Source organism: Streptomyces sp. NPDC046931, assembly GCF_040644655.1.
Taxonomy (GTDB): domain Bacteria; phylum Actinomycetota; class Actinomycetes; order Streptomycetales; family Streptomycetaceae; genus Streptomyces.
Genome location: NZ_JBEYWX010000018.1, coordinates 1 through 57,121, shown reverse-complemented (window position 1 = coordinate 57,121; position 57,121 = coordinate 1). Strand labels below are relative to the sequence as shown.

50 protein-coding genes and 2 pseudogenes (1 of these 52 cut by a window edge) are annotated in these 57,121 nt (G+C 72.3%); 31 read left to right on the top strand and 21 right to left on the bottom strand.

All coding sequences use genetic code 11. From position 1 onward, the window contains the following. Positions 1–14, bottom strand: partial view of a HAMP domain-containing sensor histidine kinase gene (locus ABZ876_RS27180; RefSeq protein ID WP_361786464.1) — the 5' end (the start) only. The gene continues 1,099 nt to the left of window position 1, outside the view; the window shows 14 of its 1,113 coding nt (coding positions 1–14); the start codon lies at positions 12–14; its stop codon lies beyond the left edge, outside the window. Continuing rightward, complete coding sequence (locus ABZ876_RS27175; RefSeq protein ID WP_361786461.1) at positions 4–723, bottom strand: response regulator transcription factor; 720 nt, start codon at positions 721–723, stop codon at positions 4–6. Before ABZ876_RS27175 ends, ABZ876_RS27180 begins: the two co-directional genes overlap by 11 nt. Before the next feature lie 113 nt (positions 724–836). On the opposite strand from ABZ876_RS27175, the gene ABZ876_RS27170 reads away from it, so the two are divergent. The 4 genes from ABZ876_RS27170 to ABZ876_RS27155 are packed head-to-tail and all read left to right on the top strand — an operon-like array spanning position 837 to position 4,586. Beyond that, positions 837–1,565: a glycosyltransferase family 2 protein gene (locus tag ABZ876_RS27170; protein ID WP_361786459.1), complete on the top strand. Its 729-nt coding sequence runs from the start codon at positions 837–839 to the stop codon at positions 1,563–1,565. After that, complete coding sequence (locus ABZ876_RS27165; protein ID WP_361786456.1) at positions 1,562–2,254, top strand: DUF2064 domain-containing protein; 693 nt, start codon at positions 1,562–1,564, stop codon at positions 2,252–2,254. Before ABZ876_RS27170 ends, ABZ876_RS27165 begins: the two co-directional genes overlap by 4 nt. Next, positions 2,251–3,123, top strand: a complete 873-nt coding sequence (locus ABZ876_RS27160) for a class I SAM-dependent methyltransferase (RefSeq protein WP_361786453.1) — start codon at positions 2,251–2,253, stop codon at positions 3,121–3,123. The genes ABZ876_RS27165 and ABZ876_RS27160 overlap by 4 nt, the downstream gene beginning before the upstream one ends. Then, complete coding sequence (locus ABZ876_RS27155) at positions 3,120–4,586, top strand: glycosyltransferase family 87 protein (protein WP_361786450.1); 1,467 nt, start codon at positions 3,120–3,122, stop codon at positions 4,584–4,586. The genes ABZ876_RS27160 and ABZ876_RS27155 overlap by 4 nt, the downstream gene beginning before the upstream one ends. Positions 4,587–4,601: 15 nt before the next feature. Here the strand turns inward: ABZ876_RS27155 and ABZ876_RS27150 are convergent, their stop codons facing one another. Then, on the bottom strand, positions 4,602–5,342 hold the full coding sequence (locus ABZ876_RS27150) for a DUF4142 domain-containing protein (protein WP_361786448.1): 741 nt from the start codon (positions 5,340–5,342) through the stop codon (positions 4,602–4,604). A 561-nt stretch (positions 5,343–5,903) separates the two neighbouring features. Here ABZ876_RS27150 and ABZ876_RS27145 point away from each other — a divergent pair. Both ABZ876_RS27145 and ABZ876_RS27140 read left to right on the top strand, forming a co-directional pair. Beyond that, positions 5,904–9,281, top strand: coding sequence for a pyruvate carboxylase (locus tag ABZ876_RS27145; RefSeq protein ID WP_361786445.1), 3,378 nt, complete (start codon positions 5,904–5,906; stop codon positions 9,279–9,281). Positions 9,282–10,018: 737 nt separating this feature from the next. Beyond that, positions 10,019–10,387, top strand: a complete 369-nt coding sequence (locus ABZ876_RS27140) for a hypothetical protein (protein ID WP_361786442.1) — start codon at positions 10,019–10,021, stop codon at positions 10,385–10,387. A 30-nt stretch (positions 10,388–10,417) separates the two neighbouring features. On the opposite strand, the gene ABZ876_RS27135 is transcribed toward ABZ876_RS27140, so the two are convergent. Continuing rightward, positions 10,418–11,068, bottom strand: a complete 651-nt coding sequence (locus ABZ876_RS27135; RefSeq protein ID WP_361786439.1) for an NAD(P)H-dependent oxidoreductase — start codon at positions 11,066–11,068, stop codon at positions 10,418–10,420. A gap of 140 nt (positions 11,069–11,208) precedes the next feature. Here ABZ876_RS27135 and ABZ876_RS27130 point away from each other — a divergent pair, with 140 nt between their 5' ends. The 4 genes from ABZ876_RS27130 (at position 11,209) to ABZ876_RS27115 (ending at position 18,003) form a co-directional block, all read left to right on the top strand. Then, on the top strand, positions 11,209–11,586 hold the full coding sequence (locus ABZ876_RS27130) for a helix-turn-helix domain-containing protein (protein WP_361786436.1): 378 nt from the start codon (positions 11,209–11,211) through the stop codon (positions 11,584–11,586). A gap of 152 nt (positions 11,587–11,738) precedes the next feature. After that, positions 11,739–12,428, top strand: a complete 690-nt coding sequence (locus ABZ876_RS27125; RefSeq protein WP_361786433.1) for a GAF and ANTAR domain-containing protein — start codon at positions 11,739–11,741, stop codon at positions 12,426–12,428. A gap of 242 nt (positions 12,429–12,670) precedes the next feature. Continuing rightward, a complete protein-coding gene (locus tag ABZ876_RS27120; protein ID WP_361786430.1) occupies positions 12,671–16,555 on the top strand; it encodes a Pls/PosA family non-ribosomal peptide synthetase in 3,885 nt (1,294 codons plus the stop codon). Between the two features lie 68 nt (positions 16,556–16,623). Beyond that, positions 16,624–18,003, top strand: a complete 1,380-nt coding sequence (locus ABZ876_RS27115) for a M1 family metallopeptidase (RefSeq protein WP_361786427.1) — start codon at positions 16,624–16,626, stop codon at positions 18,001–18,003. Positions 18,004–18,057: 54 nt separating this feature from the next. Here the strand turns inward: ABZ876_RS27115 and ABZ876_RS27110 are convergent, their stop codons facing one another. Together ABZ876_RS27110 and ABZ876_RS27105 are read right to left on the bottom strand one after the other, a co-directional pair. Further along, positions 18,058–18,993, bottom strand: a complete 936-nt coding sequence (locus ABZ876_RS27110) for a serine hydrolase (protein ID WP_361786424.1) — start codon at positions 18,991–18,993, stop codon at positions 18,058–18,060. Continuing rightward, positions 18,990–19,148, bottom strand: a complete 159-nt coding sequence (locus ABZ876_RS27105; protein ID WP_361786421.1) for a hypothetical protein — start codon at positions 19,146–19,148, stop codon at positions 18,990–18,992. Before ABZ876_RS27105 ends, ABZ876_RS27110 begins: the two co-directional genes overlap by 4 nt. A 250-nt stretch (positions 19,149–19,398) precedes the next feature. Here ABZ876_RS27105 and ABZ876_RS27100 point away from each other — a divergent pair, with 250 nt between their 5' ends. Beyond that, positions 19,399–20,079, top strand: a complete 681-nt coding sequence (locus ABZ876_RS27100) for a TMEM175 family protein (protein WP_361786418.1) — start codon at positions 19,399–19,401, stop codon at positions 20,077–20,079. A gap of 86 nt (positions 20,080–20,165) precedes the next feature. On the opposite strand, the gene ABZ876_RS27095 is transcribed toward ABZ876_RS27100, so the two are convergent. Then, the gene (locus ABZ876_RS27095) at positions 20,166–21,443 is read right to left on the bottom strand and encodes a cytochrome P450 (RefSeq protein WP_361786415.1); all 1,278 of its coding nucleotides are present in this window, start codon (positions 21,441–21,443) and stop codon (positions 20,166–20,168) included. Positions 21,444–21,706: 263 nt separating this feature from the next. Here ABZ876_RS27095 and ABZ876_RS27090 point away from each other — a divergent pair, with 263 nt between their 5' ends. Next, positions 21,707–23,326: an FAD-dependent monooxygenase gene (locus ABZ876_RS27090; RefSeq protein ID WP_361786413.1), complete on the top strand. Its 1,620-nt coding sequence runs from the start codon at positions 21,707–21,709 to the stop codon at positions 23,324–23,326. A 60-nt stretch (positions 23,327–23,386) separates the two neighbouring features. Continuing rightward, a complete protein-coding gene (locus tag ABZ876_RS27085; protein WP_361786410.1) occupies positions 23,387–24,427 on the top strand; it encodes an amidohydrolase family protein in 1,041 nt (346 codons plus the stop codon). Positions 24,428–24,460: 33 nt separating this feature from the next. On the opposite strand, the gene ABZ876_RS27080 is transcribed toward ABZ876_RS27085, so the two are convergent. Then, the gene (locus tag ABZ876_RS27080; protein ID WP_361786407.1) at positions 24,461–24,889 is read right to left on the bottom strand and encodes an ATP-binding protein; all 429 of its coding nucleotides are present in this window, start codon (positions 24,887–24,889) and stop codon (positions 24,461–24,463) included. Between the two features lie 142 nt (positions 24,890–25,031). Here ABZ876_RS27080 and ABZ876_RS27075 point away from each other — a divergent pair, with 142 nt between their 5' ends. Genes ABZ876_RS27075 through ABZ876_RS27065 form a run of 3 tightly spaced genes read left to right on the top strand, consistent with a single transcriptional unit; the run spans position 25,032 to position 28,355 of the window. Then, the gene (locus ABZ876_RS27075) at positions 25,032–25,799 is read left to right on the top strand and encodes an IclR family transcriptional regulator (protein WP_361786404.1); all 768 of its coding nucleotides are present in this window, start codon (positions 25,032–25,034) and stop codon (positions 25,797–25,799) included. A gap of 41 nt (positions 25,800–25,840) precedes the next feature. Continuing rightward, positions 25,841–27,355, top strand: coding sequence for a glycerol kinase GlpK (gene glpK, locus ABZ876_RS27070; RefSeq protein ID WP_361786401.1), 1,515 nt, complete (start codon positions 25,841–25,843; stop codon positions 27,353–27,355). Positions 27,356–27,392: 37 nt separating this feature from the next. After that, a complete protein-coding gene (locus ABZ876_RS27065; RefSeq protein WP_361786398.1) occupies positions 27,393–28,355 on the top strand; it encodes a GAF domain-containing SpoIIE family protein phosphatase in 963 nt (320 codons plus the stop codon). Between the two features lie 10 nt (positions 28,356–28,365). Here the strand turns inward: ABZ876_RS27065 and ABZ876_RS27060 are convergent, their stop codons facing one another. The 9 genes and pseudogenes from ABZ876_RS27060 to ABZ876_RS27020 form a co-directional block, all read right to left on the bottom strand. Then, positions 28,366–28,587, bottom strand: a complete 222-nt coding sequence (locus tag ABZ876_RS27060; RefSeq protein WP_361786395.1) for a hypothetical protein — start codon at positions 28,585–28,587, stop codon at positions 28,366–28,368. Positions 28,588–28,865: 278 nt separating this feature from the next. Continuing rightward, entirely contained in the window at positions 28,866–29,015 is a 150-nt protein-coding gene (locus ABZ876_RS27055) for a hypothetical protein (RefSeq protein ID WP_361786392.1), read from the bottom strand. Positions 29,016–29,074: 59 nt separating this feature from the next. Beyond that, the gene (locus ABZ876_RS27050; protein ID WP_361786389.1) at positions 29,075–29,281 is read right to left on the bottom strand and encodes a hypothetical protein; all 207 of its coding nucleotides are present in this window, start codon (positions 29,279–29,281) and stop codon (positions 29,075–29,077) included. 17 nt (positions 29,282–29,298) lie between these two features. Next, positions 29,299–29,889, bottom strand: coding sequence for a DUF5947 family protein (locus tag ABZ876_RS27045; RefSeq protein ID WP_361786386.1), 591 nt, complete (start codon positions 29,887–29,889; stop codon positions 29,299–29,301). Next, complete coding sequence (locus ABZ876_RS27040; protein ID WP_361786383.1) at positions 29,886–30,446, bottom strand: NifU family protein; 561 nt, start codon at positions 30,444–30,446, stop codon at positions 29,886–29,888. The genes ABZ876_RS27045 and ABZ876_RS27040 overlap by 4 nt, the downstream gene beginning before the upstream one ends. Then, positions 30,439–32,232 (bottom strand): nickel-dependent hydrogenase large subunit, encoded by a 1,794-nt coding sequence (locus tag ABZ876_RS27035; protein WP_361786380.1) that lies wholly within the window; start codon positions 32,230–32,232, stop codon positions 30,439–30,441. Before ABZ876_RS27035 ends, ABZ876_RS27040 begins: the two co-directional genes overlap by 8 nt. 35 nt (positions 32,233–32,267) lie before the next feature. Then, entirely contained in the window at positions 32,268–33,356 is a 1,089-nt protein-coding gene (locus ABZ876_RS27030; protein WP_361786378.1) for a hydrogenase expression protein HypE, read from the bottom strand. Further along, entirely contained in the window at positions 33,353–33,898 is a 546-nt protein-coding gene (locus tag ABZ876_RS27025; protein WP_361786375.1) for a hemerythrin domain-containing protein, read from the bottom strand. Before ABZ876_RS27025 ends, ABZ876_RS27030 begins: the two co-directional genes overlap by 4 nt. Positions 33,899–33,933: 35 nt before the next feature. Beyond that, positions 33,934–34,941 (bottom strand): annotated as a pseudogene (locus tag ABZ876_RS27020) (hypothetical protein); the annotation flags it as partial. Between the two features lie 268 nt (positions 34,942–35,209). Between ABZ876_RS27020 and ABZ876_RS27015 the strand changes: the two are divergent. Continuing rightward, entirely contained in the window at positions 35,210–35,635 is a 426-nt protein-coding gene (locus ABZ876_RS27015; RefSeq protein ID WP_361786372.1) for a phage holin family protein, read from the top strand. 31 nt (positions 35,636–35,666) lie between these two features. Here the strand turns inward: ABZ876_RS27015 and ABZ876_RS27010 are convergent, their stop codons facing one another. Continuing rightward, complete coding sequence (locus tag ABZ876_RS27010) at positions 35,667–36,371, bottom strand: DUF2071 domain-containing protein (protein WP_361786369.1); 705 nt, start codon at positions 36,369–36,371, stop codon at positions 35,667–35,669. 169 nt (positions 36,372–36,540) lie between these two features. On the opposite strand from ABZ876_RS27010, the gene ABZ876_RS27005 reads away from it, so the two are divergent. Both ABZ876_RS27005 and ABZ876_RS27000 read left to right on the top strand, forming a co-directional pair. Continuing rightward, on the top strand, positions 36,541–37,206 hold the full coding sequence (locus ABZ876_RS27005) for an SDR family NAD(P)-dependent oxidoreductase (RefSeq protein ID WP_361786366.1): 666 nt from the start codon (positions 36,541–36,543) through the stop codon (positions 37,204–37,206). Between the two features lie 82 nt (positions 37,207–37,288). Beyond that, positions 37,289–37,450, top strand: coding sequence for a hypothetical protein (locus ABZ876_RS27000; RefSeq protein ID WP_361786363.1), 162 nt, complete (start codon positions 37,289–37,291; stop codon positions 37,448–37,450). A gap of 10 nt (positions 37,451–37,460) precedes the next feature. On the opposite strand, the gene ABZ876_RS26995 is transcribed toward ABZ876_RS27000, so the two are convergent. Then, positions 37,461–38,309 (bottom strand): chitosanase, encoded by an 849-nt coding sequence (locus tag ABZ876_RS26995; protein WP_361786360.1) that lies wholly within the window; start codon positions 38,307–38,309, stop codon positions 37,461–37,463. 167 nt (positions 38,310–38,476) lie between these two features. Then, the gene (locus ABZ876_RS26990; protein ID WP_361786357.1) at positions 38,477–41,278 is read right to left on the bottom strand and encodes a SpoIIE family protein phosphatase; all 2,802 of its coding nucleotides are present in this window, start codon (positions 41,276–41,278) and stop codon (positions 38,477–38,479) included. Between the two features lie 275 nt (positions 41,279–41,553). Here ABZ876_RS26990 and ABZ876_RS26985 point away from each other — a divergent pair, with 275 nt between their 5' ends. The 11 genes from ABZ876_RS26985 to ABZ876_RS26935 all read left to right on the top strand — a co-directional run bounded on the left by ABZ876_RS26985 (position 41,554) and on the right by ABZ876_RS26935 (position 55,442). Continuing rightward, positions 41,554–43,314: a hydrogenase maturation protein gene (locus ABZ876_RS26985; RefSeq protein WP_361786354.1), complete on the top strand. Its 1,761-nt coding sequence runs from the start codon at positions 41,554–41,556 to the stop codon at positions 43,312–43,314. 112 nt (positions 43,315–43,426) lie between these two features. Continuing rightward, positions 43,427–44,656, top strand: a complete 1,230-nt coding sequence (locus tag ABZ876_RS26980; RefSeq protein ID WP_361786352.1) for a hypothetical protein — start codon at positions 43,427–43,429, stop codon at positions 44,654–44,656. Beyond that, complete coding sequence (locus tag ABZ876_RS26975; protein WP_361786349.1) at positions 44,653–45,198, top strand: hydrogenase maturation protease; 546 nt, start codon at positions 44,653–44,655, stop codon at positions 45,196–45,198. Before ABZ876_RS26980 ends, ABZ876_RS26975 begins: the two co-directional genes overlap by 4 nt. 174 nt (positions 45,199–45,372) lie before the next feature. Continuing rightward, complete coding sequence (locus ABZ876_RS26970) at positions 45,373–45,768, top strand: hydrogenase maturation nickel metallochaperone HypA (RefSeq protein ID WP_361786346.1); 396 nt, start codon at positions 45,373–45,375, stop codon at positions 45,766–45,768. A gap of 3 nt (positions 45,769–45,771) precedes the next feature. Beyond that, positions 45,772–46,644 carry a hydrogenase nickel incorporation protein HypB gene (gene hypB / locus ABZ876_RS26965; RefSeq protein WP_361786343.1) on the top strand — a complete coding sequence of 291 codons (873 nt, stop codon included), beginning with the start codon at positions 45,772–45,774 and terminating at the stop codon, positions 46,642–46,644. Further along, on the top strand, positions 46,641–49,040 hold the full coding sequence (hypF, locus tag ABZ876_RS26960) for a carbamoyltransferase HypF (RefSeq protein WP_361786340.1): 2,400 nt from the start codon (positions 46,641–46,643) through the stop codon (positions 49,038–49,040). Before hypB ends, hypF begins: the two co-directional genes overlap by 4 nt. Positions 49,041–49,094: 54 nt before the next feature. Next, positions 49,095–49,403 (top strand): HypC/HybG/HupF family hydrogenase formation chaperone, encoded by a 309-nt coding sequence (locus ABZ876_RS26955; protein WP_361786337.1) that lies wholly within the window; start codon positions 49,095–49,097, stop codon positions 49,401–49,403. Beyond that, entirely contained in the window at positions 49,400–50,524 is a 1,125-nt protein-coding gene (hypD, locus tag ABZ876_RS26950; protein ID WP_361786334.1) for a hydrogenase formation protein HypD, read from the top strand. Before ABZ876_RS26955 ends, hypD begins: the two co-directional genes overlap by 4 nt. Beyond that, on the top strand, positions 50,517–51,596 hold the full coding sequence (hypE, locus tag ABZ876_RS26945) for a hydrogenase expression/formation protein HypE (RefSeq protein ID WP_361786331.1): 1,080 nt from the start codon (positions 50,517–50,519) through the stop codon (positions 51,594–51,596). Before hypD ends, hypE begins: the two co-directional genes overlap by 8 nt. Before the next feature lie 196 nt (positions 51,597–51,792). Continuing rightward, positions 51,793–53,913, top strand: a complete 2,121-nt coding sequence (locus ABZ876_RS26940; RefSeq protein WP_361786328.1) for a chorismate-binding protein — start codon at positions 51,793–51,795, stop codon at positions 53,911–53,913. Continuing rightward, complete coding sequence (locus ABZ876_RS26935) at positions 53,910–55,442, top strand: AMP-binding protein (RefSeq protein ID WP_361786325.1); 1,533 nt, start codon at positions 53,910–53,912, stop codon at positions 55,440–55,442. The genes ABZ876_RS26940 and ABZ876_RS26935 overlap by 4 nt, the downstream gene beginning before the upstream one ends. Before the next feature lie 48 nt (positions 55,443–55,490). Here ABZ876_RS26935 and ABZ876_RS26930 read toward each other — a convergent pair whose 3' ends face one another. Then, positions 55,491–56,660, bottom strand: a complete 1,170-nt coding sequence (locus ABZ876_RS26930; protein ID WP_361786708.1) for an AI-2E family transporter — start codon at positions 56,658–56,660, stop codon at positions 55,491–55,493. A 231-nt stretch (positions 56,661–56,891) separates the two neighbouring features. On the opposite strand from ABZ876_RS26930, the pseudogene ABZ876_RS26925 reads away from it, so the two are divergent. Next, positions 56,892–57,121: pseudogene (locus tag ABZ876_RS26925) on the top strand (histidine kinase); the annotation flags it as partial.

The following is a 57,121-nucleotide window of genomic DNA, read 5'->3' as shown; positions in this document are numbered from 1 at the left end:
GTGTCACGCACCATCGTCGGCTCCGTCCGCCGGGGGAGGGTCGAAGCGGTAGCCCCTGCCCCACACGGTGCTGATCAGGCGGGGGTGCGCCGGGTCACGCTCGATCTTCTCGCGCAGGCGGCGCACATGGACGGTGACGGTCGACAGATCACCGAACTCCCACCCCCACACCCGTCGCATCAGCTCCTCACGGCTCGTCGCCTGTCCGGGGTTGCGCAGAAAGAACTCGAGCAGGTCGAACTCCCGGATGGTCAGGGCGAGTCCGGAGCCGTCGCGGATGGCGCGGCGAGCGTGGGGGTTCAGGGCGAGGGGGCCGGCACGCAGCCAGGGTTCGGCCGGCGCCGCCCGGTCCCCGGCCAGCGCTCCGGCGCGGCGCAGCACCGACTCCACCCTGAGCACGAGTTCACGGGGGCTGAAGGGCTTGGTGACGTAGTCGTCCGCCCCGACCTCCAGGCCGAGGATGCGGTCCTCCTCGTCGCCACGCGCCGTCAGCATGATCACGGGGAGCGGGCCGTTCTCCCGGATGCGGCGGCACACCTCCAGCCCGTCCAGGCCGGGCAGCATCAGGTCCAGCACCACCAGGTCGGGGGGCTCGGCGGCGGCGCGGGCCACGGCGGCGGGACCGTCGGCGGCCAGGTCGACGGCGAAGCCCGCCCGGTCCAGGTAGCCGGCGACGACCTCGGAGACCGTGGGGTCGTCGTCCACGACGAGTACGCGTTTCACACGACCGAGTCTCGCACCGGCGTCCGGCGGCCGACGGGCACGGCGGTGGACGTCAGCGATCCGTAAGGTCGCCAAATCCCTTTTGTCCTTTGTGTCTCCGTAGGGTGAGTGGGGTGATCGAGACATCCCCCTCTTCGTCCGCTCCTGTCGACGTGGTGCTTCCCTGCCTCGACGAGGCCGAGGCCCTGCCATGGGTGCTGGACCGCATCCCCGCGCGCTGGCGTGCGATCGTCGTCGACAACGGCTCCATCGACGGCTCGGCGGACATCGCCCGCGACCTCGGGGCGTATGTGGTCCACGAGCCGCGGCGTGGCTTCGGCGCCGCCTGTCACGCGGGCCTGACGGCCGCCACGGCCGACGTCGTCTGCTTCTGCGACTGCGACGCATCCCTCGACCCTCAGCTGCTGCCCGCTGTCGCCGGGCCCGTCCTCGACGGCTCGGCCGACCTCGCGCTGGGCCGCCGCAGACCCGTCACCCGCCGCGCCTGGCCACCGCATGCCCGCCTGGCCAACCTGGAGCTGGCCCGCCTGATCCGCCGGCGTACCGGACTGCGCCTGCACGACCTGGGCCCGATGCGCGCCGCCCGCCGCGAGCCCCTGCTCGCCCTCGACCTGACCGACCGGCGCTCCGGCTACCCCCTGCAAATGGTGGTCCGCGCCGCCGACGCGGGCTGGCGGGTGGCGGAGACGGATGTGCCCTACCGCCCGCGCACCGGCCGCTCGAAGGTCACCGGCACCTGGCGCGGTACCTGGCAGGCGATACGGGACATGCGCGCCGTACTCGACGAACGGGCCGCCGCCGGCCCGGCGTCCACGGCCACCGCCCGGGGGGCCGGACGATGAGCGCCCGGCTCCCTGCCTCGGCGCCGGTCACGCTCCTGGTCATCGCCAAGGACCCCGTCCCCGGGCGGGTCAAGACCCGGCTCACCCCGCCCTACACGCCCCGGGAGGCGGCCGCCCTGGCGGAGGCCGCCCTCGCCGACACCCTGCACACGGTGCTCCGGATCCCCGCCCGGCGCCGCGTCCTCGTTCTCGACGTTCCCGGTGATAACGGCATTTCCGATGTGCCCGACAGGGTTCCCGGCCCCTGGCTGCCGCCCGGCTTCGACCTCGTGTCCCAGGGGTCCGGCGGCCTGGACGAGCGGATCGCCACCGCCTTCGCCCACTGCGACCGTGGACCCGCCCTGTTGGTCGGCATGGACACCCCCCAGCTGACCGCGGACCTGGTCGCGACGGTCGGCCGGGACGGCCACGACGCCTGGTTGGGGCCGGCCGCGGACGGCGGATTCTGGGCGCTGGGTCTCGCCGACCCGTCGCGCGCCGCGACCCTCGTGCGCGGTGTGCCGATGTCCACCGACCGTACCGGGGCGATCCAGCGCCGCCGACTCGTCGAGGCGGGGCTGAGCGTGGGCGACCTGCCCGTGCTGCGCGATGTGGACACCGCCGCCGACGCCGCCGAGGTCGCCGCCTGCTGCCCGCCCGGCTCCCGCTTCGCCGCCGCCCTGAACTCGCTCGCGGGAGCCGGTCGGTGACCGGCACGGGACGCGGTGCGGACGCCGCCCTCGCCGAGGGGACCATGCAGACCGTGGCGCGACGGAACCCCCACACCGTGGCCGCACGGCCCGCCCGGCTGCCCACGCAGCTCCGTCCCGCCGATCGGCCCGGGCCGGGAGAGCCGGGCGAGCCGTGGACGGACGACCCCTACGCCCATGCCCTGCGCACCGGCCGTGGGCCGCTCTATCTGCGCCGGCTGTCACCACCGGCGCGCCCGGACGGCGCCGGAGGGGACGGGGAACTGCTGCCGCTGGACATCGAGCGCTGGTGCGTCGCCCCCGATCCCGCCGACACCGGGGTTCTGCGCCGCTGCACCGGTCCCGTTCTCGACATCGGCTGCGGACCGGGACGGCTGGTGGCGGCCCTGGCCGCCCGAGGCGTGCGGGCGCTGGGCGTGGACGTCAGTCCGGCCGCCGTGGCCGGGACCCGGCAGCGCGGGGGCGCTGCCGTGCGCCGGTCCGTCTTCGACCGCCTGCCGGGGGAAGGCCGCTGGGGCACCGTCCTGTTGATGGACGGCAACGTCGGCATCGGTGGTGACCCGGCCGCCCTTCTCGTCCGCCTCCGCGCCGTGGTCGCGCCCGGCGGGCGTCTGCTGGCGGAGGCCGCCCCGCACGACGTGGACGAACGCCTCACCGTCCGCGTCGAGGACGCCCACGGCCGCCACGGCCGGCCCTTTCCATGGGCCCGCCTCGGCACCACCGCCCTGCTGCACGCCGCCGACGCCGCGGGATGGGTCCTGACCGGCCGGTGGACGGCCGGCGGCCGCCCCTTCGTGGAACTGCACCGCCCACGACCTGGGCATGACGGCGAGCACCCGGCGGCCACCGGAAGGCCCGAACTCCCATGAGCGAGACCACCGTCCGACACGGTCGATCCCCCCAGCCGCCGCCCGGCGGGCCCGCCGCACCCCCGAACCGCACAACGGCCCGCATCGCCACCGTCCTCACTACGGCCCTCCTCGCCGCACTCACGGCTGTCGTCGCGGACACCGTGCGCGCAGGCGACAGCGCGAGCGACACCGGCCGCCTGCTGGCCGGCTACGCCGTCGCCTGGACGCTGTTCGCCGCCGCGGTCCGGGCCGTACGCAAGGCCCCGGCCCGGGCCGCGACCGGGCTGGTCCTGGCCGGTGCGGCCGCCGTGGCCCTGGCCGCACTCGCCGCACCACCCCGCACCAGCAACGACATGTACCGCTACGCCTGGGACGGCCGAGTCCAGGCCGCCGGGATCTCCCCGTACGCCCACCCGCCCGCGGCACCCCAACTCGCCAGGCTGCGCGACGACTGGCTGTTCCCCACCCAAGGGTCCTGCCACGAGTGGGGACTGACCCGTACGGACAGCGGGCTGTGCGCCCGCATCAACCGCCCCACCGTGCCCACCATCTACCCGCCCGTCGCCGAGGCGTGGTTCTTCGCCGTCCATGTCCTCTCACCACCGGACAGCCGCCACAAGCCCCTCCAAGTCGGCGGCGCCGTCCTGGCGTTCGGCACGACCCTCGCCGTGCTCACCGTGGCGCGCCGACGCGGCGACCCGGCCCGGGCGCCGGCCCGCGCCGCCCTGTGGGGGTGGTGTCCGGCCGTCCCCTTCGAAGCGGTCAACAACGCCCATATCGACACCCTCGGCGTCCTGTTCACCGTGCTCGCCCTCGGCACCGTCGGCGCGGGGGTCCGTCGCGGCGCCCTCCTCGGCGCCGCGACCGCGGTGAAACTGCTGCCCGTTCTGATGCTGCCCGGCGCCCTGTCCGGTCAGCGCAGCCCGGCGCGGACACTGCGCGTGGCCTCGGCCCTGCTCGCCGCGGTCGTGCTCGCCTATCTGCCCTACGTCATCGCCTCCGGCACCGGCGTCCTCGGTTACCTGCCCGGCTACCTCCAGGAGGAGGGCTATCAACCGGGGCATGTACACCGGTTCGCCCTGCTGCGGCTGCTGCTGCCGGACTCCGCCGCGGGAGCGGCCGTGATCGTGCTGCTCACGCTGACCGCGCTGTACGTATGGTGGCGCGGCGACCCGGCCCGCCCCTGGCGCGGTGCCCTGTCGCTGACCGGAACCGCCTTGCTGCTGGTCTCGCCCAGCTACCCCTGGTACTCGCTGCTCGTCGTCGGGCTGGTCGCCCTCGACGGCCGCTGGGAGTGGCTGACCGTCACCGCCGCCGGCACCGCCCTCTACCTCGGCGGCCGACTGCTGCCCGGCTTCCAGCTCCAGGCGTGGGCGTACGGCACCGCCGCCGTGTGCGTCGCGGTCGGGGCCTGTCTGCGTGCTGCCCCGGCGCGGCAGCTCCTGGAGCGATGCCGCGGCCGGTTCCGGCCGCGCATCTGACGCGTACGGCCGCCGTCAGCCGACCGCCGGGCTGGGCGTGGGGGAGGCGGTGTGCACATTGAGGTCGGGGCGCGGGGTGAGGACGACCATCGGTGCGCCGGGCTGGGGCGGGGGCGGGGTGAGCTGGTCCTTGGGGAGCTTGGGCGGAGTGCTCTGCTGGAAGAGGACCTGGTCGAAATTGACCGTGCCCGTCTTCTCCAGCACGGTGATGTGGTCGAGGACGGTGTCGTTGGCCAGATCGGCGAGCTGACGCACAAGGGTGTTCTTGGTGGTGGCGCGGACCTTCGCGATGGCCGGGAAGATCTGGCCGTGGGTCACACGCATGATGTTGGACGCCGTCGAGTCGAACTCCTTGCCGGACTGGGCATCCGAGGTCGCCACGAACTGCTGCTGTTGCGGGGTGGCCTGGTTGGGCAGGGTGACGCCCAGTTCCGGGGCGATCTTGCGGCACATCGCGTCGAGCCCGGCATGGCCGACGATCAAGTGCTTGCCGGCCTCCCGCATCTCGGGCGTGGAGCCCTTCTTGAGCGCGATCTCGCCCAGCGGGTACTCCCACAGCCCGGCGGAACGCACCTTGACGACGAAGTCGCGATCCGTCTCGGTGAGGGGACCGTAGCGGGTGTTGGCGATGACACGGTCCGGGGAGCTGGACGTGGTCTGGACGCCGAGCATGGCCGGGTAGACGAGGGCGGTGAGGGTCAGGCCCAGCGCACCGGCCACGAAGACGCTTCCTGCCAAGTTCCGGGAAATGGGCATACTGCCTCCAGACGCGAACGACTTGTCCGCCAAGGAGTACGGGAGCGCGACGCGAATCGATCACCGCGCTGAGCATCACTTGGCACTCTGCTGTGTGTCATGCGTCACATCAGGCGTCCGGGGTCGGTCTCACCCCCAGTTCGCGGAGGACGCGGGTCGGGTCGGCGGGAGCGGCCGCGAGGCGGACCCGCTCGCGGTCACGCGAGCGGCAGCACGCACAGGACCAGCGACCCGACCCAGCCGCGCCCGGCGGTGCGGGGACGGCAGGTCACTTCCGAGGCACGGGCCATGCGCGGAATCCTGCCACCGTTCGGCCCCACGTCGTGGTGCGGGGTGCCGTCGTTTCCCGACCGGCAACGCTGCCGACTTACGCCAGGTGAGACGCAGTTCTCGGCAAGTGGATGTCGTCACACCGGTCGAGAATTCATAGGTGACCGGCGATGACGGCCCGATGATGGACCGGCCGTCGTACTCCGGGTGCGGGCGCTGACCGGCGCCGGTGTAGGCATGGCAACGCTCTGCACGCGCCCGAACCGGCGCACATATGAGAAGGGACCGTTGATGTTCCGCAAGGTACTGGTGGCGAACCGTGGTGAGATCGCCGTCCGAGCGTTCCGCGCGGCCTATGAACTGGGCGCAGGAACGGTCGCCGTGTTCCCCTACGAGGACCGCGGCTCGCTGCACCGCCTCAAGGCCGACGAGGCCTATGAGATCGGCCAGAAGGGTCACCCGGTGCGCGCCTATCTGTCGGTCGAGGAGATCGTGGGCGCGGCGCGCCGGGCGGGGGCGGACGCCGTGTATCCCGGATACGGGTTCCTCTCGGAGAATCCGGATCTGGCCCGGGCCTGCGAGGAGGCCGGGATCACGTTCATCGGCCCGAGCGCCGAGACCCTGGAGCTGACGGGCAACAAGGCCCGCGCCGTCGCCGCGGCCCGCGCCGCCGGAGTGCCGGTGCTCGGCTCCTCGCGTCCCTCCACCGACGTCGAGGAACTGCTGGCGGCCGCCGAGGAGGTCGGATTCCCCCTGTTCGTGAAGGCGGTCGCCGGCGGTGGCGGACGCGGCATGCGGCGGGTGGAGGAGCCCCCGAAGCTCCGCGAGGCGATCGAGGCGGCCTCCCGCGAGGCCGAGTCCGCGTTCGGGGACGCGACCGTGTTCCTGGAGAAGGCCGTCGTGGACCCGCGCCACATCGAGGTGCAGATCCTCGCCGACGGCCAGGGCGGCGTCATCCACCTCTACGAGCGCGACTGCTCGGTGCAGCGCCGGCACCAGAAGGTCGTCGAGCTGGCCCCCGCTCCCGGCCTCGACCCCGCGCTGCGGGACCGCATCTGTGCCGACGCCGTCGCCTTCGCCCGCACCATCGGCTACCGCAACGCCGGCACCGTCGAGTTCCTGGTCGACCGCGACGGCCGGCACGTCTTCATCGAGATGAACCCGCGCATCCAGGTCGAGCACACGGTGACCGAGGAGGTCACCGATGTGGACCTGGTGCAGGCACAGTTGCGCATCGCCTCGGGGGAGTCGCTGGCCGACCTCGGGCTGTCCCAGGACACGGTCTACGTCCGCGGCGCGGCCCTGCAGTGCCGGATCACGAGTGAGAACCCGGCCAACGGGTTCCGCCCCGACACGGGAACGATCAGCACCTACCGCTCGCCCGGCGGCTCCGGCATCCGGCTCGACGGCGGCACCGCGTTCGTCGGCTCCGAGATCAGCGCCCACTTCGACTCGATGCTGGTGAAACTGACCTGCCGGGGCCGTGACTTCGCCACCGCCGTGCGGCGCGCCCGCCGTGCGGTCGCCGAGTTCCGCATCCGCGGCGTGGCCACCAACATCCCGTTCCTCCAGGCGGTCCTCGACGACCCCGACTTCCGGGCCGGACACGTCACCACGTCCTTCATCGAGGAGCGCCCGCATCTGCTGACGGCCCGCCATTCCGCGGACCGCGGCACCCGCCTGCTGACCTACCTCGCCGATGTCACCGTCAACAAGCCCCACGGCGCGCGCCCGCATCTGGTCGACCCCGCGACGAAACTGCCGGACGTCCCGTCCGGCGCACGGCCGCCGGCCGGTTCGAAGCAGCGGCTGACCGAACTGGGCCCGGAGCGATTCGCCCGCGCGCTGCGAGAGTCGGCCGAGGTCGCCGTCACCGACACCACCTTCCGCGACGCCCACCAGTCCCTGCTGGCCACCCGCGTCCGCACCAAGGACCTGCTGGCCGCCGCCCCCGTGGTGGCACACACCCTCCCCGGGCTGCTGTCCTTGGAATGCTGGGGCGGCGCCACATACGACGTGGCCCTGCGCTTCCTGGCCGAGGACCCCTGGGAGCGGCTGGCCCGGCTGCGCGAGGCCGTGCCCAACATCTGCCTCCAGATGCTGCTGCGCGGCCGCAACACCGTCGGCTACACCCCGTATCCGACGGAGGTCACCGATGCCTTCGTCGACGAGGCCGCCCGCACCGGCATCGACATCTTCCGCATCTTCGACGCGCTCAACGACGTCACGCAGATGCGGCCCGCGATCGACGCCGTACGCGCGACCGGGACGGCCGTCGCAGAGGTCGCCCTGTGCTACACCGCCGACCTGTCCGACCCGGCGGAGAAGCTCTACACGCTGGACTACTATCTGCGGCTCGCCGAGGAGATCGTCGAAGCCGGAGCGCACGTCCTGGCGATCAAGGACATGGCGGGGCTGCTGCGGGCACCCGCGGCCGCGCGGCTGGTGACGGCGCTGCGGCGGGAGTTCGATCTCCCGGTGCATCTGCACACCCATGACACCGCCGGCGGGCAACTGGCCACCTATCTGGCCGCGATCGGCGCGGGCGTCGACGCCGTGGACGGGGCGGTGGCCTCCCTTGCGGGCACCACGTCCCAGCCGTCCCTGTCCGCGATCGTCGCCGCCACCGACCACTCGGAGCGCCCGACCGGGCTGAGCCTGCGGGCGGCCTGCGACCTGGAACCGTACTGGGAGGCCGTGCGCCGCATCTACGCCCCCTTCGAGGCGGGACTGGCCTCGCCCACCGGGCGCGTCTACGACCACGAGATCCCCGGCGGACAGTTGTCCAACCTGCGGGTGCAGGCGCGCGAGTTGGGCCTCGGCGACCGGTTCGAGGAGATCGAGGCGATGTACGCGGCCGCCGACCGCATCCTCGGCCGCCTGGTGAAGGTCACTCCGTCGTCCAAGGTGGTCGGCGACCTCGCGCTGCACCTCGTCGGCGCGGGCGTGACCCCGGAGCAGTTCGCCGCCGAGCCGGGCGCCTACGACATCCCGGCCTCGGTGATCGGATTCCTCCGCGGCGAGCTGGGCGACCCGCCGGGTGGCTGGCCCGAGCCCTTCCGCGGCAAGGCACTCAAGGGCCGCGCCGAGGCCAAGCCGACCGCCGAACTGACCGAGGAGGACCACGAGGGCCTGGAGAAGGACCGCAGGGCCACCCTCAACCGGCTGCTGTTCCCCGGACCGGCCAAGGAGTTCCAGGCCCACCGCGAGGCCTACGGAGACACCGGTGTCCTGCCCAGCAAGGACTTCTTCTACGGGCTGCGCCCCGGCGAGGAACACGCCGTCGACCTCGAACCCGGCGTACGCCTCCTCATCGAGCTGGAGGCGATCGGCGAGGCGGACGAGCGCGGCATGCGCACGGTGATGGCCACGCTCAACGGCCAGCTGCGCCCCCTCCAGGTCCGTGACCGCTCGGTCGCCTCGGACCTTCCGCCCGCGGAGAAGGCCGACAAGTCCGACCCCCGGCACGTCGCCGCACCGTTCGCCGGGGTCGTCACCCTGGCCGTGCAGCAGGGCGCCCAGGTGGAGGCGGGCGCGACGGTGGCGACGATCGAGGCGATGAAGATGGAGGCCGCCATCACCGCGCCCGTCGCCGGAAGGGTCGGCCGGCTGGCCGTCGACTCGGTGCAGCAGGTGGAGGGCGGCGACCTGCTGATGGTCATCGACTAGCCGGGTGTTCTCCCGGGACGTCGGTGAACGCACGTGCTTGCGGACTCGAAGGGTTCGCTGCCGGCGTCCCGGGCGGCGCCCACTGCCGGGGGGTGTCATGGCGGAACGCGACCGGACCGGCTGAGCAGCGGAACCGGAGCGCTGTCCCCGCAGGGGCGGCGCAGGAACGCGGCAGCGGTGCGAGCGGGATGATTCCTGCGGTCCTCTTCGCAGTGTTGGCCGCGGGCAGCAACGCGTCGGAACCGTGCTGCAACGGCGTGCGGCGGTGGAGATACCCGACTCTCCGGCGCGGTTCGGGCTGGTCCGGCAGCTGCTGCGCAGCCCGGTCCGGTCCGGTCCGCGGGCATCCTGGGGGTCGTCTTCGCCGCGCTCTTCCAGGCGCGCGCCTTGAACGCGGGGACCCTGGCCGCGGTCCAGCCGCTGTCCATCCTGGAAGCCCCCGCTGGCTCTGCTGGTCGGCGGCGCGGTCTTCCGGGTGCGGGTGTCGGGCAAGGCGTGGCTCTGCGTGATGTGCATTTTCGCGGGCCTGGCCGTGGGTCTGCTCTCGGCCGCCCCTTCCGGCGGGCGCTCCCAGGTCCCGGGACTGTGGTGGGTGCCGACCCTCGTCGTCGTGGGCGGGGCCGGGGCCCTGCTCGTCCTGGCCGGGCCGGGCCGGCCGCACGGACTGGCGCGCGGCCTGCCTGGCCGCCATCGGCAACGCGCTGACCGCGGCGCTGGTCAAGTCCGCCATGAGCGTCATGTCCGAGGAGGGGGCGGCGGCGTTCTTCCTGGCCTGGCAGACCTACCGCTTCGCGGCCGCCGGTTCGCTGTCCCTCGTTCTGCTGGGCTGCGCCATGCGGGGAGGACCGCTGATCGCCTCGCAGCCGGCCCTCACACTCGGCGACGCGTCCGTCAGCTTCTGCCTCGGCATCGTCCTCTACTCGGAATGGCCGCGTCACGGCCTGTGGCTCCTGCCGGCGTTCCTCGGCCTCGCTCTCCTCTGCTACGGCGTCTTCGCCCTCTCCCGCACCCGGTGCCTCACGGAGTGCGTCAACCTGGCAGCAGACGAAGCACGGCACGAAGAGCAGCCCGCCTCAGCGGCCCTTCACCGAGGAAGGGACGACTGAGACGGGCTGTGGCCGGCCTGATCCGGCCGCTCAGGCGGTGAGACGCTCGGCGAGGGACTTGGCCTTGGTGGCCGCGGCCTGCAGGGCGCGCTCGCGGGAGGCTTCGAACAGGGGCACCAGCTCGGACATGGCCGGGTTCTGCGGGGCCATGGTGAGCTCGGGGACGATGAAGTCGAGCTCGAGGGCGAGGGTCTCGGCGAGCACCGCCGTCAGGTAGTTCTGCACGTACTCGAACGGCTCCCTCGGCGTGCCCGGTGCGTAGGAGCCGCCGCGGCTGGCGACCACGGTGACCGGGGTGCCCTTGGCGGAGGGGCTCTCGCCCGCGGTGCGGCCGAACAGGATCACGTTGTCCAGCCAGGCCTTGAGGGTCGATGGGATCGCGTAGTTGTACATCGGGGCGCCGATCAGCACGGCGTCCGCCCGCTCCAGCTCCTCGATCAGCTGCGCGCGCTCGGCGAAGGCGGCCGCCTGCTCCGGCGTGTGGGCGGCGGGGTCGGCGAACCCGGCCGTGTGGGCGTCGGCGGTGAGGTGCGGTACGGGGTGGGCGGAGAGGTCACGGTAGATCACCACGCCTCCCGGGTGCTGCTCTTCCCAGGCCTTGCGGAAGGTGTCCGACACCTCCCGGGACGCGGAGGCGGAAGCCGGGAACACGGACGAATCGATGTGCAGAAGGGTGGCCATCGGGATCTCCCAGGAATGGAGGGCACAGACGCCCGCCGGGTGACAGGCGCCTCAAGCCCTAAGCTTTAGTACTCGACTATAGATAACACAGTAGCTTACTTTTTTTCACCCCCATACGGCGGCGCAGTATCCTGGCGGGCATGACGGTCGAACAGAGCCACGGCACCGAAGCGTGCAAACCGGTGGACGACGGCATCACCCGCGTCTTCCAGTTGCTCGGCAAACGCTGGACCGGCCCGATCGTGGCCGTGCTGATCGAGCAGCCGGCGAACTTCGCCGCCCTGCGCCGCGCCGTTCCCGGCCTCAGCGAGCGCATGCTCTCCGACCGCCTCACCGAGCTCGGCGCCGCCGGGCTCGTCGTGCGCGAGGTCGACGAGGGCCCGCCGCTGCGGGTCTCCTATCGCCTCACGGAGTCGGGGGCCGCGCTGGGGCCGGCGCTCAAAGAACTCGCGGAGTGGGCGAAGGCGCATCTGCCGGACGGCCGGTCCTGCGCGGAGGCGCCGCGATGTGACGGCTGACGGCCGGAAAGGACGGCTGCGCCCGGGATGTTCCACGGGCCGATCGCGTGACGCGGCGCCGGAAGCTCCCCTGTGCGTCCCCGGCCGCGCCTCACCGGTGAGACGGTAGGTGGGTGGTGAGGTCCGCAGGGTCGGGTGAGTGGGAGGGCGGTATGGACTGGCGTGCGTTCGCGCAGCAGATGGCGACCATGGCGCGTGATCTCCTGGCGCAGGAATCGGTGAGCGCCACGCTGGACCGGATCACCGCCTCGGCCATCGGAATCGTCCAGGGCTGTGACGCGGCCGGCATTCTCGTCCTGCGCGGCGCCCAGGTGCAGACCCTCGCCCCGACCGACCAACTGGTCGTGGACAGCGACCAGCTCCAGCAGCGCCTCCGCGAAGGCCCCTGTTTCGATGCCGCCCGCAGCTCCGAGGGAGAGCGCGTCTTCCGGATCGCCGACTTCACCGACCACCGGATGCGGTGGCCCGCCTATGTACCCGAGGCCCGGAAGCTGGGTCTGGGCAGCATGATGGGCTTCCTGCTGTTCACCGAGGACGAAGACCTCGGCGCGCTGAACCTCTACTCCCGCACGCGCGGCGCGTTCTCCGATGCCAGCGAGACAGCCGGCTGGCTGCTGGCCTCGCACGCCGCGGTCGCCTTCTCCAGTGCCCGCGCCCACGCCCAGCTCCAGCAGGCCGTCGCCACCCGCCATGTCATCGGTGAAGCCATGGGCATCCTCATGGGCACCCACCACCTCACCGAGGAGGAGGCCTTCGACGTGCTGCGCCGCTACTCCCAGCAGCACAACGTCAAGCTCCGCGAGGTCGCCCGCCGCATCTGCGAACAGGGCAGCCTCACCTGAAACGGGGCCGAAGCAGGGGTGTGGGGCAGATCTCGTCACGGTGACACATCCCCATGTCAGCGCACCGGAACCACTGCTTCCGGGCACCCCGGGGCAGTCCCTCGAAAGGCGGACGGACCTGCCCGTGTTCCTCCTCGTACTAAAATGGCCCGCTTGTTTGGAGCTGGACCGGAAGATCCCCAGGCATCCCTGCGGGCCCACCAGCGCCCCGGAGCGTTCCGGGAACGACACGTGAGGACCTGATGGCAGCCCTCCAGCAAGGCCCCGCACTCGCGCTGTCCGAGGCGGAGGTGCGCGCCGAGTTGGGCGATCGTGCGCGCTTCTCCGCCGCCCCCGCCGCCTCGCCCCGCACCCTCGTGGACATCTTCGAGGCCACGGTACGGAAGTACCCCGACGAGCCGGCCCTCGACGACGGCCGCCGGGGCCTGACCTACCGGTCCCTGGCAGCCGAGGTCGAAACCCTCCGGCGGCGCCTCGCGGACGCCGGGGTGGGCCTCGGCGACCGGGTCGGGGTGCGCGTCCCCTCCGGCACCAACGACCTGTACGTGGCGATCCTGGCCGTGCTCGCCGCGGGAGCCGCCTATGTCCCGGTGGACGCCGAGGACCCGGACGAGCGGGCCGACCTGGTGTTCCGGGAGGCGGAGGTGCGCGCGGTCGTCGGCGCCCGGCACCGCCTGACCGTCCACGGCCCGTCCGACCTCCCCGCGGCCCGCCCCGGCGTGGAGCACGACGCCTGGATCATCTTCACCTCCGGTTCCACCGGCAAGCCCAAGGGCGTCGCCGTCGGTCACCGCAGCGCCGCCGCGTTCGTGGACGCCGAGGCGGACCTCTTCCTGAGGGAGGAGCCGATCGGGCCCGGCGACCGGGTCATGGCGGGCCTCTCCGTGGCCTTCGACGCCTCCTGCGAGGAGATGTGGCTGGCCTGGCGGCACGGGGCCTGCCTGGTGCCCGTACCGCGCTCGCAGGTGCGCAGCGGCGCCGACCTCGGCCCCTGGCTGGTCGACCAGGAGATCACCGTCGTCTCGACCGTCCCCACCCTGGCCGCGCTCTGGGAGCCGGAGACCCTGAACGACGTCCGTCTGCTGATCTTCGGCGGCGAGGCCTGCCCGCCGGAACTCGCGCAACGGCTGGTCACCGAGGGACGGGAGGTCTGGAACACCTACGGTCCGACCGAGGCGACCGTGGTGGCCTGCGCCGCACTGCTCACCGGTGAGGAGCCGATCCGCATCGGGCTTCCCTTGAACGGCTGGGAGCTGGCCGTCGTGGACGACGCCGGACGGCCGGTGGAGATGGGCGGCAGCGGACAGCTGGTGATCGGCGGGGTCGGGCTCGCCCGCTACCTCGACGCCGAGAAGGACGAGGAGAAATACGCACCCCTGGAGTCCCTCGGCTGGGATCGCGCCTACCGCAGCGGGGACCTCGTCCGGGCCGAGCCCGAGGGCCTGATCTTCCTTGGGCGCGCCGACGAGCAGATCAAGCTAGGCGGGCGGCGGATCGAGCTCGGCGAGGTGGACGCGGCACTCCAGGCCCTGCCCGGGGTGGCCGGTGCCGCCGCCGCGGTGCGGACCGCCCGCAGCGGCAATCAGCTCCTCGTCGGGTATGTCGTCACCCAGGAGGGGTGGGACCACGCGGCGGCCGTCGACAGGCTGCGCGCCGAACTGCCCGCCGCGCTGGTCCCGCTGCTCGCGCCGGTCGAGGACCTGCCGACCCGCACCTCCGGCAAGGTCGACCGGAACGCGCTGCCCTGGCCCCTGGAGGGCCTGGAAGGCCCCGCCGCCCGGCTCTACGGTACGGAGGCCTGGCTCGCGGAGCAGTGGACCGAGGTCCTCGGAATCCCGGTGGCCGACGCGTCCGACGACTTCTTCGCGATCGGCGGCAACAGCCTGGCCGCCGCCCAGCTCACCACCCGTCTGCGCCTGCGCTACCCGAGCGCGGCCGTCCTCGACATCTACCAGCGGCCGACGCTGCGCCAACTGGCCCGCCGTCTGGAGGAGTCGGCGCAGGACGACGGCGCCGAGCGCGTGGTCACACCGGTCCGGAAGCGGACCGGGGCCCTGCAACTCCTCTTGCTCATCCCCCTGTTCACGGTGCTCGGGCTGCGCTGGACCGTGGCGCTGGCCGCGCTCGGGAACGTCCTGCACCGGTTCGGTCCGTATCCGTGGGCGCCGACCACCTCTTGGTGGGCCGTCGTGGCCGGGGCGGTGCTGTTCTTCAGCCCGCCGGGGCGGCTCGCGATCGCGGCGGGCGGGGCACGGCTGCTGCTGCGGGGCGTCAGGCCCGGCCGCTACGCGCGCGGGAGCGGTGTGCACCTGCGGCTGTGGACCGCGGAACGGCTCGCCGAGTTCAGCGGGGCGACCTCGCTGACGGGCTCGTGGCTGGAACGGTACGCACGGGCGCTGGGCGCCAAGATCGGCCCGGACGCGGATCTGCACTCGCTGCCGCCGGTGACCGGCATGCTCAAGCTGGGCCGGGGCGCGGCCGTCGAGTCCGAAGTGGACCTGTCGGGCCACTGGCTGGACGGCGACCGGTTGGAGATCGGCCCCGTAAGGGTGGGCGCGCACGCCGTGGTCGGCACGCGCAGCATGCTCTTCCCGGGCGCAAGGGTCGGCAAGCGCGCCGAGGTGGCCCCCGGTTCGGCCGTCGCCGGGCAGATCCCGACCGGCCAGCGCTGGGCGGGCGCGCCCGCCGTCAAGCTCGGCAAGGCCAAGCGCAACTGGCCCGAGCAGCGGCCGCCCCGCAGCACCCGGTGGCGGGCCATGTACGGCCTCAGCGGCTTCGCGTTGACGGCCCTGCCGGTCCCGGCGGGGGCGGCCGCGGTCCTCGTGGCGCACCAGTTCGTCGATCCGGCCGCCGGTCTCGGCGGGGCCCTGCGGGGGGCCGCCGTGGCGCTGGTGCCCGCCACCCTCGCCTTCGGGCTGACGTACGCGCTGCTGCTCCTGATCGCCGTACGGCTGATGAGTCTCGGGCTGCGCGAGGGCACCCACCCGACACACAGCCGGATCGGCTGGCAGGCCTGGACGGTCACCCAGCTGATGGACCGCTCGCGCGAGACGCTGTTCCCGCTGTACGCCGGGCTGGTCACCCCGGTGTGGCTGCGTCTGCTGGGCATGCGGATCGGCCGGGGCGCCGAGGTGTCGACCGTACTGGCCCTGCCGAGTCTGACCACGGTCGGCGACGGGGCGTTCCTGGCGGACGACACGCTGACCGCACCGTACGAACTGGGCGGCGGCTGGATGCGGATCGGGCGTGCGGAGATCGGGCGGCGGGCGTTCCTCGGGAACTCGGGGATGACCGCGCCGGGCCGGAGCGTGCCGGACGGCGGGCTGGTCGGGGTGCTGTCGGCGACCCCGAAGAAGGCGAAGAAGGGGAGTTCCTACCTGGGACTGCCGCCGGTCAAGCTGCCCCGCACGGCCGCCGACGGCGACCAGAGCCGCACCTACGACCCGCCGGCCGGGCTGCTGTGGGCGCGTGGGCTGGTGGAACTGTGCCGGATCGTGCCCGTCTTCTGTTCCGCGGGACTCGCCGTGCTGACGGCCGCGGCGCTCAGCGCGCTCGGTGTCTGGGCCTGGCTGCTGAGCGGGCTGGTGCTGCTCGCCGCCGGGCTGGCGGGCGCCGCCCTGTCCGTCGTGGCGAAGTGGCTGCTCGTGGGGCGGCATCGCAGCGGAGAGCACCCGCTGTGGAGCTCCTTCGTCTGGCGCAACGAACTGGCGGACACCTTCGTCGAGGTCGTGGCCGTGCCCTGGCTGGCCGGGGCGGTGCCGGGTACACCGCTGATGACGCTGTGGCTGCGCGCACTCGGCGCCCGGATCGGCCGGGGTGTGTGGGTCGAGAGTTACTGGCTGCCGGAGACGGATCTGGTGACGCTGGAGGACGGGGCCACCGTCAACCGTGGCTGTGTGCTGCAGACCCACCTCTTCCATGACCGGATCTTGCGGACGGATACTGTGATCCTCCGCGCGGGCGCCACGCTGGGTCCTGGCGGAATCGTCCTGCCCGGCAGCACGGTCGGGGCCCGCGCCACGCTGGGTCCCGCCTCGCTCGTGATGGCGGCGGAGTCGGTGCCCGACGACACCCGCTGGCTGGGCAACCCGATCGAGGCATGGCGTCCCCGGAAGCGAGCGACGTGACTCGGTTCGGGCCGGGCGACAGGGCACCCGCACGATGTACGAGCACAGCGCAGGGAACGGAAGCAGCAGTGAGCCCTCAGCAGAAGGTGGAGGCGGACCCCTACTTCCCCGCCAACGGCGACCCCCGTTACCGGGTGAACCGCTACGAGCTCACGCTGGACTACCGCCCCGGCCCCAACCGGCTCACCGGGACGGCCCGGCTGGGCGCCATAGCGGGTGGCGCCCCGCTCACCGAGTTCCAGCTCAACCTGGCCGACTTCCGGATCGGCCGGATCAAGGTCGACGGCCGGGCGCCGCACTACACGCACCGCGGCGGCCGGCTGCGCATCCGTCCGCCCAAGCCGGTCCGGGCGGGTGCCGCGTTCACCGTCGAGGTCCACTGGTCGGGCAATCCGAAGCCGGTCGGCAGCCCCTGGGGCGGGATCGGCTTCGAGGAGCTGGAGGACGGGGCACTGGTGGCGAGCCAGCCGATCGGGGCGCCCTCCTGGTACCCGTGCAACGACCGCCCGGCGGACAAGGCGTCGTACCAGATATCCGTCACCACACCGTCGGCGTACTCGGTGGTGGCCGGCGGGCGCCTGCTGACCCGTACGACGAAGGCGTCGACGACCACCTGGGTGTACGAGCAGCCGGCACCGACCTCCAGCTATCTGGTCGGACTGGCCATCGGCAGGTTCCAGACCGTGCTGCTCGGCGATCCGGGCGACGACGGTGTGCCGCAGTACGGGCACCTCCCCGCCCGTCTGCTCCCGCAGTTCTCCCGGGACTTCGCGCGCCAGCCCGCCATGATGGAGCTGTTCCAGGAACTCTTCGGCCCCTATCCGTTCGGCGAGTACGCGGTGGTGGTGACCGAGGAGGAGCTCGATGTCCCCGTGGAGGCGCAGGGGCTGTCGCTGTTCGGCTCCAATCACGTCGACGGAGCGCGAGGTTCGGAGCGGCTGGTGGCGCACGAGCTGGCGCACCAGTGGTTCGGCAACAGCGTGTCCGTCGCCGACTGGCGGCACATCTGGCTCAACGAGGGCTTCGCGAAGTACGCCGAGTGGCTCTGGTCGGAGCGATCGGGGGGACCCACGGCCGCCCAACTCGCCGCGACGGCGCACCGGAAGCTGTCCTCGCTGCCGCAGGACCTGCGGCTGTCCGACCCGGGCCGCAAGCGGATGTTCGACGACCGCCTCTACGAACGCGGCGGGCTGGTGCTGCACGCGGTGCGCTGCGCGGTCGGCGAGGAGGCGTTCCACCGGATGCTGCGCAGCTGGGCGGCCGTCCACCGGGGCGGGGTCGTGACGACCGGCGCCTTCACCGCGCACGCGGCCCGCTGCGCGGGCCGGCCCCTGGACGATCTGTTCACGGCGTGGGTGGAGGAGCCGGCGCTGCCGCCGCTGCCGTCCCTCGCGGCTCCGGTGCCGATGCGTCCGCCGTACCCGCCGAGCAGCGCGGGGTCGGTGTGATCCGCAGCGCCCGGACGGTGACGTCCGTGCCCTGGCCAGGGCTTTTGCCACGCCTCAGCGGCGCAACGCCTCGAAGGCATGCCGTGCGCCGATCCCGATCGCGAGGTCGATGTCCGGTGCCAGGGCGGCCCGGCGGTCGGAGCGGGTGAGCGCGGCCATCGCCACCAGGTCGCCGGACTCCGACTCCACCACGCCGATCTCATGTCGCGGATGCAGGAACGTCCCGGTCTTGCCGCTCACCCGGAGCGTGTCGGCGCGCAGCTCACTCGCCAGCCGGTGCGTGAACACCTGCGCCCCCATCAGCCGACGCAGCTCCGCCGTGGCGTCGGGATGGGCGATCTCGTCCCGCCACACGCGCTGGAGCAGGTCGACGAGGGCCGAGGCGGTGCCGATGTTGGCCTGGGCCGGATCCAGCGTCTCGATGGTGTGCCGCCCCGAGCGGCCGTCGCGGATGGCCAGCTCCAGGGCCAGGGAGAAGTCGTCACCGACGGCGCCGGCGGCGCATTCGTACATACGGTTGAGCCGATGTCGTACCCGTAGGCCCGAACACCCCCATGCACGCAGGGCTGCGTCGACCTGATCCACCGTGACGAGGTCGAGCAACGCGTCGGCGGCGGCGTTGTCGCTGACCGAGAGCATCAGCAGAAGGAGGTCGCCGACGGCCACGGTGGCCGGATGCCGGAACGCCGCCAGTCCGGTCGGCCCGACACTGCTCGTGGCCGGGTCGACGGTCACCTGCCGTGCCGCGTCGAAGTCCCCCGTCGCGATCCGGTCCAGCGCGACGAGGGCGAGCGGCACCTTGACCACCGAGGCGAGGGGGACCGGCTCGTCCACGTCGAAGCCGAGTTGCTCGCCCGTGTCGATGCTGCGGGCCAGGAACGATCCGCGGACACCAAGCGCCGCCCATTCCGCGGCGATCGCCTCGGCGACATCGAGGAGGCCACCGTCACCGGCCACACAGGCCGGGCGGTACGCCGGGCGGGCGCTCATCCGCGTGCCGCCAGCCGCGACGGGACGTGTCCGCCCATGGCATCCGGGGGCGCCGTGGCCGGCCCGGTCCTCCCGGCGCCGACCGCGGCCGCCAGCAGCGTGACCAGCCATCCCGGCACGCCCGCCCCGCCCGGCTGACGCCGTGCCGCGTCCACGTCGTAACCCCGGGTCCGCCTTGGCTGGGGCCGGCCGCGTCGCCCACCGGCTTCGCGTGCCGTCCGCCGCAGCCCGGTGGGGTGCGGCCGCCCCGGAACACCCCGGGGGAGACGCCCAGCCGACACGTGCGATACGTGGTCGCCGCCCTCATCCGGCGGAACGGCGGACGGCGCTCCATGCGTGGAACAGGTATCGTCCGGCTGCGCGGGAACCCCACCGCCCCAGTGATCGACACTGTCAGGAGCCGATGTGTCCGGTCCCCGCACAGGCGGAGGAAAGTTCTCCCGCTCGGAGACCACGCGCGCCGAAGCCTTCAGCGACGGCGTGTTCGCCATCGCCGTGACTCTTCTGGTCCTCGGGCTCAGCGATCCGCCCCACCAGCCGGGCGGGCTGGCCGGCGCCCTGGCGGAGCAATGGCCGGCCTACCTCGGCTACTTCGCGTCCTTCAGCTATGTGGCGGTCATCTGGCTCAACCACCACCAGGCCTTCGTCCGGATCGCCCGCATGGACCGGGGACTGCACGCGGCCAACCTGTTCATGCTGTTCACCACCGGGGCGCTGTCCTTCCCCACGGTCGTGGTCGCCGACGCGCTGCGGGTCGACACGGCGGGCGCCGACGCCCGGGTCGCCGTGGCCCTCTATGCGGGGCTCGCCGCGGCGATGTGCCTGAGCTGGGCCGCCTTCTACCACCGGCTCGCCCGGCACCCCGAACTGCTGGCCCCCGACGTGGAATCCACCTATGTGCGCCACGGCCTGCTGCGCTCCTGGGCCGGGGCGCTGGCCTACGCCCTCGCGGGAGCGGTCGGGGTGCTGGTGACACCGTTGCTGGCCCTCGCGGTGTTCGTCGTCCTGCCCGTGTTCTACTTCCTGACCAGTGAGGGCCTGCCCACCGTGGGCGGTGCGCCCGCCCGGCGCGACCACCAGGGGTGAGCGCGACCGTTCACCGTCCGGGGACCGCCATCGAGCCGCGGGCAGCGGCGGCCCCGCCTGGGAGTCGCCGCTGCCGCACAACGGCCTCAGACGGTGAGGAGCCGTGACGGGTCCAGGACGACGGGCAGCTTCTCCAGCCCCCGGAACGCGGGGAAGGGCACCTTGAGCCACTCCGCCTCGTGTGCGGACGTCGCCAGATCGATGTCCGGGAACCTCTCGAACAGCGTGGTCAGCGCGATCCGCATCTCCATCCTGGCCAGCGGCGCACCGAGACAGTAGTGCGAACCGCTGCCGAAGCCGAGATGCGCGCTCTGCAAGCCCTGGCGTTTCACATCGAAGGTGTCGGGCGCCTCGAACCTCTCCGGGTCCCGGTTCGCGGAAGCCACCGCGACCTGGACGAGAGCGCCCTTGGGAATGACCGTGTCCCTGATGGTGATGTCCTCGAGCGCATGCCGGAACGTTGCGTTCTCCACCGAGCCCTCGTAGCGGATGACCTCCTCGATCGCGTTCGGCAGGAGTTCGGGATCGCCCAGGACCTCTCGCAGCTGGTCGCGATGGGTCAGCAGATTGAAGACGGCGTTTCCGATGAGGTACGCGGTCGTCTTGTGCCCGGCGAAGAGCAGCACCCAGAGCGTCGACAGCAACTCGCCGTCGTTCATGGCCCCTTGCTCGTCCTGCGTCCGGATCAGCGCGCCGAGGAGGTCGTCGGTCGCTTCCCGGCGCTTCCGCGCGATGATGTCGACGAAATAGTCACGCAGCGCCCCTTCCGCCACCGCCAGCTTTTCCTTGTCCTCCTTGCTGAACCCGGTGCGCGCCACGACGGCGCACCACTTCTGTACCTCCTCCCGCTCCTCCTCGGGAATGCCGATGAGTTCGCAGATCACGATGAGCGGCAGCGGGAACGCGAACGTCGGCAGCAGGTCGACGGGGGCATCCGCGGACAGACGCCCCAGGAGTTCGTCGGTGATCTCCTGAATACGCGGACGCAGGGACTCGATACGACGCGGGGTGAACGCGCTGTTGACGATGCGGCGCAGCCGGGTGTGCTTGGGCGGGTCCGAGAAGAGCATGTTGTCGTCGAGCGCGACGGACGAGTCGCCGAAAATAGTGTGGTACGCGTCCATGGCCGCGTACATGTCCTTGCTGATGCGCGGGTCCGTCAGGGCGGCCTTGGCGTCGTCGTACCGCGTGATCAGAAAGGTGTCCACCCCGTGGGGAGGGGAGAGGCGGCACACCGGAGCCGAGTCGCGCAGGCACGCGTAGACCGGATAGGGGTTCGCGCGATACGCGGCCGAGCCGCGTGATGCCTCCGAGGCCGCCTGTTCCGCGGCGTCCGTAGTGTCCCGTTCGTCGAGCTGAGTCATTCTCTCGGCCTTTCTGAAGACTCCCGCCCCGGCCACGGGACAGCAGGTCTGCGAGTTTCGGGTCACCAATCCCCGCTCGGATCGCGGCCGTAAACGCGATTCGCCCGAGTGGCCATGTGCCCGGCGTCCGACGGAAGTCGTTGCCGCTGTACGAGTGATTGCTGCGTATCGCCCGCCACGGCGTGGCAATAGAACAGGGCGCGAGCCACGAAAGCCCTCGTCCGCCGTCTTACGGAATGCTGACCGCAGAGGAGAAACACGCGATGGAAAATCGCGGGAACGACTATGTGCCCGTCCTGATCGTCGGGGGATCTCTCGTCGGTCTTTCCGCTTCAGTTTTCCTCGGACGCCTCGGCATTCAGCATCGTGTCGTCGAGCGTCATGCGGCCACCTCCGCACATCCGCGCGGCCGCGGCAACAACATGCGGACGATGGAGCTCTTCCGGACCGCGGGCCTCGAGCCGGGCATCCGGAAGGCCGCGGCCACGCTGTCGAAGAACCACGGCATCCTTCAGGTGGACACGCTGCACAGCGGAAACCGGCGCTGGCTCTCGGCGCGTATCACGGGCAGGGCGCCGGAGGCCGATGTGTGCTCGACGGTCCGCTGCGCGTGCAGCCAGAACGATCTGGAACCCGTGCTGCTGGAAGGCGCCCGGGACCTCGGCGGGGACGTGCGCTTCAGCACGGAACTGCTGTCCTTCACCCAGAACGACGACGGCGTGCAGGCCATCCTTCAGGACAGGACGTCCGGTGAGACCTGGACGGTGCACACGGACTACCTCTTCGCCGCCGACGGCCCTCGCAGTCCTGTGCGCCAGCGGCTCGGCATCGAACACTCCGGATCCGGGGACCTGTTCCACAACATCAGCGTCACCTTCCGCAGCAAGAGACTGCGTGAGGTATCGGGGGACCAGCTCTTCGTGGTGTGTTACGTCACCGACCCCGCCGGCGAGGGAGTGCTGCTGCCCGTGGACAACGAGGAGCAGTGGGTGTTCCACGTGCCCTGGTTCCCCGAGCGCGGACAGACGATGGAGTACTTCACCGACGACCGGTGCATCGAGCACATCCGGGCCGCGGCCGGGGTGCGCGACCTGGACGTCGAGATCACGGGCAGGGCACCCTGGCACGCGGCGGACCGCGTCGCGAACAGCTATCGCGACGGACGCGTCTTCCTCATGGGGGACTCCGCCCATGAAATGCCGCCGACCGGGGCGTTCGGCTCCAACACCGGCATCCAGGACGCGCACAACATCGCGTGGAAGGTCGCCGCGGTACTGCGCGGCTGGGCGGGCCCCGCGCTGCTGGACAGCTACGAACCCGAACGCCGGCCGGTGGCCCAGGTCACCAGCGCACGGGCCACGGTGCAGGCGGCTCGTGAACAGCACCCCGGCTACTCCGCGAGGACGGCATCGAACGACGCCGCCGACCTGATGACCACGGCGCTCGGCTACCGGTACGTCTCCGGAGCGGTGGTCGGTGCGGCGGTGGACGAGCCCCTCATCCCGGACCGGCTGTGCCTGCGCGCCGACCCCGGTACCCGCTCGCCGCACATGTGGGTCACGCGCGACGGGGAGACGCTGTCCACCATCGACATGTACGAGCGCTCCTTCGTCCTGCTCTGCGCACGTCCGGGTTGGCGCGACGCCGCCCGCACGGTGGCCGCGCGACTCAACGTGCCGCTGGAGGCGTACACGGTCGGCAAGGGCACGGAGTTCGACCTGGACGCCGGCGACGGCGCGGACTGGGCCTCGGTGCACGGCACGACCCCGGAAGGCGCCGTCCTCGTACGCCCGGACGGCTTCGTGGCCTGGCGGACCCATGCGCCGCCGGCGGACGGGGAGGAGACGCTGACCGGTGTTCTGCGTCGGGTTCTCGGGCGCTGAAGGACGGACTGTCCGCATGCGCAACCGCTCTGACCCGACGACAGGAATGGTGCCCCGCCCATGACTTCACTGCAAACGGTCACCGGCGCGCCGGTGACCGGCGAGGACAGTGGTACGCCGGTGGACGGTGACGCGCGCCGGACACGAGTCGACGTGCACCACCACTACACCGCGCCGGAATGGATCGACTGGGCGGAGAAGAACGACGTCGTCCGGCGCGAGAAGCTGCCCCCGTGGACCCGGTGGGACGTCGACAGCGCCCTCGCGCTGATGGACGGGGCCGGCATCCGGACCAGCGTGCTCACCGTGGCCATGCTGGGACGCCTCCAGGAACCGAAGGCCCGCAAGGAGAGCGCGCGCGTCGCCCTCCAGGCGGCGAGCGACCTCGTCCGCAGCCACCCCGATCGCTTCGCGTTCTACACCCCTGTCTTTCTCGACAGCCCGGAGCTCTCGCTCTGGTCGGTCGGCCACGGCATGGACGACCTCGGTGCGGTCGGGGTCAGTGCGCGCACCAGTGTGCGAGGGGTGTATCTCGGCCACCCGTCCCAGGACGCGATCCTCGCGGAACTCGACGAACGCTCGGCTGTGATCAGCACGCATCCCATGGAGGTCCCCGGCGGGAACGCGGAACTGGACGGCGTACCACCGTTCGTGTGCGACTTCCTGATGGACACCACGCGCGCGGCCCTGAGCCTCATCATCAACGGAACACTGGACCGCTACCCGAATCTCACCTTCATCCTCCCGCACGGGGGCGGCTTCCTGCCCTACATCGCGAGCCGGCTGGAAGTGTTCAGTCAGCATGTGTCACCGAAGGTGGACCCGGCGCGGGTGCGTGACTATCTGCATCGTTTCTACTACGACACCGCCGGGCCCATGTCCCCCTCCGCCACGCCGAGCCTGCTGTCCGCCGTCGGACCGTCCCGGATCCTGTACGGCAGCGACTGGCCCCCCACCCCCTCCCACCTGGTCACCCAGGTCACCGCTCCCGCGCTCGACAGCGACCCGGCCCTCGACGCGCATCAGCGCCGCTGCATCAACCGCGACAACGCTCACCGGCTGCTTCCGGCGCTCGCCGCGGGCGGCTCCCGGAGCAGCTGAGCACTCCCGGCGCCGCGCCCGTGCCCGCCGCGTTCACCCGGCGGGCACCTCCGCCCAGCGGCACGTTCCGTCCGGGTGCAGATGGACGCCGCACCGCGCCGACAGCGTGGTGACGATCCCGATGCCCCGGCCGTGCTCGTCGGGGTCGACGGGACGGCCCGGGGCCCCCGACGGTCTGGCGGGCCCCTTGTCGGTCACCTCGACACGCACGACGGCGCGCCCGTCCACCAGCACCCTGCTGAGCCGCAGGGCCGCGGGCGGCAGTGCGTGCACCAGAGCGTTGGTGAGCAGCTCCGACACCACCAGGAGCACATTCTCGGCGGCATCGGCGGGCACGTTCAGGGTGGTGAGAACCGCGCGTACGCGTCGGCGTACGGCAGAGACGGCCCTGGGCGCGTAGGGCAGTGGAAAGACGTATTCGACTCCGACGCAAGACACGGTGTCGAGCTGCACTGCTGTCATGGGCCCTCCTCTCCGAAAGCGCGGCCGGTCGGAAAACCGGACGTCGGGAACGCTAGGGATACGGACGCCCCGCGTCAACGAACAACGGTCGGCATTACCGAACGGCATGCTGAATGACGGCAAACCGGACTATGATCGCTTCATGGCCGGCCCGGTCCAATCCATAGAACGGGCGGCGGCGATCCTTCGTCTGCTCGCCGGCGGTTCCGGGCGCCTGGGCCTGGGCGAGGTCGCCTCGTCGCTCGGACTGGCCAAGGGCACCGCCCACGGCATTCTGCGCACCCTCCAGCACGTGGACTTCGTGGAACAGGACGAAGCCACGGGAAAGTACCAGCTCGGGGCCGCGCTGCTGCACCTCGGCACCAGCTACCTGGACGTCAACGAGCTGCGTTCCCGCTCGATCAACTGGGCCGACGCCCTGGCCGCCCGCAGCGGGGAGGCCGTCCGGCTGGGCACGCCCCTGGAGGGCAAGGTGCTCGTCGTCCACCATGTCTTCCGGCCGGACGACACCCTCCAGACCCTGGACGTGGGCACGCTGCTGCCGCTGCACGCCTCCTCCCTCGGCAAGGTCCTGCTGGCGTTCGGCGCCGCCCCCGTCGATCCGCTGCTGGAAGCCGGCCTCGAGGGATACACCCGGCACACCCTGGTCCACCCCGACGAGCTCAGCCGGGCGCTCGCCGAGGTCCGGGACCTCGGCTGGGGCGCCGAGGTGCAGGAAATGAGCATGGGCGAAGCCGGGGCCGCCGCGCCGATCCGGGGGCAGGGCGGCCTCGTCGTGGGAGCGATCGGCGTATCGGGGCCGGTCGAGCGGATCTGCGACACCCAAGGCCGGCCCCAGCCGGCCCTCATCACGTTGCTCCGGGAGGCCTCTCGGGCGATTTCCAGAGATCTCGGCGCGGCCCGCTGGTAGGTCCCGCACCGCCATGACGCATCGGAAGGCAGGGCCCGATCATGGTTGAACGGTATGTGATGTCCATCGATCAGGGCACCACATCCACGCGCTGCATTCTGTTCGACCACCGGGGGCGGTTGGTGTCGGTTGCCCAGCGGGAGCACCAGCAGTACTTCCCCCGGCCCGGCTGGGTCGAGCACGACGCCGTGGAGATCTGGCGCAATCTTCAGCGCATCGTGCCGGAGGCACTGTCGAACGCCGATATCGACGCGGATCAGATCGCCGCCATCGGCATCGCCAACCAGCGGGAGACCACGGTGCTCTGGGACCGCCGCACCGGGGCTCCGCTCGGCAGGGCGATCGTCTGGCAGGACGTCCGTACCGCTCAGCTGGTCGAGGGACTGAGGGAGCGGCCGGGCCACGAGTTCTTCGTCGAACGCTGCTGTCTCATGCCCTCGACCTACTTCTCCGCGCCTCGCATCCGCTGGCTGTTCGACCACGTCGACGGGCTGGAAGCCCGCGCCCAGGACGGCGAGGTGCTGTTCGGAACCATGGAGACGTGGCTGATCTGGAACCTCACCGGCGGAGCGGACGGCGGCCTGCACATCACCGACGCCACCAATGCCAGCCGCACCATGCTGATCAACCTCCGGACGCTGACCTGGGACCCGGAGCTGATGGACTTCTTCGGGGTGCCGCGCGCGATGCTGCCGGAGATCCGGCCGTCGGCCGAGATCTACGGCGAGGCCCGCTCGGTGCTCCCGGGCGTGCGCATCTCGGCCGCCCTGGGCGACCAGCAGGCGGCCCTGTTCGGACAGACCTGCTTCTCGCCCGGCGAGGCGAAATGCACCTACGGGACCGGCAGCTTCCTGCTGATGAACACCGGTACCGACGTCGTACGGTCCCGGCACGGACTCCTCACCACCGTCGCGTACAAGATCGGGAACCAGCCCACGGTCTACGCACTGGAGGGCCCCATCGCCGTCACCGGCTCGCTCGTCCAGTGGTTCCGCGACCGCCTGGGCCTGATCAACAGCGCACCCGAGATAGAGACCCTGGCGCGCACCGTCGAGGACAACGGCGGCTGCTACATCGTCCCCGCCTTCTCGGGCCTGTTCGCACCCCACTGGCGCAGTGACGCCCGCGGCGTCATCGTCGGCCTCACCTCCTACATCACCAAGGGCCACCTGGCCCGGGCGGTGCTGGAGGCCACCGGCTGGCAGACACGGGAGGTCGTCGACGCCGTGAACGCCGACTCCTCGCTCGCCCTGAAGCAGCTCAAGGTGGACGGGGGCATGACGGCCAACAATCTGCTGATGCAGTTCCTGGCCGATGTACTCGACGTACCCGTGGTACGGCCGATGGTCGCCGAGACGGTGTCCCTCGGTGCCGCCTACGCCGCCGGGCTCGCGGCCACGTACTGGCCGGACCTCGAGGTCCTGCGCGGCAACTGGCACACGGCCGCCAAATGGGTGCCGGACATGGATCCCCGGAGGCGGGAGGCCGAGTACGAGTGCTGGCAGCGGGCCGTCGAACGCTCCCTGGGCTGGGTGCGGCGCCCGAACCACTCCTGACATCGGCAGGACGCCGACCTCGCGCGCCGCGCCTAGCATGCAGGAAGAAGCACACTCCCGAAGTGAGCGCAAGCGATGGGCACAGGCGAGGACGTGCGGACAAGCGTGGGCGTGGCTGCCGCTCATGGTCTCCGGCCGGGCCATCGGCATCTGTGTGGTCGGCTATGAACGGCCGCACGCGTTCACCTTGCAGGAACGCACGACCCTGACGTCCCTCGGCGCCCTGATCGCCCAGGCCCTGGACCGGGCCCGGCAGTACGACGCCGCCCAGCAGCCGGCGGAAGGCCTCCAGGCCCGCCTGCTGCCTCGCACCCTGCCCAGGGTGCCCGGCCTCCAGGTGGCCGCCCGCTATCTGCCCGCCGGCCACGGCGTGGACGTCGGCGGCGACTTCTACGACCTCATCCGGCTGTCCGGCACGGAGACCGCCGCCGTCATCGGCGACGTCCAGGGCCACGACGTCAGCGCCGCCGGGCTGATGGGCCAGGTCCGCACCGCCGTGCACGCCTACGCCGTGGAGTGCGCCACCCCGGGCGAGGTCCTCGCCCGCATCAACCGCCTGCTCCTCGACCTCGACCCCGGCCTGCTCACGAGCTGCCTGTACGCGCACATAGACATCTTCCGCCACCGCGCGTACCTGGCGACCGCCGGCCGTTGCCCGCCGCTGCTGCGCCCCAGGGGCCGGTCCCCTCATGTGCTCGACCTGCCGCCGGGCCCCCTGCTCGGCGTCGACCCCGCGGCGGACTACCCGAGCACGGAGGTCACCTTGTCGCCCGGCACGCTGCTGGCGGTGTACACCGGCGGACTCGTCGAAACCCCCGGCGAGGACCGCGACACCAACATCACGGAGCTCGCGTCGGTGCTCTCCGACGCCACCGGCCCACTGGACGGCATCGCCGACGCACTGCTCGACCACGCCCAGGCGTCGGGCGACCGTACCGACGACACCGCCCTGCTCCTGCTGATCGTCGAAGCCCGGCCGGCCGTGGGGTCCGCGCCCTGACGGCCGGTGTCTAGTGGGTCGCGACGGCCGAGGGACCGGCCTCGGGCGGGGCCGTCATCAGTTTCGCGAACGACGCCATGCACGACGAACAGTGGCCGGCCCGCTGGGCTCCGGCCGCGTCCACTTCCTCCACAAGCCGCTGGCCGCACAAAGTGGTTGTGGACTGCTTGACCATGACGTGCCACACCAGCACGCCGCCGGGCCTTTCGGGGCCCGCACACATCTCATACATGATCGGCTCCTTTGACGGATGCCTCTCCCCTTCCAGGAGACCCCGTCCGAACCGTCCGCGCGGGGCGGAGAGGGCCATTCGGGGGACAGCACCGCGCAACCCCCGATTCCGCACGGCAGTTGACGCGGTGCCCGTCCCGGCCGCCCGCGGGGTGCCTGCCACCGCGTACGGCGACCGCACCCGCCGCGCCCCGGGCACGCCGACGGACCGCCCCCGTCGCGGTGGGGCGCGCCGGGAGCGGTCCGCGGCGACGCTCGCGAGATCCGGCGGCGGGCCGCTCAGCCCGCGTGCCGGGCGCCGGCGCGGACTCCCACCATCCGCCAGATCCTGAGCTCACGCACCAGCCCGGGCATCTCCCTGGCGAGCAGCGTCAGCGCCGCGGCGCCCAGCAGCACCCCCTGGGCTATCAGCACCCGTTTGGCCGTCATCCCCGACTCCTCTCGTCTGCGAGGCCGCGCCCGCACCGGGCGCGGCCGTGGACGCCGTGTCATCCCGGAGGAAGGCTCGGCATGGTCTTCGTGATCGCGTTGTGCCCCCTCCAGTGGACGCCGGTCGAACGGCGCGCGTCGGCCGTGCCGTCCTTGTGGTGGCCGGTCTGCCGCTTGTGCGGGCCCTTGTTGCCCTCGTGCAGCCCGGGGACGTGCCGGGGCGTATCGGGACTCACCTGCGGTTTGCCTACACGGATGCTTCCCATCCTCTGCTCCTTGCCGGTTACTGCGGTTGTTCGGTCAGCTCCGCGAAGAACTGCCCGACGGCGGGCCACACCCGGCTGCCGCCGGACAGGCCCCGCCACTCCCGTCGGACGACGGCCACCATCCGGAAGCAGTCGTCGACCGGAGCGATCCAGTGCTCCTTCGCCGAGTGGGCGGTGTTCACCAGCAACGCTTCCACGTCGGATGCGAGAGTGGCGAGCTGAGGGCAGCCCGAGACGACGTCGTGCCAGGCCGCCGGGTCCGCCTCCCATCTGGTGGCGCCCGCGGGACTGGGCAGGTGCGCGCCCACCGTGCCGTCCGCATGGCGCACGAAGAAGGCCAGCCCCACCGGGACGCCGAGCCCCTGGGTGTCCACCGGGGGAAGCCGCACTCTGCGCCGTGGCACCAGCCGGTAACGTCCCTCGCTCGCCTCCTCTTCCACGAAGAGCAGGGAGCAGGGCCGGCACGCGCACAGCACCGCCTCGTCGACCGTGTCCCACAGATGCCGGTGTCCGGACGGGGCCTCGGCCCCGCACAGGTCACACAACTCCGCGTCCGGTCGCCGGTCGGCCGCGGAGCGGATGACACGGGCCAGCGCGCCGGAGGTCATGACCGTCCCCCGGCGGACGCCGGGCGCAGGGTGAGCGACTCGACCGGGACGAAGGCGGTCCGGCGCCCGTCGTCCCCCGGTGCGCGTTCGACGCCGGAGAGCTCCGGTGCCAGGGCGAGCACGGCCTCCCGGACCGCCTCCTCCAGCGCCGCGGACGAGGTACCGCACCCCTTGGCGGACACGCGCACCCGGGCCACTCCCTCCTCCACGGCGGCCAGCTCCACATCACCCCCGCGTTCGCGCACCGCCGGCCGCAGACCGGCGACGGCGCGCGCGGCCCGGCGCTCCGGCGGCTCCGGGTGGATGCCGTGGAGCACCAGGAGGTGCCCGATGAGCTCATCACCGGCCATACGGTCGACCAGACGGTCGTCGGCACCGTCCAGCACCCGGGCCAGGGCCTCGCCGTACACCTCGGTGAGGGCCTGCACCGCCTCGATCGCCGCGCCGGTCATCGGGCCGGGAGCGCCCTGCACCTGCTCCAGCAGCCGGTCGATCCGCGACAGCCGCTCCGCGACCGCCGCCTCGTCGAGCCGTGCGCTCTCGGGCGTCTCAGGCATGAGCCGCTCCATAAGTGGGCGAGTGCAGCTTGGTCAGCGTGTTGCCCTTGCCGAGGTACATGTGGACACCGCAGGGCAGACAGGGGTCGAAGCTGCGCACGGTGCGCATGATGTCGACGCCCTTGAAGTCGTCCGGGCCGTTCTCCTCGAAGATCGGCTGGCCCTGGACGGCGTCCTCGTACGGGCCGGGGGTGCCGTAGATGTCCCGGGGGCTGCCGTTCCAGGGGGTCGGCGGGTACGGGTGGTAGTTCGCGATCTTCTTGTCCTTGATCACCAGATGGTGCGAGAGCACACCGCGCACCGCCTCGTGGAAGCCGCAGCCGATCGCCTCGTCGGGCACCTCGTAGTTCTCGAAGACCTTGGTCTCACCGGCGCGTACGGCCGTCATCGCCTTCTCCAGGAACTGGAAGGCCATGGCGGCGGCATAGGCGACGAAGTACGGCCGGGCCCGGTCGCGTTCCAGGGTGTTGTTCCACTTGGGGATCTCCCACTCCAGCGTCATCTCCGGCAGCTGCTCGCTCTTCGGCAGCGAGATCCGCACGCTGTGCCCCGTGGCCTTCACATACGGCGTGTCGACCAGCCCGTTCAGCGCGGTGGACCACAGACGCGCCAGCGGGCCGCCGCCGGTGTCCAGGGCGAGGTGCTCACCGGAGTTCTTGTCGTACCAGCGCGGGCTCATCACCCAGCTGTAATTGCCGTCGAAGTCGCGCTTCTGCGGCATCGGCACCGTCGTCTGGTTCCACGGGTGGCGCATGTCGACGGGGTTGCCGAGCGGATCACGGGTGACGAACGGCTCCTCGTTCGCCCAGTCGTCGTAGTACGAACTTCCCAGCAGAATCCTGATACCGAGGTTGATGTCGACGAGGTCGTTGGTGACGAGCTTGCCGTCGACGACGATGCCGGGGGTGACGTACATCGCCCGGCCCCACTCGCTCATCGTCTCGTAGCGGTAGTCGCACACGTCCGGGTTCTGCCAGGCGCCCCAGCAGCCGAGCAGGATACGGCGGCGGCCCACCTCCTCGTAGCCGGGCAGCGCCTCGTAGAAGAAGTCGAAGACGTCGTCGTTCATGGCGACGGCCTTCTTGACGAAGTCGAGGACGCGCATCAGCCGGGAGAGGTAGTCGGTGAACGTGGTCGGCTGCGGCATCGTGCCGACCCCGCCCGGGTACAGCGTGGAGGGATGGACGTGGCGCCCCTCCATCAGGCAGAACATCTCCCGGGTGATCCGGCTGACCTTCAGCGCCTCCTTGTACACCTCGCCCTCGAAGGGGTTGAAGGCGCGCATGATGTCGGCGACGGTCCGGTAGCCGTGGATGCGGCCGTTGCGGGCCTCGGTGCGCTCCGCCCGGGCCAGGACGCTCGGGTTGGTGGTCTTGACCATGGCCTCGCAGAAGTCCACGAAGACCAGGTTGTCCTGGAAAATGGTGTGGTCGAAGATGTATTCGGCCGCCTCGCCCAGGTTGACGATGGTGTCGGCGAGCGGCGGCGGTTTGACCCCGTAGGCCATCTGCTGGGCGTAGTTGGAGCAGGTGGTGTGGTTGTCACCGCAGATTCCGCAGATGCGCGATGTGATGAAGCCCGCGTCGCGCGGGTCCTTGCCCCTCATGAAGACGGAGTAGCCCCGGAAGAGCGACGAGGTGCTGTGACACTCCACCACCTCCCGGTTGGCGAAGTCGATCTTCGTGTAGATGCCGAGATTGCCGACGATCCGGGTGATCGGATCCCACGACATGTCCACGATCTGCGCGGGCTTGCGTTTTGTGCCCCGCGCCTCGGTTGCCGTCATGTCCGAGCCTTCCTCGCTCTCGTGCTCGCCCCGTCTCAGGGGCGCCAGTAGGGGTCGTAGCCGCTGGTCAACGCGGCCTTGTTGTGGCGCCACCGGGGCTCGCGGTTGACGGCGATGTTGGTGATGCCGCGCAGCCTGCGCATCGCGGCCCCGTAGGGCCGGATGAGAGCCGCCGAGAAGGTGGCGCCCGTCGGCTCGTCCATGAACGGCATGAAGGCGTCAGGGAAGCCGGGCATGGTGCAGCCGATGCAGACGCCCCCGACGTTGGGGCAGCCGCCCACGCCCGCCATCCAGCCGCGCTTGGGCACGTTGCAGTTGACGACCGGGCCCCAGCAGCCCACCTTCACCTGGCACTTGGGCGAGTTGTAGTCCCGGGCGAAGTCGGCCTGCTCGTAGTACGCGGCGCGGTCGCAGCCCTCGTGCACCGTCTTCCCGAACAGCCACTGCGGGCGCAGCATGTGGTCCAGCGGGGGCGGCGGCGCCGATCCGGCCGCGTGGTACAGCAGCCAGGTCAGCGTCTCCATGAAGTTCTCCGGCTGGATCGGGCAGCCCGGCACGTTGACGATCGGCAGCGCGCCCTTCGACCTGAAGTCCCGGCCCAGATAGTCGGCCAGGCCCATGGAGCCCGTGGGATTGCCGGCCATCGCGTGGATCCCGCCGTACGTGGCGCACGTGCCGGCGGCGACGACCGCCCAGGCCTTGGGGGCGAGACGGTCGATCCACCAGTTCAGGGTGAGAGGGGCGCCCGTCTCCGGGTCGTTGCCGAACGAGGTCCAGTAGCCGTCGCCCTCGATGATGTTCTGGTTGGGAATCGAACCCTCGATGACCAGGACGAACGGCTCCAGCTCGCCGCGTGCCGCCGCCCGGTAGGGCGCGAGGAAGTCCTCACCGCCCAGGCTGGGGGAGAGCACCTTGTTGTGCAGGTTCACCTTCGGCAGGCCCGGGACGAGTCCGAGGACGATGTCCTCGATCCCCGGCTGGCCCGCCGCCGTCATCGACACGGTGTCGCCGTCGCAGCTCATGCCCTCGGAGATCCACAGAATATGGACCTCGTCGAACCCCTGCCTGTCCTCGGCCCTGGTGGGCTGCTGGCTGACCTCCGTGGTCCCGCTTTCGACGGTCATGTCCTCGGCCTCCCTTGCAGTCGGTCCCGGAGTCGGTCGTAGGCCGCGGCCACCGGCCCGGCGAGCGACAGCGCGGGAGGCTCGTCCGGTGCGTGCGGATGCGGCCGGGTCGGCGCGGTCTGCTTCGCCTGGGCGAGGAGCTCCCCGAGACGGTCCAGATCCTTCTGGGACACGGCATCGCGGAGCCTGGGCATCAGCTCGCCCTCCTCCTCCTGCACGTGGTCCTCGATCTCCTCGCGCAGCCGCTGGACGAGTTCGCCCTCGCGGGGGTCGTCCACCGACAACTTGTCGAGGGCCAGAAGCGTCTTCTTCACCGCCATGTGCTCGGCGAGGTGCTCTTCGACCTCCTGCACCCCGCCCGGCAGAGTCCTCTTGGCCAGCGGATAGACCATCAGTTCCTCGACCGCGGCGTGCCGGGACACCTCGCGGACCAGCGTCTCGACCACGGCCCGGCGCTGCCGGCCGGAAGCGGCGGTGTGGTAGTCGCGGAACAGCTGCTCGACCATCCGGTGGTCATGCTTCAGCAACTCGATGGCGTCCATGAGACCCCTTCCTGGTCCGGGACATCCGGGGCGGCGGCGGGTGTCAGGGAGCGGATGGCTCCGTGCAGCCGGGCGAACACCTCCGGCGGCATGGTCTCCACGCGGTCCAGGATCCCGGCGGCCCTCGGATCGGTCGCGCGTGCCTCCCGCTTCTCCTCGTCGGTGAGCAGCAGCGTCCGCAGGGTCAGGATCTCGTCGATCTCCGCCGCGTCGTGCAGGTCGCCGGGGCTCTCCGGCGCCACCTGCGGATGGTCGGGCAGGATGATCGGCGACGACAGTACGAGGCCGTCCGATCCCTCCTCGCCCGCGAGCACCGGGAAGGTGTGCAGATTGCGGCAGTCGCGTGCGAACGCCGCGACCTCGTCGGGCGGGTCGATGGAGGAGAAGAAGCTCACCCCCGCACCGCCGATGAGGGTGTGCGCGGCGATGAGGGCATGGCCGAGGGCCTCCTCGCGCCGCGCGCCGGCCGGCGTCGACCGGCCGGTGTTCTCCGTGCACACCCGCAACCGGTACAGGGAGCCGGGTCCGGGCAGCCGCTCGGCACCCAGCGTCGTCCGCGCCCGAACGGGACGGCGTCGGCGCACCAGGCGTCCCACGCCCTGGGGCAGTTGCTCGGTCTCCTCGCCGCCGGGGGCCCCGACGTCGAACTCCCGGTCCGCCGCCAGGAGATCCCCCAGCGGAACGACCAGATCTCTCTCCCGTGGCACCGCCTCGTCGAAGGCGAGATGGACGGTGCCGGCGGCCTCCAGTCCGTCCACGGGCACATGGCGGCCGCCCTCGGTCCGGCGCTCGACGCTCCTTTCCTGCGTCTGGAGATAGCGCACCCGCACCCGCAGCACGGCATCGGATCCGGCCCGCAGCAGGCACTCGGTCTGCTGCCGCCAGGACTCCACGGACCCCGAGAGGCCGGGCGCCACCGGGCCGTGTGCCTCCGCCCAGTCCCGCGGCGCGAGGATGCCGAACTGCCAGCGCACCCGGTTCTTGGGGGAGGACCTCCGGTACGGGTAGAGCAGGTACCCCTCGTAGAGGACCGCGTCGGCCACGGCGCATGCCTCCTGGAACGCCGAACCCGCCTCGTGTGCGCTTCCGCGCCTCTGGTCAGGGTCGCTCACCGTAGCTCCTCGCTGACTCAGTGTGTTCGGTGTATTGGGTTACAACCATCACACCTTTCAGTGCGCAAGGCGCGTATTGGGTGCATATGGGTGAGTGAGGGGGTGGCGTGACGGGGTACTGCGGGAGGTGACCCCCGGCCGTCGGCCTCGAATGCCGGCGGACCCGGCAACCGGTTGGCAGCGAGCGGAGGCGGCGGCGATGCAGGTGCAAGGCGACGACTCGCCGGAGGGCAGGGCCCGGGTCGGCGACGCGGCGGCGCGACTGGCGCAGGACACCGCGCAGCTTGTCCGTCACGAGATCCTCGCGGTACAGAGTGAGGTCAGGGCCGCCCTGCGGCGGATCGGCGCGGGAGGCGCGCTGCTGGGCGCCGCCGGTGCGTGCGGAGTCCTGGCGCTGTGGTCGGCGCACGAGACCGCGCTGCGGGCGCTGGAGTCGAAACTGCCCGGTCCGCGCGCCTCGGCCCTGCTGGGCTGCTTCTATGTTGCGGGGGCCGTGGCGCTGGGAACGGCGGCGCGGGACCGTGTGCGCGCCGGGGTCGATGCGTCGGCGGACGCGCTCGAGCAGGCGGACGAGGCCGTGGTGAGCGGACCGGACACCGCTAGCCGGGACGGCGGTCCCGGCTAGCGGTGTCGTCGTACGGCGGCGCAGGTGGCGCTCAGCGGTCGCGCAGGGGACGGGGCGGCGCGAACCGCACCTCGCGGACGCGCGGAGAGTAGTGCAGCACCAAAGGGCCGGACGGCGCCGGGAGCCCGGCCGCCGCCGTCAGCGTCTGGCGCAGGTCCACCATGTCGGCCCCGTACAACGGCCAGGGCTCGTGGTCGACGGGCGTCTGCCACAGCACGCGGCCGGTGCGGGTGAAGGCACGCCACCGGGAGGTCAGCCATATGTCCCGGGCGCAGGGGGCGACCGGTGCGCCGGGCCGCACGGTGAGCCCGTAGGAGGGGAAACCCCCGCGGCGGACCCCGGCGTACCGCACGAGGCCGTCCTCCATGTGCACGGTCAGGGCGCCGAGGTGGTACGGCGCGCCGATGGCCCGGGCCGCGAGCATGACGGCCGTGCCGACGTCCAGGGACAGGAACCACAGGCCGTCCAGACCGTCGGGGCGGCGCACGTAGGTGCGCAGGTTGGTCTCCGGGAAGGACCACCGCGGGGGCGGCAGACCGCCGGGCCGCAGGGCCGACATGACGAAGGGCGTGAACCCGACCCATGCCGCGTCCTCGTACGTGTCGACGGTGAGGCCCGGCGGCAGCAGGTCCTGCACGATCCACGGCTCGTAGGACCAGTGGACGAAGGTCTGGCTCAGCCACCGTGCCTCGGCCACGGGCAGGACGACATGCTGTTCGGCGGTCCTCGCCACCATGGGTCCAGGCTACGCGCGACCGTCGGCGACCTTGGCGCGCCGGGGCACGGCCGGGTTGCGGACGGCGGTGTGCAAGGGGTGCAGTGGGTTGGGGGCCCAGGCCGAGGGGCGCCGGGCGGTCGCCGTCGACGGGGGCCGTCGTCCAATGCAGGAGGCGGAGGACCGGACCATGACCACCATCGCGATCGTCGGAGCCGGTCCCGGCCTCGGTGCCGCCGTCGCGCGGCGGTTCGGCCGCGAGGGGCACGACGTAGCCCTCGTCGCCCGCGACCGGGCCCGCCTCGACGCCCTGGCCGCGGAGCTCGCCGGGGAAGGAGTGCGGGCACGGGGCTTCACCGCCGACGTACGCGACCCGAAAACCCTGGCGGTGGCACTGGACGCGGCGGCCTCCGCCCTCGGGCCGGTCGAGGTCCTCCAGTACAGTCCCCTCCCGCCTCCGGACTTCATGCGACCCGTCCTGGAGACCGGTCCGGAGGACCTGCTCGGCCCGGTGGAGTTCTCGGTGTACGGCCCCGTGACGGCCGTGCGGCATGTGCTGCCGGGGATGCGGGCGCTCGGCCGTGGCACCGTCCTCTTCGTCAACGGCGGCACGGCGGCGGTCCCGCAGCCCGACCGGGCCGGCACGTCGATCGCCTTCGCCGCCGAGAGCGCCTACGGCCGTCTGCTGCACGACACGCTCGCCGCCGACGGCATCCACGTCGCCCAGCTGGTCGTCCCCGGCGCGATCATCCCCGGGCACCCCCGAAAGGACCCCGCCGTACTGGCGGACACCCTGTGGAACCTGCACAGGGAGCGCCACGGCTTCCGCCGGTACGCGGACGACCTGGGCGCCTGACGCTCCCTGAGGAGCCCGGCCGCAGCGGACCGACCGCCGGTGCGGCCGCACAGCCCGGCCCGTCACCCCAACATCGGTGCATGTGTGCCTGGCCGCTCTCACGGCCGGACCCGGTCCCGTGCCGTCGGCGGACGCCGTCGCCGCGGTGGTGGCCGGCGACGACGGCGTCGAGGTGACCTGGGCCGCGGACGGCGCACGGTCGCGGGTGGAGTTCCGGCCGTTGACCGTGGCCCTGTTGCGGTAGGCGCCCGGGATCAGCCGATGTGGTAACCGTCCCCGTACACCTTCCAGTCGAGCGGCGGGTCGAGGTTCAGGTTGCCCTTGCGCAGGAAGACCCGCTGCTCGGTGTCGACCCGGCTGGTGTCGCTGTGGGCCTCCTCCTGCTTCATGGCCCACACCCGCGCGTCGAGGAAGGCGTTGAGGTACGCCACCTCCGTGCCGCCCTGCGCCGGCGGCTTCGCCGTGCGCAGCGCGCGCTTGCGGATGTTGCGGAAGCTCGTCGGGTCGTCACCGTCGCCGTGCATGACGAGGGCGTCGTAGTACGTGAACTGCCCGAGCACACCGAGCCCGTCGGCCTTGCCCTGCCGGACGGCGGGGTTGAAGTACACCCGGTCGCGTTCGTCGTTCTGCGCCTGCTGGAACGCCGTGTCCTGGGCGGCCTTGCGCCAGTCCCCGGGGAAGTCCGGGTCGAGACCCGCGTGCGAGTCGCTGCCGTTCACCCGGCGCAGCGCGGGCAGGTACTTGGCGAGTATGTTGCCGGGCTTGCGGTCGGTGTAGAGCTGCACAAGGTCGAGCATGTCGCCGGTGCCGGAACAGAAGCCGATGAGGCCGGCGGTGTAGCCGCGCCCGTCACCGATGTCCTCGATGTACTTGTACTGGGCCTTCCAGTCGAGGGAGGAGTTCTCCGCGCTGGAGACCAGCTCCATGGCGATCTCCTTCTTCGCCGGATCGTCGAGGCCCACGGCCCTGGCGGCCGTGGGAGCCGCCGAGGCGTACGGGGAGTTCAGCAGCGGCACGGCCGCCAGGGACGCCCCGATGAGGGCGAGAACGGTACGGCGGGACGTGGCCGTCGGGCCTGCCGCGACGGAGGAGGGATGCACCACGGGGACTCCAAGAGAGGTGAGGGGCGGCTGCACTGATAGGAAAGTTTCCTATCAGATTGGGGCGGTGATGGGTACCCGTCAAGCGAAAGATTCGGAGGGCCGGACAACTGAGCACACCCCGGCCCTCCGGCTCGGGCGGGACCGCGTCGCCGGGGACGCCGCGCTTCTCAGGGCAGCGGCTGCTCGGCCCAGATGACCTTGCCCGTGGGCGTGTAACGGGTCCCCCAGCGCTCCGCCAGCTGCGCCACGAGGAACAGGCCGCGTCCGCCCTCGTCCGTCATGGCCGCGTAGCGCAGATGGGGAGAGGTGCTGCTGCCGTCGAAGACCTCGCAGATCAGGCTGCGGCCGCGGAGCACCCGCACATGGATCGGGGGACTGCCGTAACGGATCGCGTTGGTGACCAGCTCGCTGAGGATCAGCTCCGTCGTGAACGTCAGCTCCTCCAGCTCCCACTCCGCCAGCCGCCGCGTCACCGCCGCGCGCACCTCCCCGACAGCCGCCGGATCCATCGGCACATGGTGCTCGTCCACCTGGTCGGCCGTCAGGGCCTGGGTGCGCGCGACGATCAGGGCGATGTCGTCGCCGGGCCGGGACGGCAGCCGGGCGTCCAGGACCGCCCGGCAGGTGTCCTCGGGCGACGGTCCCGCCTCCGCCAGTGCGGCGCGCAGCAGCTCCAGTCCGGCGTCTATGTCCCGTTCTCGGTCCTCCACGAGCCCGTCCGTGTACAGGACGAGCCGGCTGCCCTCCGCCAGCTCCAGGTCCGCCGTCTCGAACGGCAGGCCGCCGAGTCCCAGCGGCGGACCGGCAGGCACGTCGGGGAAGTGGACCCCGCCGTCGGGCCGGATCACCGCCGGCGGCGGATGTCCCGCCCGGGCGATGGCGCAGCGCCGCGTCGCCGGGTCGTAGATCGCGTACAGACACGTCGCACCCGTGACCGGCGCGCTCGCGTCCTCGGCCGTCTCGTTCTGGTCGATGCGGGCCACCAGTTCGTCCAGCAGACCGAGGAGTTCGTCGGGCGGCAGATCGAGGGCCGAGAAGTTGTGGACCGCCGTGCGCAGCCGTCCCATCGTGGCCGCCGCGTGCAGGCCGTGTCCCACCACGTCCCCCACCACCAGAGCCACCCGGGCGCCTGACATCGGCAGCACGTCGAACCAGTCGCCGCCGACCCCGGCGTGCGCGGGAAGGTACCGGTAGGCGATGTCCAGGGCGCCCTGCTCGGGCAGTCTCCGCGGCAGCAGACTGCGCTGCAGCGTCACCGCCATGCTGTGCTCACGCGTGTACCGGCGCGCGTTGTCGATGGCGACCGCGGCCCGGGCCACCAGTTCCTCCGCCAGCGCCATGTCCTCCGCGTCGAAGGGTTCCGGCTTCTCGGAGCGCCAGAAGTTCACGAGGCCCAGAATGAGCGACCGCGCCCGCACCGGCACGGTGATCAGCGAGTGGATGCCGTACGCCACCACCGACGTGGTGCGCTCCCAGTCCTGCGCGAGCCAGCCCGGCGCCTCGCCGAGCCGGGGCTCCAGGCTGGCCCTGCCGCTGCGGAGGCTGTGGGCCTGCGGAGATGACGCGACGAACTGGATCCGCTGCCCCAGCGGGTACAGAGGGGCGTTCCGGCGGATTCCGCAGGACGCGGTGCGGCACAGCGGGGACCCCGCTTCCGGCTCCTCACCGTCCAGCACCGCGTCGTACAGATCGACGGTGACGAAGTCGGCGAACCGGGGGACCGCCAGCTCCGCCAGCTCCTCGGCCGTGCGCCGCACGTTCAGGCTCGTCCCGACGGCCCCACCGGCGTCGTAGAGCAGGGTGAGGCGCTCGCGCGCCACCTCGGCCCGGCCGGACAGGGCGCGCAGCTCCGTCGAGTCACGGAGGGTGGCCACGCTCCCGGGCGGGCCTCCACCCCGGTCCGTGGGCCGCTGGTTGATGGCCAGCAGCCGGTCCCCGACCGGCCGCACCTCGTCGGTGGCGATCCGTCCGGAGGCCAGCAGTGCGGCGGTGTCGGGGGGCAGTCCGAGGTCGGTCACATGGCGTCGCTCGGCGTCGGCGGGCAGGGCGAGCAGACGCTGCGCCTCGTCGTTGGCGAGCAGCAGATCACCATCGCCGCTCAGGATGATCACTCCCTCGCGGACGGAGTGCAGCACCGCGTCGTGATGCTCGTACATCCGGGTCATCTCACCCGGCCCGAGGCCATGGGTCTGGCGCAGCAGCCGCCGGCTGACCAGCGCCGTCCCCGCCGTGGCCAGGGCCAGTCCGACGGCCGCGGCGCCCAGCACCAGCGGCAGCTGCCGGTCCGCGGCCCCGCCCACGTGTTCCGCGGTGACACCGGCCGACACCAGGCCCACGACTCTGCCGTCGACCGCCTTGACCGGAACGATGGCCTGCACTATCCGGCCGAGGGTGCCGTTGATCTCCTCGGTCACGGTGTCACCGGCCAGCGCGGGCTCGATGTTCCCGACGAACTGCTGGCCGATACGCTCCGGCACGGGGTGGGTGTAGCGCACCCCCCGGTTGTTCATGACGACGATGAAGTCCACGTGGGCCGTGCTGCGGGCGGCCTCGGCGGCAGGTTGCAGCACGGCCGTGGGGTCGGGGCTGGACAGTGCCTCGCGGGTACCCGGCGCGTTCGCGAACGCCTCGGCCACGGCGAGGGAACGGTTGCGCGCCTCCTGGGCGGTGTCGCGCCGCACCTGAAGGAGCAGCGCCGCCACCGCGGTCATCACCAGCAGCAGCACGATGACCACTTGCAGTGCGAAGACCTGTCCGGCGACGCTGCGCCCGGTCAGCGCCGACCACAGCGCCGAGAGGGCCCCGGGCCGCCGTCGGTCCGTCTCCTGCTGCTGTTCGGCCGGCGGAGGGTGGGGTGGCTGCGGGGCCCCCGGTGAGGACAGGCCGCCGCAGCTCTGCGCGCGCGAATCGCGCAGATCGCCGGGACGACGGGACGACCGGGAGCCGGTTCGACCCAGGAGTCGGACCATGTGCCCTGTCTACACTTCCCGGCTGCGTCAGGCGAGAGCACCACACACGGTGATGGTGCGTTCCCCGGTTGCGAGGCGGAACAGGACGCAGGTGAGGGCCGAGTGCGACGCCGTGAAAGTGCCGGCCGCTCTCGCCGCCGAGTGGCGGCGCCACGCCCACTTTCGAGTGACTTCGGAGCCAGTCTGCGAAACCCCGGGGCGGCCGTGGCCGACCATCGCAGTCGGCCGGGCAACTCCGCCCGCACCGTCCGCCGGGAGTCCGCCGGGAGTCCGCCGTGCACATCCTGCTCGTGGCCACCGCGTACAACAGCCTCACCCAGCGCGTCCACGCCGAGCTGCGCGACCGTGGCCACACCGTGGCGGTGGAACTCGCCCTGCCGGGGGTCCCCCTGGCGGACACCGTACGGCGGCACACGCCGCACCTCGTGCTCGCGCCGATGCTGAAGACGGCCATTCCCCGGGAGGTGTGGACCGCCTACCCGTGCCTCGTCGTCCATCCGGGCCCCGTCGGAGACCGCGGGCCGTCATCCCTGGACTGGGCCGTCCTGGAAGGCGCCCATCGATGGGGCGTGACCGTGTTCCAGGCGGAGGACGAGATGGACGCGGGCGCCGTGTGGGCGTCCGTCGCGTGCCCCGTGCCACCGGTGTCCAAGAGCGACCTGTACCGGGGCGAGATCGCCGACGCGGCCCTCGCGGCGGTCCTGCTGGCCGTGGAGCGCTTCGCATCCGGGGCCTGCACCCCACTCGCGCAGGGTCCGGCGCGAAGCCGCCCGTACCTGGACCAGAGCGTCCGGCGGATCGACTGGGGCACCGATGCGACGTGGACCGTCGTGCGCAAACTGCGGTCCGCGGACTCCCAGCCCGGCGTGCTCGACGTGCTGCTCGGCGAGGAGTGGTACCTGCACGGCGGCCATCCGGAGGAGGGCCTGCGCGGGGCCCCCGGGGAACTGCTCGCCACCAGGGCCGGGGCGATCTGCCGGGCCACCAGGGACGGTGCCGTGTGGATCCCCGAACTGCGCCGCCGGCGCGTTCCGGGGCAGCCGCGCCCGGTCAAGCTCCCCTCCGTGCAGGCACTCGGCGACCGGCTGCCACCGCTGCCCGAGCTGCCCGTGGCCCCGGACGCCACGGGGCCCGCCTGGACGGACATCCGGTACCGCGAGGAGGGCGGCGCCGGCTTCCTCTCCTTCACCTTCCCCGGCGGCGCCATGAGCACCACCCAGTGCCGGCGCCTGCTGGCCGCCTACCGGGACGCCTGCGCGCGCCCCACCTCGGTGCTGGTGCTGGGCGGCCGACGGGACTTCTTCTCCAACGGCATCCACCTGGGCGTGATCGAGGCCGCCGACGACCCCGCGGCCGAGTCCTGGGCGAACATCAACGCCATCGACGACCTGGTCGAGGCGGTCCTGACGACCACGGGCCGGCTGGTCGTCTCCGCGCTCGGCGGAAACGCCGCGGCGGGCGGCGTGATGCTCGCCCTCGCAGCCGACGAGGTCTGGTGCCGCGCGGGCTGCGTCCTCAACCCGCACTACCGGCTGATGGGCCTGTACGGCTCCGAGTACTGGACGTACACGCTGCCCCGCCGCGTCGGCGCCACGATGGCCGACCGGCTCCTGCACGAGGCCCTCCCGGTGAGCGCCGCGAGGGCCCGCGGTCTCGGACTCGTCGACCAGGTGATCGAGTGCGGGCCGCAGGACTTCACGGCGCAGGTCCGTCGGCTGGCGGTCCGGCTGGCGGCGCATCCGGGAACGCGGTCCCGGATCGCGATGAAGAAGGCGGAGCTGGATCGCCAGGAGAGCAAGGAACCGCTGGCCGCCTTCCGGGAGCGGGAACTGGCCAGGATGCACCGGATCTTCCACCACCCGGGCGCTCCCTACCACGCACTGCGGCGGGCCTTCGTCCGCAAGGAGACACCGTCGTGCACGCCCGCGCATCTCGCCGTCGCCACGAGCATGCGGACAACGGCGGGTCCGGCCGGGGCGGGGGGCACGGCCGCCGCGGCTTCCGCCGAGGGCGCCGCCTCACGGCCACACGACTGATGGCAGGACCCAGGAGGGACGGGAATCGGCGGCCCCTCCCTCGCCGCGCCGCACGAGACCGCCGCCTACGCGCCGTGTCCAGCGGCCCGCCGACGCCCGAAAGGACCGCTCCGTGAGCGTGACCGTGTTCGCCCCGGAGACGGAGGCACGCTTCGCACTCGCGCGGCGGGTCGCCGACACCGTCCTCTTCGAGGGCTGTGCGCTCCACCCGTACCTCGGCTCCGCGGACGAGCACCGGCTGCGCCGGCAGTCCGGGGTACTCGTACCACCCGCCTGGGGCGCCGGCCGCGAGGAGGAGTACGACTTCCAGCACACCGAGTGCCTGATGGAGCCCGGGCCGGACGCCACCCTGGCGGTCGAGCTGCGCTTCCTGCGCGTCCGGCGCCGCACGGTCCAGCGTGCTCTCGGCGACGGCACCTTCACCAAGGTTTCCGAACTCCCGCTGGAGGACCGCGTGCTCGTCGCCCGGGACGAGGGTATCGAGGAGCGCGTCGAAGCGGTCGTGACACCGGCCGAGCTGGTCGACGGCGACGGCGTCACGGTCGCCTTCACCCGCCCGGCCGAGGAGGAGAGCGAGCCGGTCCTCGACGGGGACGGCCGGACGGCCGGCCGCCTGCTGCGCCGGTACGAGGAGATCAGCGGAGCGATGCGGCTGTCGGCACGTCGGCTCGACGGCCCCTTCCGGGTCCTGCGGCTGACCGCCGTCGTGGAGAACACCAGCCCCTGGGCCCCCGCGGAGGACGAGGCCGCCGAACGGGGCGCCGCGCTGCCCCGCTCCCTGGTGGCCACCCACCTCCTGCTGGGGCTCGGCTCCGGATCGTTTCTGTCGATGACGGATCCCCCCGAATGGGCGAAGGAGGCGATCGCCTCCTGCCGCAATCTCCACACCTGGCCCGTCCTCGCCGGTGAACCCGGCCGTGCGGACGTGGTGCTGTCCTCGCCGGTCATGCTCGGGGACCATCCGGCCGTGACCACAAAGCCCCCCGGCACGCCGTACGAGGGCTTCCCCGACGAGTACGGGGTCGTGCGCCCGGAGACCCGGTGGGGCGCGGTGGACGGCGCCGCCGTCGACCCGGCCCCCCGCCACGTCCTCGTGGACGGCCGGCCCGTGCGCGCCGGGAGCCGGGTGCGGCTCCACCCCGGTCTGCGGCGCACCGACGCACAGGACCTGTTCCTGCGCGGCCGTACCGCGACCGTCGAGTCCGTGCTGCACGACGTGGACGGCTCGGTGCACCTCGCGGTGACCGTGGAGGACGACCCGGGCGCCGACATCCGCCGTCAGCAGGGCAGCTTCCTGTACTTCCGGACCGACGAGGTGACACCCCTGGAGGACGAGGCATGAGCCCTGGCACCGAACACGGCACGATCCTGGTGGCCGGCATCGGGAACGTCTTCCTCGGGGACGACGGCTTCGGCGTGGAGACCGTCCGCGCGCTGAGCGGACGCCGGCTCCCGGGACACGTAGAGGTGCTGGACGTCGGCGTGCGCGGAGTGCATCTCGCCTACCAGCTCCTCGACGGCTACGACACCCTGGTCCTGGTGGACGCCACCACGCGCGGCGGGGACCCCGGCACGCTGTACGTGATCGAGCACGGCGAGGACGCGGCGGACGGCGTGCCCGCCGCGCCGATGGACGGCCACCGGATGACACCCGACGCCGTCCTCGCCCTGCTGGGCACGCTCTGCGCCGGAACGGGCGGACAGCGGCCGCGGCGCACGGTGGTGGTGGGGTGCGAACCCGCCTCCGTGGAGGAGCGCATCGGCCTCAGTCCGGCGGTGTCCGACGCGGTGCCCGAGGCCGTCCGGCTGATCGAACAGATCCTGCGTCCCGACGCGACGGGCGACCCCACGCCCGAGGCCCTGGTCGACGACACCGCACTCTGACCGGACCGGACCGGTCCCGTCCGTCCGGCCGTTGCGTCGAACGGAGTACCCGCCCCGGCTCCACCGGCGTGCCGGTCCGGGAGCCGGTGGAGCCTCATCTCTAATGGACGTCGGCGGGCCGCCTACGCCCCGTCCCACGGGGCGGCTCCCCGGCCCCCGCCGGGACGGAGACCCATGCACGAGATGTCCATCGCGCTGGCGGTGATCGGCCAGGTGGAAGAGGCGGCCGGGCGGGCCGGGGACATCACGGCGGTGCGTGAGGTGCGGCTCCAGGTGGGCGAGCTGGCCGGCGTCGTACCCGAGGCCCTGTCCTTCTCCTTCGAACTGGCCTGTGCCGGCACCGTCCTGGAGGGTGCCGAACTGGTCACCGACTTCGTGCCCGGACGCGCCCGTTGCGCACCGTGCGCGCACGAATGGGCCGTCGGCATGCCGCCGCTGCTGATCTGCCCGCGCTGCGACGGGGGCACCACCGACCTGCTGTCCGGCCGTGAACTGCGGATCGTCGGAGTGCGCTGGGAGGACGGCCGGACGCCCGCACCCACCCGCGAACCCATTTCCGAGGAGCGCTGAACCATGTGCCGTGTGGTTGACCTGCACCAGGCCGTACTCGCCAAGAACGACCGGGCCGCGGACACCCTGCGCGCCGAACTCGCGGCCCGTGGCACCACCGTCGTCAACCTGCTCTCCAGCCCCGGCAGCGGGAAGACCGCCCTTCTGGAACGCGAACTGGTCGAGGCCCGGGACCGGGCCGTTCCGGTCGCGGCGCTCACGGCCGATCTCGCCACCGAGAACGACGCGGAACGCCTGGCGCGTTCGGGCGTCCCGGTCAAGCAGGTGCTCACCGACGGTCTGTGCCATCTGGAGGCCGGGATGCTGGCCGGCCACCTCGCAGGGTGGCTGCCCACCCCGATCCGGCTGCTGTTCGTGGAGAACGTCGGCAACCTCGTCTGTCCGGCCTCCTACGACCTGGGGGAGAAGCTGCGCGTGGTGCTCGCCTCCGTCACCGAGGGCGAGGACAAGCCCCTGAAGTACCCCACGGCGTTCGGACTGGCCCACCTGGTCGTGGTCACCAAGACGGACATCGCCGAGGCGGTCGGCTTCGACGAGGCGGCGTTCCGCGCGAACGTGGAGCGGGTCAACCCAGGAGTGGAGGTGCTGCTCACCTCGGCCCGCCGCGAGATGGGGGTGGGTCTTCTGCTCGACCGGGCCCTGGCGGCCGCGGCCGGCGCTCCCGTCCACAGCCCCGTCATGGCCCGCGAGCCGCACCCGCACACCCATGACCACGCAGGCGATCCCACCGACCACGCGCATGACCACACCCCCGATCACGCGCATGACCACGCGGGTGATCCCACCGATCACGCCCATGACCACGCGGGTGACCAGACCGATCACGCCCATGACCACACGAACGGCACCGCCGCCATGGCGCAGCCCCGCTCGTGAGCGGTCCGCCTCCGACGGCCGTCACGGCCCCCGCGTCACTGCGCCGGAGGGTCACCGTCCAGGGCGTCGTGCAGGGCGTCGGCTTCCGGCCGTATGTCCATGCCCTCGCCACCGCCCTGGACCTGCACGGGCACGTGACCAACACCCCCGAGGGCGTCGTCGTGGAGGTCGAGGGTGACCCGGCGGCCGTCACCCGGTTCTGCGACCGCATCGCGGTGGACGCGCCTCCGCTGGCCCGGGTGGACTCCGTCCACCACCAGGAGGTGCCCGTCACCGGCGACTCCGCGTTCACCATCCTCGCCTCCCGGGCGGACGGCCCCGCCCGGGCCCTGATCCCACCGGACACGGCCACCTGTGCCGAGTGCCTCGCCGAGCTGGCCGCCCCCCGCGACCGGCGCCATCGCCACCCGTTCGTCACCTGCACCCACTGTGGCCCACGGTTCACCATCGTCACCGGCCTGCCCTACGACCGGGGCCAGACCACCATGGCCGGGTTCCCGATGTGCGCCGACTGCGCCCGCGAGTACACCGATCCGGCCGACCGCCGCTTCCACGCCCAGCCGGTCGCCTGCCCGGCCTGCGGGCCGCGGCTCGATCTGCTCGTCCGCCGCGCCGGCGGAGACGGACCGCCGAGCCCGGTCACGGAAGGCGATCCGATCGCCGAGGCCCGGCGGCTGCTGGCGGGCGGCGCCGTCGTGGCGGTCAAGGGCCTGGGCGGCTATCACCTCGCCTGCGACGCCACCGATCCCGCGGCCGTCGACCGGCTGCGGCACCGCAAGGCCCGAGAGGACAAGCCGTTCGCGGTCATGGCCGCGAGCGTCGAGGACATCGAGCCCCTCGTCCGGCTCGCCCCCGAGGAGCGCGCCCTGCTCACCGGCACCATCCGGCCCATCGTGCTGCTGCGCCGCCGCACGGACGGCCCGGCCGTGCCCGGGGCCCCGCGGCCGGCCGAAGGCGTCGCGCCCGGCAGCCCCGACTTCGGCATCATGCTGCCGTACACCCCCGTGCACCATCTGCTGTTCGGCCTCCCCGGCGACCCCGACGGCCCCCGGCTGCTCGTCATGACCAGCGGAAATCTCTCCGGCGAACCCATCGTCACCGATGACGCGGAGGCGCTGGAGCGCCTGGCCCACCTGGCCGACGCCTGGCTCACCCACGACCGGCCGATCCATGTGCCGTGCGACGACTCCGTGGTGCGCGTGTGCGACGGGCAGCCGCTCCTCGTGCGCCGCGCCCGCGGGTACGCGCCGCTGCCGTTGCCCCTTCCCCTCGAGGTGCGCCCGGCCCTCGCCGTCGGCGGAGACCTCAAGAACGCCTTCTGCCTCGGCGCGGGCCGCCGGGCCTGGCTGTCCGCCCATATCGGCGACATGGACGACCTCGCCACGCAGCGGGCCTTCGAACGCGCCGTGGCACAACTGGAGTCGATCACCCCGGTGCGGCCGCGGCTCCTGGCCGCCGACCGGCATCCCGCCTACCGGTCCGCCCGTTGGGCGGACCGCAACGCGACGGGCCGCCCCGTCGTCCGTGTCCAGCACCACCACGCCCATGTCGCCGCCGCGATGGCCGAACACGGGCTCGACGGCAGCGTGCCGGTCCTCGGCGTCGCCTTCGACGGCACCGGCTACGGCGACGACGGAGCGGTGTGGGGCGGGGAGTTCCTGCTCGCCGACTACGACGGCTTCACCCGGTTCGGGCACTTGGCGTATGCGCCGCTGCCCGGCGGCGACGCGGCGGTGCACCGGCCGTACCGCACGGCCCTTGCGCAGCTGCGCCGGGCGGGGATCGACTGGTCGCCCGACCTGCCCTGCGCGGCCGCCTGCCCGGACGGCGAACGCCGCGTACTCCAGCGGCAGTTGGAGCGCAACCTGAACTGCGTCCCAACCTCCAGCATGGGTCGGCTCTTCGACGCCGTGTCGTCCCTTGCGGGCGTCCGTCACCGGTCCCGGTACGAGGCCCAGGCCGCCGTCGAACTGGAGGCCGCCGCGCTGCGGGCACCCGCCGGGGACACCGCGGCCTACGCGTTCGCCCTCGGGCCCCCGCAGCCGGACGGCGGCCCGGTGCGGGCGGATCCGGCGCCGGTGATCGCGGCGATCGTCGACGACCTGCGCGCGGGCGCACCGACGGAGCGGGTCGCGCTCCGCTTCCACCGGGCCGTCACAGCCCTCGTCCACGCCATGTGCGTAAGGGCGCGGGAGCTGCACGGAGCGGACACGGTCGCCCTCACCGGCGGAGTGTTCCTCAACTCCCTGCTCTCCTCGACCTGCGCCCGGGCTCTGAGCGCGGACGGCTTCACCGTGCTGCGCCATCACCAGGTGCCCCCGGGCGACGGCGGCCTGGCCCTCGGCCAGCTCATGGTGGCCGCCCGCGCGAGGGAGCGGACCGCGGCCCCCGACTGACCGACCGTCCCGGCAGCGCCCGGGCGACGCACCATCCACAGCGAGGAGAGGCCCATGTGCCTGGCGGTACCCGGCAGAGTGCTGGACATCGAGGAACGCGACGGCACCCGGATGGCCACCGTCGACTTCGGCGGTGTCGTCAAGGAGGTGTGTCTGGAGTACCTGCCCGACATCCAGGTCGGCGAGTACGCCATCGTCCACGTCGGCTTCGCCCTGCAGCGCCTCGACGAGGAGTCGGCCAAGCAGACGCTCGAACTGTTCGAAACCCTCGGCATGTTGCAGGAGGAGTTCGGCGATCCCTGGGAAACGGCGGCGGAGGCGAACGGAACCCTCCCGCCCGGGAGCGAGGAGGCGCGTCGGTGAAGTACATCGAGGAATTCCAGGACCCGGAGCTGGCACGCCGGCTCCTCGACGAGATCCACGCCACGGTGACCAGGCCCTGGGCGCTGATGGAGGTCTGCGGCGGCCAGACCCACTCGATCATCCGGCACGGCATCGACCAGCTGCTGCCCGACGAGGTCGAGCTGATCCACGGTCCGGGATGTCCCGTGTGCGTGACCCCGCTGGAGGTCATCGACAAGGCGCTGGAGATCGCCTCCCGCCCCGGGGTGGTCTTCTGCTCCTTCGGCGACATGCTCCGCGTGCCCGGCACCGGACGGGACCTGTTCCAGGTGCGGGGGGCGGGCGGCGACGTCCGGGTCGTCTACTCCCCGCTCGACGCCCTGAGGATCGCCCAGCAGAACCCGGACCGGCAGGTGGTGTTCTTCGGCATCGGCTTCGAGACCACCGCGCCCCCCAACGCGATGACGGTCCACCAGGCCCGCAGGCTCGGTATCCGGAACTTCAGCATGCTCGTGTCCCATGTGCGGGTGCCCCCCGCCATCGAGGCGATCATGCGGTCGCCGAGCTGCCGGGTCCAGGGCTTCCTGGCCGCGGGGCACGTGTGCAGCGTGATGGGCGTGGACGAGTACCCGGAACTGGCGCAGCGCTTCCGCGTCCCGATCGTGGTGACCGGGTTCGAGCCCCTGGACATCCTCGAGGGGGTGCGCCGGACGGTGGCCCAGCTCGAGCGCGGCGAGTACACCGTCGACAACGCCTACCCGCGTGCCGTCCGCGCCGAGGGCAACCCCGCCGCCAAGGCCATGCTGGAGGACGTCTTCGAGGTCACCGACCGCTCCTGGCGCGGTATCGGCGTCATCCCCGGCAGCGGCTGGCGGCTCTCCCCGAAGTACCGCGACCACGACGCCGAGCACCGCTTCTCGGTGGAGGGCATCCGGACCCTCGAACCCGCCGAGTGCCGCAGCGGGGAGGTCCTCCAGGGCCTGATCAAACCGCACGAGTGCGAGGCGTTCGGCACTCTGTGCACCCCGCGCACCCCGCTCGGAGCCACGATGGTCTCCAGCGAGGGCGCCTGCGCCGCGTACTACCTCTACCGGCGCCTGGACCTCACCCCCGCGCCCCGGGAGGCGACCCCCGTTGTCTGACACCACCGATCTGCGCATGCCGTCCGCGGACCCGGCGTCCTGGACCTGCCCCGCTCCGCTGCGCGAGCAGTCCCGCGTCGTCATGGGCCACGGAGGGGGCGGGGCGCTCTCCGCGGAACTGGTCCGGGACCTCTTCGCGCCCGCCTACGGGGGAGAGGTCCTGGCACAGCTGGGCGATGCCGCCGCGCTGTCGCTGGGCGGGCTGCGCCTGGCGTTCTCCACCGACTCGTTCGTGGTGCGGCCGCTGTTCTTCCCCGGCGGCAGCATCGGCGACCTCGCGGTCAACGGCACCGTCAACGACCTCGCCATGAGCGGCGCCCGGGCCTCGTACCTCTCCTGCGGTTTCATCCTGGAGGAGGGCGTCGAACTGGACACGGTCGCCCGGGTGGCGGACGCGCTCGGCGCGGCGGCGCGGGCCGCCGGGGTCGAGGTGGCGACGGGCGACACCAAGGTGGTGGAGGCGGGCCACGGTGACGGGATCTTCATCAACACGGCCGGTATCGGGCTGATCCCGGCGGGCGTCGACCTGCGGCCGCAGCGGGTCGTCCCCGGCGACGTCGTCATCGTCAGCGGTCCGATCGGTGTCCACGGCGTGGCGATCATGAGCGTCCGCGAGGGCCTGGAGTTCGGCGTGGAGATCGAGAGTGACTGCGCGGCCCTCGGCGAACTGGTCGACGCCATGCTCGCCGTCACCCCGGACCTGCATGTGCTGCGCGATCCCACCCGGGGAGGACTGGGGGCCGCCCTGAACGAGATCGCGACCGCCTCTGGCACCGGTGTCGTCATCACGGAGCGCGAGGTCCCCATCCCGCCGGCGGTCGCCAACGCCTGCGCCGTGCTGGGCCTCGACCCGATGTACGTGGCCAACGAGGGCAAGCTCGTGGCGTTCGTGCCGCGCCTGTATGCCGACGCGGTGCTGGACGCGATGCGGGCGCATCCGCTCGGCACGGAGGCCAGGATCATCGGTGAGGCGGTGGCGGACCACCCGGGCATGGTCGTGGCCCGCACCGGCCTCGGCGGCACCCGGGTGGTCGATCTGCCGATCGGAGAGCAGCTGCCGAGGATCTGCTGACCCCCCGGTGTTTGAACAGGGTCCGCCGTCCCTGCGTACTCGACGGTGTGACCTCAGGGATCCCGTTACCGCCGCCGTCGCTCATCAGGTGGTGCCGGGCCGCGAGGCGGACTTCCACTCGGGGAGTGGGCCGTGCTGCGGACGACCGCGCCGCGGCCCCGGGCAGGCCCGAGAACGACACGAGGGAGGTGGGCGGGTGAAGACCCTGCTCATCGACAATTACGACTCATACACGTACAACCTGTTCCAGCTGATCGCCGAGGTCAACGGTGAGGAACCGGTGGTCGTCCTCAACGACACCCCCGTCGACGCCCTTCCGGACCTTGCGGAATTCGACAACGTGGTGGTGTCGCCGGGACCCGGGCACCCGGCCGAGCCGCGGGACTTCGGCATCGGCGCGAGAGTGATCGCACGGTCCCGTATACCCGTGCTCGGGGTCTGTCTGGGCCATCAGGGCATCGCGGTGGGGGAGCGGGGCAGCGTCACGCCCGCGCCGCGGCCCCGGCACGGGCACCTGTCCACGGTCCGGCACGACGGCCGGGACCTGTTCCAGGGTCTGCCGCAGAACTTCACCGCGGTGCGCTACCACTCGCTGTCCGTCGCCGAGCCGCTGCCCGAGACCCTGGAGGCCACCGCGTGGGCCGAGGACGGAGTGGTGATGGGCCTCAGGCACCGCGACCGTCCCCTGTGGGGCGTGCAGTTCCATCCGGAGTCGGTGCTTACCGACTACGGCCACCGCATGCTGGTCAACTTCCGCAACCTGACCGCCGAGCGGGCACGCAGTCCCCGTACGAAGAACACCGCCATCCCCGCGTCCGCGGCCGCCGTGCCGCGCTCCCGCCGCACCGTCCGTCCCGCCCACCGGCTGCACTACCGCCGGCTCGGCACCGCAGTCGACGCCGAGGCGGCTTTCGACCGGATGTGCGCCGACGCCCCCCGGGCCTTCTGGCTGGACAGTTCACGCGTCGAGCCGGGCCTCGCCCGCTTCTCCTTCTTCGGGGACGGCACCGGCCCGCTCGCGGAGTTCGTGCGCTACGACGTCGACAGCGGAGTCTGCGAGATCGAGCGGCCCGGACGGCCGGTGCGCCGGGTCCGCGCGAACATCTTCGACTATCTCAAACGGCAGTTGGCGACCCGTCATGTCGACGCCACCGGCCTTCCCTTCGACTTCACGGGCGGGTACGTCGGCTACTTCGGCTACGAGACCAAGGCCGACTGCGGCTCGCCGAACCGGCACCGGGCCGAAACCCCCGACGCCTGCTGGCTGTTCGCGGACCGGCTGATCGCCGTGGACCACGAGGAAGGCGCCACCTACGCGGTGTGCGTCGCGGAGGACAACCCGGGGGCCACCCGAGAGGCCGCCGACTGGCTCGACAGCGCGATGGCCCAGCTCACCTTCGTCTCCTCCGAGGAGCCCGCCGACGACCCCGTTCCGGCCGAACCGGATCCCGGCGCCGCCGAGCCCTGGCTGGTGCGCGACCGTACGACCTATCTCGCGGACATCGAGGCATGCCGACGCGAGCTGGAGGCCGGCACCAGCTACGAGATCTGCCTGACCAACGCCGCCCGGCTGCCCGCACCGGACGACGCCCACGGCTTCTACCGGGTGCTGCGCCGCGTCGACCCGGCGCCGTATGCGGCTCTTCTGAGGTTCGGGGAGCTGGATGTGGCCTGCTCGTCCCCCGAGCGCTTTCTGCGGATCGCCCCGGACGGCGTCGCGCAGGCCAGGCCGGTCAAGGGCACCGCACCCCGTGGCGCGAACCCGGCGGAGGACGCACGGCTGCGGCACTCGCTGGCCGTGGACGACAAGACCCGCGCCGAGAACCTGATGATCGTCGACCTGCTCCGCAACGATCTGGGCCGGGTCTGCGAGACCGGTACGGTACGGGTCGCCCGGCTCATGGCCACGGAGACCTGCGCGACCGTGCACCAGTTGGTCTCCGCGGTCGAGGGCCGTCTGCGGGAGGGCGCGGACGCCGTGGACTGCGTCCGCGCCTGCTTCCCCGCCGGCTCGGTGACCGGAGCGCCGAAGCTGCGAACCATGGAGATCATCGGCACGCTGGAGACCGAGGCCCGCGGCGTCTACTCCGGGGCCCTCGGCTACTTCGGATGCAGTGGCGCCGCGGACCTCGGCGTCGTCATACGCACCGCCGTACTGGCCGACGGCCTGATGCACGTGGGCGCCGGAGGCGCGATCGTCCTCGACTCCGACCCGGCCGCCGAGTACGAGGAGATGCTGCTGAAGACCGCCGCCGCGATGCACGCCCACCGCGAGCACACCACCGCCCCGGCCACCGAGGAGGAGGCGGCCCGATGACCGTCACCACGTCCCGGGCCGCCCTGACACCCGCCGGCGCGGAAGCCCCCGGCAACCTCGCGGCCCAGCTCGCCGCACTCGCCGAGCGGCGCGCCTGGAACGGCCGCCCCGCCTTCCATCAGGGGCACCGATCCTGGACCCATGGCGAGGTGCACGACCTCGCGGCCCGGGCGGCCGGTGTGCTCGCCGCGCACGGCGTCGGCCCCGGCGACCGGGTGCTGCTCGCCCTCCCCGACTCCGTCGCCTGGGTCACCGCCTTCCTGGCCACCGCCCGCCTCGGCGCCGTCGCCGTCCTGGTCAACCCCGGGCTCACCCCGCCCGACCTCGAGTTCGCGGCCGAGGACAGCGAACCCGTGCTGTGCCTGACCGGCCCCGGGCTCGGCGACCGTTTCCCCCGCCGTGCCCGCCTCGGCGCCGCCCGGTTGGAGGAGCTCACCCGGGACGCCCGGCCCACCGTCCTCGCGCACCAGGTCGACGCGCACACCCCGCTCTACATCCAGTACACCTCCGGAACCGCCGGGCGTCCCAAGCCGGTCGTGCACGGACACGGTGACCCGAAGACGTACCACGACCTCATCGCCCGGCGGCTGCTGCGCCTCACCCCGGACGACGTCACGCTGTCCCTTGCGCATCTGTTCTCCGCCTACGGCTTCGGCAACGCCTTCGTCTTCCCGCTGTTCTCCGGCTCCTCCGCGGTGCTGGCCGACCGGCGTCTGGATCCGGCCGCCGTGGACGAACTCGTCGTACGGCACCGGGTGACCCTTTTGTACGCCGTGCCCGTCCAGTACGCGGCCCTCGTCGCGGAGCGGGCGGACGGGCACGAGGCATGCTTCGCGTCCGTACGAGCCGCCGTCTCGTCCGGCGAGCACCTGCCCGCCGAGCTGGCCCGCCGTGTCACCGGCCTGCTCGGCGCCCCCGTTCTGGAACAGCTGGGCTCCACCGAGGCGGGACACGCCTTCTGCGCCAACGGCGTCGACGACAACCACCCGGGCACCGTCGGCCGCCCCGTACCCGGCTACGAGGTCGAGGTGCGCGACCCCGCGGGGCATGCGGTGCCGGACGGCGAGGAGGGGGAACTGTGGGTTCGCGGCCCCACGGTGACGCCCGGTTACCCGAACCGGCCCGAGGAGACCGGGCGCGCGCTCGTCGGCGGCTGGCTGGCCACCCGGGACCGGGCGCGCCGCGAACCCGACGGCACCTTCACCCATCTGGGCCGCGCGGACGACCTGGAGACCGTCGGCGGCGTCGCCGTCTCCCCGCTGGAGGTCGAGGAACTGCTGCGCACGCATCCGGCGGTGCGGGAGGTCGCGGTGGCCGCCGTCACCGACCACCGCGGGGGGCCCCGGCTGCGCGCCTTCGTCGTGCCCGTCACCCCGATCCCCGTCGGCCTGGAGGCCGACCTGATCTGCCTGGCCCGCGAGAACCTGGCCGCCCTCGAGGTGCCCCGGGGCGTCAGTTTCGTTCCGTCGCTGCCCCGTACCCCGACCGGGAGGCTCCGCCGCCACCTGGTCCGACGGGGAGCGTGGTGACCCGGGCACAGCACGGTGGGGCCCGCCCTGCGGCCGGAGGTCCGGACGCTACGAGGGTGCGGGCCGCAGCGCCTGCATGACCGCCCAGATCACAGAGACGAACGGGACCGCCACGACGGCCCCGATCACGCCCGCGACGATGCTGCCCCCGATGACGGACACGGCGACGACGAGCGGATGCAGGCGGACGGCCCAGCTCATCACGAGGGGGTGCAGCACATGTCCCTCGATCTGGCCGATGACGACGATGAGCAGCAGCACGGCCGCCGCCGTGAGCGGGCCGCGGCCGGCGAGCGCGACCACCGTGGCGACGGCGAGCGCGACCGGCGAGCCGACCAGCGGCACGAACGTGGCGAAGAACTCCAGCAGGGTGAGCGGCAGTGCCAGCGGGACACGCAGCGCGAACAGGGCGATACCGACGAGTGCGGCGTTGCTGGCGGCGACGATGATGATGCCCCGGGTGTACCCGGCGAACGTCCGCCAGGCCGCGTGCCCCGCCCGGTCCCACGCCGCTCGTGCGCTCCGGGGCAGCAACTGGTCCCGCGTCCAGCGCCACAGCCGTTCGCCGGAGTGGAGGAAGAACACCGAGGAGAAGAGCGCGAGCGCGACTCCCGTGACCAGTTCGACGATCCTGCCGAGGCCGCTGATGGCGTTGTTGACCAGGTTCGCCCGGTGGGCGGACAGATAGGAGACGATCTGCTGCTGGAGATCGGAGAGCTTGCGGGGGCTGAGCCGGAACGGGGGGCGTTCGAGCCAACGTTCGATCTGCCGGATGCCCCCGCGGAATTCGTCGGCCAGTTTCGCCGACTCGCCCACCACCGCGTCACTCACCAGCGCGAGGATCGTGAACAGGACGAGAATGCTGCCGATGAGGGCGACGGCGACGGCGAGGGACCGTGGGAGCCACCGGTTCAGCAGGTCGGCGAGGGGCCGCAGCACCGAGGTGATGACGAGCGCCAGGAACAGGGCCACGGCGATGAGCTGGAAGCGTCCCAGGATGGTGAAGACGCCGTAGACGACGATCCCGACCAGGATCAGGCGCCAGGCGTAGGCGGCGGCGACGCGCAGCCAGGAGACCGTGCGCTCGGCCGCCGTGGCGGGAGTGGCCGGGGCGCGCCGGGGGGCGCGTACGGAGTGCGGCGGCCGGCTGCCCAGCACGACGACGCGCGCCGCGCGCCCTCGCCCCGGCCGGTCCGCCGGGCCGCCCGTCTGCGCCACCACACCTCCCGCGTCCCGGCCGTGTTCATCCTCCAAGCACATTAGGTGCAAAGCGGTCAGGTCCCCGGGTGCAACGCGCCCGCCCGACGGCGACGGCGCCTCGGCTCGACTGTTTCTGGCCAAAGGGTCACCGAGTGGCTCTCTTCGGGCAGGGCCTCGGCAAGTATCGTGAGAGGGTCGAGAGACGCTGGCGGTCCGCACCTTGTCTGCGTGATGCGGTCGGAGGAAGCGATGGGCGGCGAAGGGCCGGGGCGGTCGGAGCAGCACCTGCCCAGGCTGCGGCTGGACGAGATGCTGGACGAGGTGCAGGCCCGTATCGACGCGGCGCGCGGCACCCAGGACCGGGTGCACCGCCTGCTGGAAGCCGTGCTGTCCGTCGGACGGGAACTGGACCTGCCGCAGGTGCTGCGGGGCATCGTCGAGGCGGCCGTGGCCCTCGTGGACGCCGAGTACGGCGCTCT

Bases quoted from the DNA above. Each gene is read 5' to 3' on its own strand.
- ABZ876_RS27120 (WP_361786430.1), top strand. From the start codon at position 12,671: ATGGCAGCCCTCCAGCAAGGCCCCGCACTCGCGCTGTCCGAGGCGGAG.
- glpK (WP_361786401.1), top strand. From the start codon at position 25,841: ATGGTTGAACGGTATGTGATGTCCATCGATCAGGGCACCACATCCACG.
- ABZ876_RS26970 (WP_361786346.1), top strand. From the start codon at position 45,373: ATGCACGAGATGTCCATCGCGCTGGCGGTGATCGGCCAGGTGGAAGAG.
- ABZ876_RS27030 (WP_361786378.1), bottom strand. From the start codon at position 33,356: ATGACCGTCGAAAGCGGGACCACGGAGGTCAGCCAGCAGCCCACCAGG.
- ABZ876_RS26955 (WP_361786337.1), top strand. From the start codon at position 49,095: ATGTGCCTGGCGGTACCCGGCAGAGTGCTGGACATCGAGGAACGCGAC.
- ABZ876_RS27035 (WP_361786380.1), bottom strand. From the start codon at position 32,232: ATGACGGCAACCGAGGCGCGGGGCACAAAACGCAAGCCCGCGCAGATC.
- ABZ876_RS27165 (WP_361786456.1), top strand. From the start codon at position 1,562: ATGAGCGCCCGGCTCCCTGCCTCGGCGCCGGTCACGCTCCTGGTCATC.
- ABZ876_RS27140 (WP_361786442.1), top strand. From the start codon at position 10,019: ATGTCCGAGGAGGGGGCGGCGGCGTTCTTCCTGGCCTGGCAGACCTAC.
- ABZ876_RS27110 (WP_361786424.1), bottom strand. From the start codon at position 18,993: ATGAGCGCCCGCCCGGCGTACCGCCCGGCCTGTGTGGCCGGTGACGGT.
- ABZ876_RS26975 (WP_361786349.1), top strand. From the start codon at position 44,653: ATGAGCCCTGGCACCGAACACGGCACGATCCTGGTGGCCGGCATCGGG.
- ABZ876_RS27085 (WP_361786410.1), top strand. From the start codon at position 23,387: ATGACTTCACTGCAAACGGTCACCGGCGCGCCGGTGACCGGCGAGGAC.
- ABZ876_RS27010 (WP_361786369.1), bottom strand. From the start codon at position 36,371: ATGGTGGCGAGGACCGCCGAACAGCATGTCGTCCTGCCCGTGGCCGAG.
- ABZ876_RS27090 (WP_361786413.1), top strand. From the start codon at position 21,707: ATGGAAAATCGCGGGAACGACTATGTGCCCGTCCTGATCGTCGGGGGA.
- ABZ876_RS27050 (WP_361786389.1), bottom strand. From the start codon at position 29,281: ATGGGAAGCATCCGTGTAGGCAAACCGCAGGTGAGTCCCGATACGCCC.
- ABZ876_RS27075 (WP_361786404.1), top strand. From the start codon at position 25,032: ATGGCCGGCCCGGTCCAATCCATAGAACGGGCGGCGGCGATCCTTCGT.
- ABZ876_RS27130 (WP_361786436.1), top strand. From the start codon at position 11,209: ATGACGGTCGAACAGAGCCACGGCACCGAAGCGTGCAAACCGGTGGAC.
- ABZ876_RS27040 (WP_361786383.1), bottom strand. From the start codon at position 30,446: ATGCCTGAGACGCCCGAGAGCGCACGGCTCGACGAGGCGGCGGTCGCG.
- ABZ876_RS27025 (WP_361786375.1), bottom strand. From the start codon at position 33,898: ATGGACGCCATCGAGTTGCTGAAGCATGACCACCGGATGGTCGAGCAG.
- ABZ876_RS27135 (WP_361786439.1), bottom strand. From the start codon at position 11,068: ATGGCCACCCTTCTGCACATCGATTCGTCCGTGTTCCCGGCTTCCGCC.
- ABZ876_RS27125 (WP_361786433.1), top strand. From the start codon at position 11,739: ATGGACTGGCGTGCGTTCGCGCAGCAGATGGCGACCATGGCGCGTGAT.
- ABZ876_RS27150 (WP_361786448.1), bottom strand. From the start codon at position 5,342: ATGCCCATTTCCCGGAACTTGGCAGGAAGCGTCTTCGTGGCCGGTGCG.
- ABZ876_RS27015 (WP_361786372.1), top strand. From the start codon at position 35,210: ATGCAGGTGCAAGGCGACGACTCGCCGGAGGGCAGGGCCCGGGTCGGC.
- hypB (WP_361786343.1), top strand. From the start codon at position 45,772: ATGTGCCGTGTGGTTGACCTGCACCAGGCCGTACTCGCCAAGAACGAC.
- ABZ876_RS26990 (WP_361786357.1), bottom strand. From the start codon at position 41,278: ATGGTCCGACTCCTGGGTCGAACCGGCTCCCGGTCGTCCCGTCGTCCC.
- ABZ876_RS27145 (WP_361786445.1), top strand. From the start codon at position 5,904: ATGTTCCGCAAGGTACTGGTGGCGAACCGTGGTGAGATCGCCGTCCGA.
- ABZ876_RS27005 (WP_361786366.1), top strand. From the start codon at position 36,541: ATGACCACCATCGCGATCGTCGGAGCCGGTCCCGGCCTCGGTGCCGCC.
- ABZ876_RS27060 (WP_361786395.1), bottom strand. From the start codon at position 28,587: ATGTATGAGATGTGTGCGGGCCCCGAAAGGCCCGGCGGCGTGCTGGTG.
- ABZ876_RS27155 (WP_361786450.1), top strand. From the start codon at position 3,120: ATGAGCGAGACCACCGTCCGACACGGTCGATCCCCCCAGCCGCCGCCC.
- ABZ876_RS27080 (WP_361786407.1), bottom strand. From the start codon at position 24,889: ATGACAGCAGTGCAGCTCGACACCGTGTCTTGCGTCGGAGTCGAATAC.
- ABZ876_RS26935 (WP_361786325.1), top strand. From the start codon at position 53,910: ATGACCGTCACCACGTCCCGGGCCGCCCTGACACCCGCCGGCGCGGAA.
- ABZ876_RS27095 (WP_361786415.1), bottom strand. From the start codon at position 21,443: ATGACTCAGCTCGACGAACGGGACACTACGGACGCCGCGGAACAGGCG.
- ABZ876_RS27045 (WP_361786386.1), bottom strand. From the start codon at position 29,889: ATGACCTCCGGCGCGCTGGCCCGTGTCATCCGCTCCGCGGCCGACCGG.
- ABZ876_RS27055 (WP_361786392.1), bottom strand. From the start codon at position 29,015: ATGACGGCCAAACGGGTGCTGATAGCCCAGGGGGTGCTGCTGGGCGCC.
- ABZ876_RS27065 (WP_361786398.1), top strand. From the start codon at position 27,393: ATGCAGGAAGAAGCACACTCCCGAAGTGAGCGCAAGCGATGGGCACAG.